At 43.8% G+C, this 57,671-nt stretch carries 59 protein-coding genes (2 of these 59 only partly in view); 31 read left to right on the forward strand and 28 right to left on the reverse strand.

Going from position 1 to position 57,671, the window contains the following annotated elements; genetic code table 11:
- The 8 genes from GQF63_RS08530 to GQF63_RS08565 all read right to left on the reverse strand — a co-directional run.
- Window positions 1-123, reverse strand: partial view of a hypothetical protein gene (locus GQF63_RS08530; protein ID WP_160368803.1) — the 5' portion only. It extends 261 nt beyond the left edge of the window; 123 of the gene's 384 nt are visible here — the first part of the coding sequence; the start codon lies at window positions 121-123; its stop codon lies beyond the left edge, outside the window.
- Window positions 124-140: 17 nt separating this feature from the next.
- Window positions 141-587, reverse strand: a complete 447-nt coding sequence (locus GQF63_RS08535) for a VOC family protein (RefSeq protein WP_160368804.1) — start codon at window positions 585-587, stop codon at window positions 141-143.
- Window positions 588-611: 24 nt separating this feature from the next.
- Window positions 612-1,118 (reverse strand): SRPBCC family protein, encoded by a 507-nt coding sequence (locus tag GQF63_RS08540; protein ID WP_160368805.1) that lies wholly within the window; start codon window positions 1,116-1,118, stop codon window positions 612-614.
- Window positions 1,119-1,182: 64 nt separating this feature from the next.
- On the reverse strand, window positions 1,183-1,593 hold the full coding sequence (locus GQF63_RS08545) for a DUF6157 family protein (protein ID WP_160368806.1): 411 nt from the start codon (window positions 1,591-1,593) through the stop codon (window positions 1,183-1,185).
- A gap of 72 nt (window positions 1,594-1,665) precedes the next feature.
- A complete protein-coding gene (locus GQF63_RS08550) occupies window positions 1,666-2,097 on the reverse strand; it encodes a DUF1801 domain-containing protein (RefSeq protein ID WP_160368807.1) in 432 nt (143 codons plus the stop codon).
- Window positions 2,098-2,101: 4 nt separating this feature from the next.
- Entirely contained in the window at window positions 2,102-2,554 is a 453-nt protein-coding gene (locus tag GQF63_RS08555) for an SRPBCC family protein (RefSeq protein ID WP_160368808.1), read from the reverse strand.
- Window positions 2,555-2,568: 14 nt separating this feature from the next.
- A complete protein-coding gene (locus GQF63_RS08560; RefSeq protein WP_160368809.1) occupies window positions 2,569-2,964 on the reverse strand; it encodes a VOC family protein in 396 nt (131 codons plus the stop codon).
- Between the two features lie 6 nt (window positions 2,965-2,970).
- Complete coding sequence (locus tag GQF63_RS08565) at window positions 2,971-3,387, reverse strand: SRPBCC family protein (RefSeq protein WP_160368810.1); 417 nt, start codon at window positions 3,385-3,387, stop codon at window positions 2,971-2,973.
- 238 nt (window positions 3,388-3,625) lie between these two features.
- Here GQF63_RS08565 and GQF63_RS08570 point away from each other — a divergent pair, with 238 nt between their 5' ends.
- The 5 genes from GQF63_RS08570 to GQF63_RS08590 all read left to right on the forward strand — a co-directional run bounded on the left by GQF63_RS08570 (window position 3,626) and on the right by GQF63_RS08590 (window position 9,947).
- The gene (locus tag GQF63_RS08570) at window positions 3,626-4,081 is read left to right on the forward strand and encodes an SRPBCC domain-containing protein (protein ID WP_160368811.1); all 456 of its coding nucleotides are present in this window, start codon (window positions 3,626-3,628) and stop codon (window positions 4,079-4,081) included.
- A gap of 6 nt (window positions 4,082-4,087) precedes the next feature.
- Window positions 4,088-5,029, forward strand: coding sequence for a DUF1801 domain-containing protein (locus GQF63_RS19635; protein WP_160368812.1), 942 nt, complete (start codon window positions 4,088-4,090; stop codon window positions 5,027-5,029).
- 72 nt (window positions 5,030-5,101) lie between these two features.
- Window positions 5,102-6,091, forward strand: a complete 990-nt coding sequence (locus tag GQF63_RS08580; RefSeq protein ID WP_160368813.1) for an aldo/keto reductase — start codon at window positions 5,102-5,104, stop codon at window positions 6,089-6,091.
- An 8-nt stretch (window positions 6,092-6,099) separates the two neighbouring features.
- A complete protein-coding gene (locus GQF63_RS08585; protein ID WP_160368814.1) occupies window positions 6,100-6,948 on the forward strand; it encodes an NAD(P)-dependent oxidoreductase in 849 nt (282 codons plus the stop codon).
- 521 nt (window positions 6,949-7,469) lie between these two features.
- On the forward strand, window positions 7,470-9,947 hold the full coding sequence (locus tag GQF63_RS08590) for a phosphocholine-specific phospholipase C (protein WP_160368815.1): 2,478 nt from the start codon (window positions 7,470-7,472) through the stop codon (window positions 9,945-9,947).
- A 33-nt stretch (window positions 9,948-9,980) separates the two neighbouring features.
- Here GQF63_RS08590 and GQF63_RS08595 read toward each other — a convergent pair whose 3' ends face one another.
- The 4 genes from GQF63_RS08595 to GQF63_RS08610 form a co-directional block, all read right to left on the reverse strand.
- On the reverse strand, window positions 9,981-10,832 hold the full coding sequence (locus GQF63_RS08595; protein WP_160368816.1) for a universal stress protein: 852 nt from the start codon (window positions 10,830-10,832) through the stop codon (window positions 9,981-9,983).
- Between the two features lie 63 nt (window positions 10,833-10,895).
- A complete protein-coding gene (locus tag GQF63_RS08600) occupies window positions 10,896-11,390 on the reverse strand; it encodes a thermonuclease family protein (protein WP_160368817.1) in 495 nt (164 codons plus the stop codon).
- 395 nt (window positions 11,391-11,785) lie between these two features.
- Window positions 11,786-12,022, reverse strand: a complete 237-nt coding sequence (locus GQF63_RS08605) for a hypothetical protein (RefSeq protein ID WP_160368818.1) — start codon at window positions 12,020-12,022, stop codon at window positions 11,786-11,788.
- A gap of 3 nt (window positions 12,023-12,025) precedes the next feature.
- A complete protein-coding gene (locus GQF63_RS08610; protein ID WP_160368819.1) occupies window positions 12,026-12,874 on the reverse strand; it encodes a universal stress protein in 849 nt (282 codons plus the stop codon).
- A gap of 213 nt (window positions 12,875-13,087) precedes the next feature.
- On the opposite strand from GQF63_RS08610, the gene GQF63_RS08615 reads away from it, so the two are divergent.
- Entirely contained in the window at window positions 13,088-13,696 is a 609-nt protein-coding gene (locus GQF63_RS08615; RefSeq protein WP_160368820.1) for an RNA polymerase sigma factor, read from the forward strand.
- A 13-nt stretch (window positions 13,697-13,709) separates the two neighbouring features.
- Entirely contained in the window at window positions 13,710-15,053 is a 1,344-nt protein-coding gene (locus GQF63_RS08620) for a hypothetical protein (RefSeq protein ID WP_160368821.1), read from the forward strand.
- Here the strand turns inward: GQF63_RS08620 and GQF63_RS08625 are convergent, their stop codons facing one another.
- Window positions 15,054-15,665, reverse strand: coding sequence for an HAD family hydrolase (locus GQF63_RS08625; RefSeq protein ID WP_160368822.1), 612 nt, complete (start codon window positions 15,663-15,665; stop codon window positions 15,054-15,056). It abuts the gene before it with no gap.
- Between the two features lie 52 nt (window positions 15,666-15,717).
- Window positions 15,718-16,908 carry a proline dehydrogenase family protein gene (locus GQF63_RS08630; protein WP_160368823.1) on the reverse strand — a complete coding sequence of 397 codons (1,191 nt, stop codon included), beginning with the start codon at window positions 16,906-16,908 and terminating at the stop codon, window positions 15,718-15,720.
- Window positions 16,909-17,012: 104 nt separating this feature from the next.
- Here GQF63_RS08630 and GQF63_RS08635 point away from each other — a divergent pair, with 104 nt between their 5' ends.
- From GQF63_RS08635 to GQF63_RS08705, 15 genes are all read left to right on the forward strand, one after another.
- Window positions 17,013-17,219: an RNA-binding S4 domain-containing protein gene (locus GQF63_RS08635; RefSeq protein ID WP_160368824.1), complete on the forward strand. Its 207-nt coding sequence runs from the start codon at window positions 17,013-17,015 to the stop codon at window positions 17,217-17,219.
- Between the two features lie 35 nt (window positions 17,220-17,254).
- On the forward strand, window positions 17,255-18,322 hold the full coding sequence (aroB, locus tag GQF63_RS08640; RefSeq protein WP_160368825.1) for a 3-dehydroquinate synthase: 1,068 nt from the start codon (window positions 17,255-17,257) through the stop codon (window positions 18,320-18,322).
- Window positions 18,323-18,325: 3 nt separating this feature from the next.
- Window positions 18,326-19,039, forward strand: a complete 714-nt coding sequence (locus GQF63_RS08645) for a ThuA domain-containing protein (RefSeq protein WP_160368826.1) — start codon at window positions 18,326-18,328, stop codon at window positions 19,037-19,039.
- A gap of 509 nt (window positions 19,040-19,548) precedes the next feature.
- Entirely contained in the window at window positions 19,549-22,827 is a 3,279-nt protein-coding gene (locus GQF63_RS08650) for a SusC/RagA family TonB-linked outer membrane protein (protein ID WP_160368827.1), read from the forward strand.
- Window positions 22,828-22,846: 19 nt separating this feature from the next.
- Entirely contained in the window at window positions 22,847-24,547 is a 1,701-nt protein-coding gene (locus GQF63_RS08655) for a RagB/SusD family nutrient uptake outer membrane protein (RefSeq protein ID WP_160368828.1), read from the forward strand.
- Between the two features lie 144 nt (window positions 24,548-24,691).
- Window positions 24,692-25,987, forward strand: a complete 1,296-nt coding sequence (locus GQF63_RS08660) for a D-alanyl-D-alanine carboxypeptidase/D-alanyl-D-alanine-endopeptidase (RefSeq protein WP_160368829.1) — start codon at window positions 24,692-24,694, stop codon at window positions 25,985-25,987.
- 40 nt (window positions 25,988-26,027) lie between these two features.
- Window positions 26,028-27,344, forward strand: a complete 1,317-nt coding sequence (locus GQF63_RS08665; RefSeq protein ID WP_160368830.1) for an MFS transporter — start codon at window positions 26,028-26,030, stop codon at window positions 27,342-27,344.
- Window positions 27,344-28,075 carry a (Fe-S)-binding protein gene (locus GQF63_RS08670; protein ID WP_160368831.1) on the forward strand — a complete coding sequence of 244 codons (732 nt, stop codon included), beginning with the start codon at window positions 27,344-27,346 and terminating at the stop codon, window positions 28,073-28,075. The genes GQF63_RS08665 and GQF63_RS08670 overlap by 1 nt, the downstream gene beginning before the upstream one ends.
- 18 nt (window positions 28,076-28,093) lie before the next feature.
- Window positions 28,094-28,972: a sugar phosphate isomerase/epimerase family protein gene (locus GQF63_RS08675; RefSeq protein ID WP_160368832.1), complete on the forward strand. Its 879-nt coding sequence runs from the start codon at window positions 28,094-28,096 to the stop codon at window positions 28,970-28,972.
- Window positions 28,973-28,976: 4 nt separating this feature from the next.
- Window positions 28,977-29,867, forward strand: a complete 891-nt coding sequence (locus tag GQF63_RS08680) for a hypothetical protein (RefSeq protein WP_160368833.1) — start codon at window positions 28,977-28,979, stop codon at window positions 29,865-29,867.
- Window positions 29,868-30,229: 362 nt separating this feature from the next.
- Complete coding sequence (locus GQF63_RS08685; RefSeq protein WP_160368834.1) at window positions 30,230-32,020, forward strand: peptide MFS transporter; 1,791 nt, start codon at window positions 30,230-30,232, stop codon at window positions 32,018-32,020.
- A gap of 19 nt (window positions 32,021-32,039) precedes the next feature.
- Window positions 32,040-33,572, forward strand: coding sequence for a peptide MFS transporter (locus GQF63_RS08690; protein WP_160368835.1), 1,533 nt, complete (start codon window positions 32,040-32,042; stop codon window positions 33,570-33,572).
- Window positions 33,573-33,687: 115 nt separating this feature from the next.
- Window positions 33,688-34,419, forward strand: a complete 732-nt coding sequence (locus GQF63_RS08695; protein WP_160368836.1) for a glycosyltransferase — start codon at window positions 33,688-33,690, stop codon at window positions 34,417-34,419.
- A gap of 35 nt (window positions 34,420-34,454) precedes the next feature.
- Window positions 34,455-35,477: a Holliday junction branch migration DNA helicase RuvB gene (gene ruvB, locus GQF63_RS08700; protein WP_160368837.1), complete on the forward strand. Its 1,023-nt coding sequence runs from the start codon at window positions 34,455-34,457 to the stop codon at window positions 35,475-35,477.
- A gap of 2 nt (window positions 35,478-35,479) precedes the next feature.
- Window positions 35,480-36,343 (forward strand): hypothetical protein, encoded by an 864-nt coding sequence (locus tag GQF63_RS08705; protein ID WP_160368838.1) that lies wholly within the window; start codon window positions 35,480-35,482, stop codon window positions 36,341-36,343.
- Here GQF63_RS08705 and GQF63_RS08710 read toward each other — a convergent pair.
- The 3 genes from GQF63_RS08710 to GQF63_RS08720 form a co-directional block, all read right to left on the reverse strand.
- Window positions 36,320-36,865, reverse strand: coding sequence for a hypothetical protein (locus tag GQF63_RS08710; RefSeq protein WP_160368839.1), 546 nt, complete (start codon window positions 36,863-36,865; stop codon window positions 36,320-36,322). The two genes, GQF63_RS08705 and GQF63_RS08710, sit on opposite strands and share 24 nt — an antisense overlap.
- Before the next feature lies 1 nt (window position 36,866).
- Window positions 36,867-39,353 carry a S9 family peptidase gene (locus GQF63_RS08715; protein ID WP_160368840.1) on the reverse strand — a complete coding sequence of 829 codons (2,487 nt, stop codon included), beginning with the start codon at window positions 39,351-39,353 and terminating at the stop codon, window positions 36,867-36,869.
- A gap of 86 nt (window positions 39,354-39,439) precedes the next feature.
- Window positions 39,440-40,861, reverse strand: a complete 1,422-nt coding sequence (locus tag GQF63_RS08720) for an AAA family ATPase (protein WP_160368841.1) — start codon at window positions 40,859-40,861, stop codon at window positions 39,440-39,442.
- Between the two features lie 73 nt (window positions 40,862-40,934).
- On the opposite strand from GQF63_RS08720, the gene GQF63_RS08725 reads away from it, so the two are divergent.
- The 3 genes from GQF63_RS08725 to coaD are packed head-to-tail and all read left to right on the forward strand — an operon-like array spanning window position 40,935 to window position 42,722.
- Complete coding sequence (locus GQF63_RS08725) at window positions 40,935-41,720, forward strand: DUF3822 family protein (protein ID WP_160368842.1); 786 nt, start codon at window positions 40,935-40,937, stop codon at window positions 41,718-41,720.
- Complete coding sequence (locus GQF63_RS08730; protein ID WP_160368843.1) at window positions 41,711-42,244, forward strand: RsmD family RNA methyltransferase; 534 nt, start codon at window positions 41,711-41,713, stop codon at window positions 42,242-42,244. Before GQF63_RS08725 ends, GQF63_RS08730 begins: the two co-directional genes overlap by 10 nt.
- Window position 42,245: 1 nt before the next feature.
- Entirely contained in the window at window positions 42,246-42,722 is a 477-nt protein-coding gene (coaD, locus tag GQF63_RS08735; protein ID WP_160368844.1) for a pantetheine-phosphate adenylyltransferase, read from the forward strand.
- Here coaD and GQF63_RS08740 read toward each other — a convergent pair.
- Entirely contained in the window at window positions 42,712-44,022 is a 1,311-nt protein-coding gene (locus tag GQF63_RS08740) for a DEAD/DEAH box helicase (protein WP_160368845.1), read from the reverse strand. The genes coaD and GQF63_RS08740 overlap by 11 nt on opposite strands.
- Window positions 44,023-44,726: 704 nt before the next feature.
- The gene (locus GQF63_RS08745; protein ID WP_160368846.1) at window positions 44,727-45,479 is read right to left on the reverse strand and encodes a head GIN domain-containing protein; all 753 of its coding nucleotides are present in this window, start codon (window positions 45,477-45,479) and stop codon (window positions 44,727-44,729) included.
- Between the two features lie 149 nt (window positions 45,480-45,628).
- Between GQF63_RS08745 and GQF63_RS08750 the strand changes: the two genes are divergently transcribed.
- The 4 genes from GQF63_RS08750 (at window position 45,629) to GQF63_RS08765 (ending at window position 49,838) form a co-directional block, all read left to right on the forward strand.
- Window positions 45,629-46,216, forward strand: a complete 588-nt coding sequence (locus GQF63_RS08750) for a Crp/Fnr family transcriptional regulator (protein ID WP_160368847.1) — start codon at window positions 45,629-45,631, stop codon at window positions 46,214-46,216.
- A 94-nt stretch (window positions 46,217-46,310) separates the two neighbouring features.
- On the forward strand, window positions 46,311-47,690 hold the full coding sequence (locus tag GQF63_RS08755; protein WP_160368848.1) for a TolC family protein: 1,380 nt from the start codon (window positions 46,311-46,313) through the stop codon (window positions 47,688-47,690).
- 2 nt (window positions 47,691-47,692) lie between these two features.
- The gene (locus GQF63_RS08760) at window positions 47,693-48,658 is read left to right on the forward strand and encodes an HlyD family secretion protein (RefSeq protein WP_160368849.1); all 966 of its coding nucleotides are present in this window, start codon (window positions 47,693-47,695) and stop codon (window positions 48,656-48,658) included.
- Window positions 48,659-48,668: 10 nt separating this feature from the next.
- Window positions 48,669-49,838 carry an ABC transporter permease gene (locus tag GQF63_RS08765; protein WP_160368850.1) on the forward strand — a complete coding sequence of 390 codons (1,170 nt, stop codon included), beginning with the start codon at window positions 48,669-48,671 and terminating at the stop codon, window positions 49,836-49,838.
- 34 nt (window positions 49,839-49,872) lie between these two features.
- Here GQF63_RS08765 and GQF63_RS08770 read toward each other — a convergent pair whose 3' ends face one another.
- The 3 genes from GQF63_RS08770 to GQF63_RS08780 form a co-directional block, all read right to left on the reverse strand.
- A complete protein-coding gene (locus tag GQF63_RS08770; protein ID WP_160368851.1) occupies window positions 49,873-50,589 on the reverse strand; it encodes an SOS response-associated peptidase in 717 nt (238 codons plus the stop codon).
- On the reverse strand, window positions 50,550-51,269 hold the full coding sequence (locus tag GQF63_RS08775) for a hypothetical protein (RefSeq protein WP_160368852.1): 720 nt from the start codon (window positions 51,267-51,269) through the stop codon (window positions 50,550-50,552). The genes GQF63_RS08770 and GQF63_RS08775 overlap by 40 nt, the downstream gene beginning before the upstream one ends.
- A gap of 133 nt (window positions 51,270-51,402) precedes the next feature.
- Entirely contained in the window at window positions 51,403-52,530 is a 1,128-nt protein-coding gene (locus GQF63_RS08780; RefSeq protein WP_160368853.1) for a lipid II:glycine glycyltransferase FemX, read from the reverse strand.
- Window positions 52,531-52,581: 51 nt separating this feature from the next.
- Between GQF63_RS08780 and GQF63_RS19860 the strand changes: the two genes are divergently transcribed.
- Complete coding sequence (locus tag GQF63_RS19860; protein WP_281346839.1) at window positions 52,582-52,716, forward strand: hypothetical protein; 135 nt, start codon at window positions 52,582-52,584, stop codon at window positions 52,714-52,716.
- A gap of 18 nt (window positions 52,717-52,734) precedes the next feature.
- Here the strand turns inward: GQF63_RS19860 and GQF63_RS08785 are convergent, their stop codons facing one another.
- The 6 genes from GQF63_RS08785 to GQF63_RS08810 form a co-directional block, all read right to left on the reverse strand.
- Window positions 52,735-52,938 carry a YwbE family protein gene (locus GQF63_RS08785; protein WP_160368854.1) on the reverse strand — a complete coding sequence of 68 codons (204 nt, stop codon included), beginning with the start codon at window positions 52,936-52,938 and terminating at the stop codon, window positions 52,735-52,737.
- A gap of 97 nt (window positions 52,939-53,035) precedes the next feature.
- Window positions 53,036-54,307, reverse strand: a complete 1,272-nt coding sequence (locus GQF63_RS08790) for a TolC family protein (protein ID WP_160368855.1) — start codon at window positions 54,305-54,307, stop codon at window positions 53,036-53,038.
- 2 nt (window positions 54,308-54,309) lie between these two features.
- Window positions 54,310-55,443, reverse strand: coding sequence for an ABC transporter permease (locus tag GQF63_RS08795; protein WP_160368856.1), 1,134 nt, complete (start codon window positions 55,441-55,443; stop codon window positions 54,310-54,312).
- Window positions 55,444-55,445: 2 nt separating this feature from the next.
- Window positions 55,446-56,393 (reverse strand): efflux RND transporter periplasmic adaptor subunit, encoded by a 948-nt coding sequence (locus tag GQF63_RS08800; RefSeq protein ID WP_160368857.1) that lies wholly within the window; start codon window positions 56,391-56,393, stop codon window positions 55,446-55,448.
- Complete coding sequence (locus GQF63_RS08805; RefSeq protein ID WP_212592509.1) at window positions 56,374-57,078, reverse strand: ABC transporter ATP-binding protein; 705 nt, start codon at window positions 57,076-57,078, stop codon at window positions 56,374-56,376. The genes GQF63_RS08800 and GQF63_RS08805 overlap by 20 nt, the downstream gene beginning before the upstream one ends.
- Before the next feature lie 70 nt (window positions 57,079-57,148).
- Window positions 57,149-57,535: an energy transducer TonB gene (locus GQF63_RS08810; RefSeq protein WP_160368858.1), complete on the reverse strand. Its 387-nt coding sequence runs from the start codon at window positions 57,533-57,535 to the stop codon at window positions 57,149-57,151.
- Window positions 57,536-57,597: 62 nt separating this feature from the next.
- Between GQF63_RS08810 and GQF63_RS08815 the strand changes: the two genes are divergently transcribed.
- On the forward strand, window positions 57,598-57,671 hold the start of the coding sequence (locus GQF63_RS08815; protein WP_160368859.1) for a GNAT family N-acetyltransferase. Its footprint extends 421 nt past the window's final position; 74 of the gene's 495 nt are visible here — the first part of the coding sequence; it begins with the start codon at window positions 57,598-57,600; its stop codon lies off the right edge, out of view.

A 57,671-nucleotide genomic window follows, 5' to 3' on the forward strand; every position in this document is an offset into this window, starting at 1 on the left:
TTGGGGAATTTCCTCCACATCGAGCAAAAGAATGTTTTGATAAAAATGAACAGTTTCGCTATAGCTATCCCAGGGAATCCAAAGGCAGAATTGTGCTATTGGTTGAAATCGAATATCCAGCATAGCTATTGTTTATAGGCTTAGTTCATTTTTTTATTGCCTTCGAAATGAATCATCCAGTAGATACCGAATTGATCCTGAAAGGAAGCAAATTGTTCTGCAAAGAAGGTTTCTCCCAATTCCATTTCCATCAGCTTGGCATCTTTTGCTAAGGCTTGGAATAAGCGCTGTGCTTCATCTGCCGACTCGGTGTCTACCATGATATAGGTTGCATTTCCGAAGCTTAATTTTTGGCCAAATCCTTCCACTATATCCGAACCCATCAGCATGGTGTTATTACCTAAGGCCAAGGAGGTGTGCATCACTTTCCCTTTGGCTTCCTCAGGTAAGGCTGGGGCACCGGGCTCATTAGGCATATCGTCAAAATAATAGGTGCCTGTTACCGGGCTATTAAATACGTCCTGATAGAAGTCAAATGCTTCTTTACAATTTCCATTAAAGTTTAAATACGCATGAATCTTTGCCATAATTTTATGTTTTTTGTTAATGTGCTATTTGTTCTTATTGTCATTTAGCCAATCTATGAGGTTTTGTTGCCCCATTTCATAGCCTTCCTTAAATCCCATTTCCAAATAGGCTTGCATATCGGCCAAGGAATTGAACGAAATGCTGTTACTTACCTCGGTGCCATTTTCTACTTCCTTAAAAGAATTTTGCCAAATACTGCCGGCCTGAGTAGCATCTACCTTGCCTGTTTCATCCGTAAAGGCGTCCATCACCTGAAAGCTACGCTTGGGTTCAATTTGAAGGTATTCACTGACGGACCATACTTGTTCGCCATCAGGTCCCTGCATGGCATACAACCATTTGCCACCCTCCTTAAAATCCTGCGATTTTGTTTTACTTTTCCAAGGCTTCGGTGCCCACCATTGGTCCAGGAGTTCTGCTTTAGTAAAAGCATCCCAAACTTGGTCTAGGGGCGCCGGATAAACCCGCTTAATAATCAGTCGATGATTGCTTTCATCGATCTGAAAGCTATAGTTCTTTCCGTTTTCCATGGTATGTGTGTTTATACAAATTTAACCCTTGCCTATATGAAAGCACTTTGCTTAAGACAAGTTTTTATTTTTTTGAGCTGCGCATCGCTGGGATCTTTTTGATGGACTCATCTTGCAGCATTTTTTCATAGGCTTCGGAGGCCGAGTCGATCAGCGTTATTTTTCCCTGTGCATCGCTATAGATGCCCCAACCGTGGGTTTTGCATAAGGGGCTACAGCGTAAGCAGGCTTGGCCCTTGGCAAAAAACTGAGCTTTCGCACTCGCATACTCGGTAGGCAGCAGGTCATTCCTGCGCGCATAGGTTTGAAAAATCAGCTCATCAGAATCCCATTCCCCCGCATGTTGATTGATGAGGAAGAAATGATAATTCGCGATGCTTAATTTATCCGGGTTTTCTTTGGGCGCAATCCCATAGGTTGCCTTGCAATCTGGAGCTACTGTAATCAGGCTGTTGTAATAGTTCGTGCTGTGCATAAGTTTTACATGAGGTATGTATGGCAAAGTTCGGCAGGTTGCTGACAACCCTATGTCAGTAGGAAGTGCTTTTTATTCTGCCGGCAGCCGTTCATAGCGTTCGCTGATAAAAGCAATCCCTTCCTGCATTATTTTCTCCAATACCGGCACCTGGATATCACTAAGCTTTTTGATATAGATACAGGCTTTGGCCATTTTAAACTTCCCTAAATTGGCAAGCTCCACATCCTGCCCATCACAGCCCGCATATACGTATAGGGATATGGCCGCTTTGCGAGGCGAGAAACCCAATAAAGGGGCGACCCCTTCGTGGCCGGAAGCATATTTATAATGATACTTCCCAAAACCTATTATCGTGGGGCCGAACATCCTGGCCGGTTCGCCGCTTGCTTTTTCCATCAAGGCAATCAGCGCATAGCTGTCCTTTTTCTTTTGCTCATTGTCTAGGGCTTCCACGAAGTCTACGACACTTTCATCTGTAAATGTGGTCTTTACTTTCGCCATCGTTTTATTTCTCGCAGATTTCTTTTAAGGCAATTAATGCTTTTGGCCACATCTCCGCAAACATAGCCTCGTGTTCCGTGCTGTTCAATTCTAAGGAGCAAAGGAGGTTTGTGCCGCCATTCTCCGCTTTAAATCGGTAGATTTCCAGGGCGTTTTTCCAATCATCAATCCCCGGACCTTCGTATAGTTCACCTTCTTTGGATAAAACACCCATATGGCGAATAATGACGATATCTCCGGCTGTGTTTTTCTCCACGCGGGCAATCATTCCTGAATCTACTTGTTCATCCTCCGTCGAAACGAAGAATATTTTAAAACCTTCCGACCAATCGCCCTGATAGGAAGAACTTGGGGAAAATGCTTTGGTCCACTGTTGATAGCTAGGCTTCGCCAGCATCAGTTCATGCACTTTCTCCGGGCTTGCATTTATGCTAATGTTAAAATATAAGGTCTTCATCTTTTTTGTTTTTTTTATTCCATTCTACCAATTCCAAAAACAGCACCTGCAGGATCCTCCACAATTACAAAGCTATATTTATCGTCTTTGCCCTTACTGCCATGAATAAATTTACCGCCTAACGCTAATACCTTTTCCAGGCGTTCATCTACATCAGGGGCATAGATATACATAATCCATTGGGAGGGGATTTTGCTATTTACTCCTCGTCGGTGGCACACCCCGCCGGCAGCCTCATTATCCGCCGTCAGCATGGCATAATCCTGGTAATCGCCGGCATCATCTTTCATCGCGATGGGGTGTTCTTTCCAGCCTGCTACTTCTTTATAAAACTCTTTGAGTGCCTCTGCCTGCTCTGTCGCGTAGTCAGCCCAAACAAACTGTCCCAATTGATAGTTTTTCTTTTCCATGTTGACTTATTTATTCTCTACGTATTGTTTAAAGCTATTTAATATAGCCTGCCAACCGTCACGTTGCATATCTTCAGGATTGGTAGACTCCGCATCAAAATCTACGTCGATTTGCGTTTTACCGTTCTTATCCTCAAAATTTACCGTCGCCGTACGCTCATCGCCTAATACATAAGATAGGGATTGTTGGGGAGCAACAGCGGTATAGGTGCCTTCAAAGTCAAAAGCAAAGCTGCCATCCTTGGCGGCCATTTTGTTTTTAAAGGTACCACCCACACGCAGGTCATTCTCCGAAGAAGGACAATGCCAGTCGGGTGAAGCTTGATTCCATTGGGTAATATCTTCCGGATTATTATACGCTTCCCATACCTGGGCTACGGGGGCATCGATGAGGGTGCTAATGTGAATTTTTTTCCTTTCCATATTGTTTTAAATTGATGTTATACGAAAGTACATATCTCGCTTCTTATTTCACTTGCCTTAAGACAAGAACGAAAAAGCTTTGGAAATACATACTTAAAAAACAGGAAGGTTAGGTTTTAGTTTGTACCCCTTGAGCTGTTTTTTTTTGTAGATAGCTTGTCCTTTCAACAATTATTTATTCATTTGTGTTAATATTGAGATATACAGCATTCCTATACTACCTAACAATTATTTGAAGATGGAAAATAAATTGACAGCGCGGGCTTCCATTCAAATTCAAAAGCCTAAAAAAGAGGTGTTTGAAGCCATCGTAAATCCTGAGGGCATGAGCCATTATTTTATTGCGGAATCTACCGGGCCGCTGGCCAATGGCGAAACCGTCGAGTGGAAATTCCCGGAATTCGAAGAAACTTTTCCGGTGAATGGAAAATATATTCAACCCTATTCTTATATCTCTTTTGATTGGAGTGGAGGGGCAGAAGGCATGCTGGTTGAAATCCATTTGGAGGAATTAGCCGATGGTTCTACGGTGGTGCGTGTGGTAGAAGGGCAGATGAATGCCGATGAAGAGGGGATCAACCAAGCCATTGGTCAGTCTGAAGGTTGGGCCAACTTCTTAGCTTGTTTAAAAGCTTATTTAGAATATGGCATAAACCTTAGAAAAGGGGCTTTTGATTTTATGCGGCCTAATTAAACCCATATGAGTACAGCTATTTCTACCATTGAAGCCTATATTGCGGCAGCCGACCCGGCACATCAAGCCCTGTTGCGCGATCTACAGGTGCTTATTCGAAGTTATGCGCCTGCGGGCACCAGCGAAACCATAAATTACGGCATGCCTACCTTTCGCTATCAGGGGAACCTGATTCATTTTGCCTTATTTAAGAAGCACCTTGGGCTGTATCCAGGGACGGAGGCTATTGTCCAATTTGCCGAGGAGCTCAAAGCCTATAAAACCTCCAAAGGAGCCATCCAACTTCCTTTAGATAAACCTTTGCCCGCATCAATCATCAAGTTGTTGATCGATTTTAATGCTGAGAAATTAAAGGATAAAACCGACCCAAACTGGCATAAGAAATACGAGCGCTGGATGCCTTGTGTAGAATTGATGAACAAACTGATTGTGAAAACCAAGCTTCCATTAAAGCAGGAGTTCAAATGGGGAACGGATATTTACACCTTTCAAGGCAAAAACGTCATTGGCTGGGGAGGCTTTAAAGACTTTTTCTCCCTGTGGTTTTACAATGGCGTATTCTTAACCGATCCGCTACAGGTATTGATCTCCGCCTCGGAGGGAAAAACCAAGGCCTTACGGCAATGGCGCTTTACCGATGTAAAGGATATGGATGAGCGCAAGATTTTGGATTACATCAATGAATCCATCCAAACCATATTGGATGGCAAGGAGATAAAAATCGAAAAAGCAGCCGCTAAAAAAGTGGAAGGGCTCTTGAAAAGCTACCTGGCCGCGCATGCCGACCTGCAAGAGGCTTTCGATAAACTGACGCCAGGCAAACAACGGGAATACATCGAATATATCGAGGAGGCCAAGCAGGAGAAGACCAAACAAACCCGATTGGAAAAAATTCACCCCTTGATTATGCAAGGAAAAGGATTGCATGATAAATACAAAACCAAGTAAACAGAAATCCCAATCGGCAATTATTTCCAACAAAATCACCCTACAGATTGTTAGCTTCTAAAACGAAGCAAGATGACATATAAACCGAAAAGTAAAATAGGATTGGGTGGGGTTGCCCTCGGAAATGGTTTTCAACAACACCCTGATGATCAATGTTTACAAACCATGGAAGCCGCTTGGGATGCTGGGGTTCGCTTTTTTGATACTTCCCCTTGGTATGGACTCGGCATTAGTGAAAGAAGAATGGGCATGTTTTTGAAAGATAAGCCCAAGGAGGATTATACCATTTCCAGCAAAATTGGCCGCATCCTCAAACCGCATGCTAATTTTAGCCAAGACGGATTGTTATGGAAAGGCCAAATGAACTTTGCATATACTTACGATTATACCGCCGAAGGCGCACGCAAAAGCATTGAAGATAGTTTACAGCGCCTAGGGATTCCTGCCTTAGACGTTGTTTTTATCCACGATCTCTCGCCCGATAATGGCGATATGAAAAATAATTGGCAAGATTATTATAAAATAGCCCTAAAAGGAGCCATGCCTGAATTATCTAAAATGAGAGACGAAGGCTTGATAAAGGGTTGGGGGTTAGGTGTCAACACCTTAACACCCATCTTACAAACCCTCGCCGATGCGGATCCAGATATTTTTTTATCCGCCTGCCAATATTCACTGATAGAACATGAAGAGCTGCTTAACCTCGTATTTCCTATTGTTGAACAACGTGATATTTCTATTGTCGTAGGCGCACCGCTTTGTGCCGGCTTTTTAGCAGGCAAAGATCGCTATCTTTATGACGATACCATTCCCAAAGCGGCTGCAGAGAAATTAGAAAAACTAAAGGCTATAGCCAAAAAATATCAGGTCGACCTATTAGCTGCAGCACTACAGTTTGCGGGTGCCGCAGAACAGGTGTCGGCGGTCATACCTGGCGCACATACGCCCATGCAAGTGCAACAGAATGTGGAGGCCTTTAACGTCCATATACCGGATGAATTCTGGAAATCGCTAAAAAAAGAATTGCTCATTGCTGAGCATGCTGCCATTCCAAATTCTTAACTTGCCGCATGGAAAATAAAGAACGTATAGGCTTTATAGGCCTTGGCAATATGGGCCACCCTATGGCCAAGAATTTAGAGAAAAACGGCGTTGCCTTAGCTGTTTATAATCGCAGCGTAGAAAAAGCTGCTGACTTTTTACCCGGAACGGAGGTCTGCCAGGATATCCCCAAATTAGTCGCCCAAAGTGATATCATTTTCACCATGTTGAGCAATGACGATGCGGTGCATGCCGTGTATGAAACCATCTTGCAATCGCCTATCCATGGCAAACTCTTTGTCGACATGAGTACCATTTCTCAGGAAGCATCCACCCAAATTGGCACCCTGTTACGAAGCAATGAAGCTCATTTTATCGACGCTCCGGTGGCAGGTAGTACCCAGCCGGCAAAAGAAGGTACCCTTATTTTTATGGTCGGCAGTGAAAATGCCCAATTGGACCGGGTTAAGCCGTACTTAACGATGATGGGTAAAGCCGTGAAGTATTTAGGAGACCAAGGGAAGGGGATTGCTGCCAAGCTCTGTATAAATTATTACCTCTCTATTATTTACCAAGGGATGGCCGAAACGGTGCTATTTGCGGAGAAAATGGGCATCAGCCGCGAAGATATGATGGCCATTATCAATGAAAGTGCTTGTGGCAATGGAGCCAGTAAGGTTAAAACGCCTTTGTTGGTAAATAATGAGTTTCCACCGGCTTTTGCGTTAGATTTTATGCTAAAGGATGTCCGCTTAGCGGTGGAAGCAGGTGCCGATTTCCCGATGGCCGACACCTTGCTTAAAACCTATCAAGGCGCACACGATGCTGGCTATGGACAGCAAGACGTGATGGCCGTAATCGACTATATCAAGGATTAACCAGTCCAAACGGTCTGCCCATTTTTAGGGAGCAAAACTTTACAAGCTCAACCGACAGGCCAAGTTGCAAAAAAAAACGCTGTACCTTAAGGTCGACCTTTTGGCTTGTGCTGCTTTAAAAAAATAATATACCAAAAGGAAGTACCTATGAAACTCCAAAACATAATCCAATCGGATGTCAAATGGAGCTCGTACTTCCTTGAGATAATTAAACAGCAGGTAAAAATTAGTATAAAAAAGATAAAAAGGAAAAGCATTACTTTCATACCTCTGTTAATTAATAGGGTGTTGATTGTTTAATTGAATTAAAGTTAAAATAAAAAAGTAATAATTTAAATACTTGAAACTGTAAATTTTTGATGACTTTAAGGTTAAAAACAAACCGTTTATATTAAAAAATTGTGAAAACCTAATGCTTTCAGGTAATTCTTAGGCTTGTTAAAACTCTTTTCCGATATATTCTATATATTGCTAACCTAGAAGGGTAACGCAAAAACCCTTTCTTTATAAAATTAATTTTTATGGATTCTCGAAGAGCATTTCTAAAGAAGGCATCACTCTTGGCCGGAGCGGGTGCTGCCGTGCAATTTATTCCCGATTCTATTCAACGGGCTATCGCCATTGAGGCCCCCGCGGGTACAACTTATTTAGATGCCGAACATATTGTTTTCCTGATGCAGGAAAACCGATCATTTGATCATTGTTATGGTGCTTTAAAAGGGGTCAGAGGCTTCAATGATCCTCGTGCTATTACCAATAAGCAGGTGCCTATTTGGTATCAGGAGCGCCAGGATGCCAGCCATTTTGCACCCTTTCACCTCGATATTGAGAAAACCAAGGCGACCTGGATGGGGTCCTTGCCGCACGGTTGGCGCGACATGGTGTATGCTCGAAATGAAGGAAAGATGAATACCTGGCTCGATGCTAAGCAAGCCGGTAATAAGGCCTATAAGCATATGCCTTTAACCTTGGGCTATTACCAACGCCAGGATTTGCCCTTTTACTATGCTTTTGCCGATGCATTCACGGTTTGCGATCAGCATTTTTGCTCTTCCTTAACGGGGACCAGTGCCAATCGTTCGTACTTTTGGTCGGGTACCATCCGCGAGGAGCCACGCAACCCGGAATCCACCGCCCATGTTGATAATGGACAAATCAATTACCGTGATGTATCCTGGAAAACCTATCCGGAGCGATTGCAGGAAGCGGGGATCGATTGGCGAGTATATCAAAATGAATTAAGCTTACCTGTTGGGTTTGAAGGGGAGGAGGAAGATTGGCTGGCCAATTTTACCGACAACAACCTGGAATTTCATAAACAATATCAGGTGAAGTTTCACCCCGCCTATCAGGCCTATATTAAAGCGCAGATTCCTAAAATCGAACATCAATTGATGACGAGCCGTTTCGCCACGCAGGAGGCCTACGAAAAAGTGCTGAAGCAATTGGAAACAGCTAAAAAGGACCTGATTACCTTTTCGCCGGAAAACTTTAAGAAACTAAGCAAACAAGCACAGCAAATCCATCAGCGTGCTTTTACCACCAATACCGGCGATCCGGACTACCACAGCTTAACCCGGATTCGCTATGCCGATAAAGGCCAGGAAAGGGAAGTGGAAGTGCCAAAAGGCGATTTGTTTCATCAGTTTCGAAAAGATGTGCAAGCCAATAAACTGCCTACCGTATCTTGGTTGGTAGCTCCTTGTCGGTTTTCTGACCACCCAGGTTCCCCTTGGTTTGGTGCCTGGTATGTTTCTGAAACCTTAGATATCCTCACCCAAAATCCGGAAGTATGGAAGAAAACCATCTTCATCCTGACCTATGACGAAAATGACGGTTATTTTGACCATATTCCTCCCTTTGTACCGGCTTTACACAGCCGACCGGAAACCGGCGCGGTGCCTAAAGGGATGAATACTGCCGATGAGTATGTCACCATGGAGCAGGAACGCAAGCGAACCGGCAATGCGGATACCACCTTGGATTCACCCATAGGCTTGGGCTTTCGGGTTCCCATGGTTATTGCATCCCCTTGGTCAAAGGGCGGCTGGGTTAATTCGGAGGTCTTTGACCATACTTCCTGTATTCAATTTCTAGAGCATTTCCTGCAAAAGAAAACAGGAAAGAAAATTATGGAAAGCAATATTTCGGCTTGGCGACGCTTGGTTTGTGGCGATTTAACATCGGCCTTTCATCGTCCTGAAGATATTAAACGCCCTGAAATTGCCTTTGTCGATCGGGATGCCGAGGTTAGCCGGATCTACAAAGCCCAGGCAAAAGGACTGCCGGAAGATTTTAAAATAATCGACGAGATTAGCCCCGAACAGAAGGCGATGATTGCCTCGGGAATACGTAGCTATCAGTTAATAGAACCAGGCCAGAAAGCAGCCTGCGCCATACCTTATGACGTAGATGTAAATTGCCGTATCGATGCGGCGCAACAACAGCTGTTTATCGATTTTGAAGTGGCCGGTAAATTACCGTCGCGCAAAAAGGTGGGGGTGCCATTCATTGTCTACTGCCGTGTTCCGTATGGGCAGGGTCGCGAAGAACAAGATCGGGTTTGGAATTTCACGGTTAAATCGGGGGAATCCATTCATTATAAATGGCCATTTGATCAGTTTATTGGCGACACCTTCCACTTGGAGGTGCATGGCCCCAATGGTTTCTTCCGTTGTTTCAAAGCGAATAAAAAGAGCGATGTGGCACAGGTGCTGGCGCATGCAAAACACCCGGCTGAAGGCTTTATCTTAAAAACCCAAGGGCAAGCTGCCGGTTTAACCCTGAAGGATGCAGCTTATGGTCATCCAGTTACCCATAACGAAAAGGCCAGCTCGTGGCGCAAGACTTGGGATTTAACTAAATCCAATGGTTGGTACGACTTCGAAGTTCGTAGTGACAAAGACGCCGACTATCTATTTAAATTTGCCGGGCATCAGGAGAATGGAAAGGCCAGCAAAACAGATCCCTTAATGGCTGGTTTAAAAATAAACGATTAATAAGTAGGAGATAAGCTAGCGGCTTTGCGGCGGCTAGCTTTCTAATTTTTTAAAGTAGGTAGGCACCATTAAATTATGGGCTATCGTCTTGGGTAGGCTTTTTGAAAACAAGCGACTGAAAAAACTCTTCCTTACATAAGGCACCAATAATACATCCACCTGTTCTTCTTCTAACAAGCGTTCGACGGCATAAGGTATAGGCTCGTTAATATCCAGGCGATTCACCATTTCAAAGTCGTGGTAGCTGATGTTGTTGATGCCAACGGCCTTGGCCACATGGTCTTGCCAATAAATTAGGTCTTCCGTTTTCGGGGTATTGGCCAAATCGCGAACATGCAACAGGGCAACATCAATGGCCGGGCTGCTGCGTTGGATAAACCCACTTAAAATATCAATTTCATTTTCCTTGAAATTGCTGAGTAAGCCAATTTTTTGGAATTTAAAACCGCTATAATTGGCTGGAACAGCCAAGACACCAATAGGCGATTGCTGGATCAGCTCGAAAGTATTGCTGCCAATAGTCACATGTTTTAATCCACTGGCACCCTTGGTTCCCATCACGATAAACTTAATGTCGTTTTCGCGAACCAGATCCAGGATGATGCCCGATAAATCGCCTTCCATGCAAGCGGCACTATAGCCCAGCTCCGGATAGCTCTGTTGGAATCGATTTTCAAATTCCGCCATCTGCTGCTGTGCCGATTGGGTATTATGTCGACTGACCTCCTCCTGAAAATCAGCATTTACCAAGAGACGGCTAAACGTTTGGTAAACATGTAGAATTTGAATATGCCAATCGAATTTTTGTGCCAATTGGGCGGCATAGTTTAGCGCTACCCAAGCAGGTTCGGAAAAATCAGTGGGAACAAGTAAAGCAGGTTTCATGATCCGGTTATTTAAGGTATGTATATCCCAAATATAACCATTTCAAGGCCCATTCGCAAAACCTTAAGGGCTAACCTTGCGGCGTTTTAGTTTCCGGAATTCCCAAGGCGCAATACGCGTTGGGTTGGCCCATAGGCCCCGTTGGTACAGTTGGGCCTCCGCCTCTGCAGCAGCATAGCTTTCCGAACGGTCGAATTGCAGGTAATGCCAGGCCAACCCTGATTTCAATAGGGCTAAATTGAGTTCCTGCTCGCCGACATAGACCTTGCCGATTGCGCGCTGATAGCGGTCGTAATCCAACACCTCGACGCGTACCCATTGCTGAAAACAGAAGGAATTGCTGAATTGACGGGCCACTTGGTAGAAGTCTTGTCCTTTTTCGGGGCTGTCAATGCCATGCAATCGCACCCGATGTTGCTGGTTCAGGCTGTCCAACAGCGTGATGGTATCGCCATCCGCCACCCGAATAACCCGCCCATGCAGCATAGCTTGGCTAAAGGCAAAAACAGTAAAGAATAAGAAAAATAGGCTAAGAAGAATCCTTGATGGGTAAAACATGCCGCAAAGATAAGGAGCCTTGCGCTAGGAAAGGAATTTTTCAAGGCTTTTTATGAAGCTTTGCAAGGACGTTGTTCAGCCCTTTGCAAAGGGGATTGATACGGGTGAGAAAGGGGTGAGAAAGGGGAGAGGAAAGGGGAAGCGGGAAAGGTGGGGTGGACGTTGGGCAAGGTTTGTTATCGTTTTGTCACCAATTTGTCATGGTGAGCGGAGTCGAACCACGAACGACTGGTACGTCAATGCAATCAATTATGCTTAATGTGTTTGTTAATACGTTGTTAGCAAGTGTTAGTGGTGTTTGCATGCATTGACGTACCAGTCGTTCGACTCCGCTCACGATGACAATACGATGACAGCACTATAAATAAACGTATTAAAAAAAATGCCACAGTTTTCTACTTCAACAACATCGCTTCTTTATGGTTTAATACCTGTTGATAGCTGGGGTCGCCATGGGTAAACAGGCTTTCGTGGTAAGGTGCAGGGACAAAGATCTTGCTTTCGCGGGAATCCGTAGGCACGAAGAACAAGACGCCTTGTATGGTGCCTTGTTCATCGCTTACCTGCGTGTATTTACTCGCTTTCGCTTTGAGTTTATTTTCTTTTTCCAGTTTTTTAATCAATAACTGCATAGCCTAGGGTTCTTCATGAAATACCAGAATCGGAATTTTCGAATGAAAGGTGAGGTTATTGCTGGTGCTGTTGGTAAACAACCGATCAAAAAAGCTCCGATTTCTTTTAACAACGGCAAAGATATCAATATTGTTTTCGATAAGGTAGGCTGTAATGGTATTTTCTACGCTTTCGACCTCTTCGAGGATGACGTAGTTGATGTTTTCATTAGGGAATTCATGTTGCCAGTTTTCGGTTTGCATAATGATGTCGCCGGCTTTGCTGTTATGCAGCACATGCAGGCAGTCGACCTTGGCCTGTACGGCATTGGCCATCAGGAGCACCTCACGCAGGGCGTGCTTATCTTTTTCGCGGAACAGGGTGGTAAATACGGCGCGTTTAATGCCTTGGTATTTGGCATGCGGCGGAATGGCAAGCACCGGGTTCTTGATGTTGCGAATCACGTTCACTGTATTAGAGCCGATGATCTTGCTGAGGAATCCTTTTTCACCGTGGGTTCCCATGACCACCAAGTGAATTTTCTCGCGATCGACAATGTTCTTGACTACCGAAGCTACAGGGCCTTCTTCGAACATAAAGACGATTTCCATATCGCTCAGGTTTTCACGCTCCAGCAGGTCGCGCATCTCCTGGGTTTTCTTTTTATAATGTTCAAATTGGCTTAGCTCAATATTTTGGTATACCTCGCCCAAGAGTTCGGGTTGGCCGCCATGGGTGGCCGAAAGTACCGGCTCGATATAGGTATACAAGACATAGATTTTAGCATCGATAGACTTGGCTATATGCAGGGCGTACAGGAATGCATTATTTGCAATCTCTGAAAAATCTGTTGGGAAAAGAATCGCTCTCATGGTCATTTCATTTGGTATTCCTTAAATTTACCAATAAATCCATTAATTGATAGTGATGCTGGTCATTATTTTGTGCTTCCTGTAGCATCCTTTCCTTTTTTTCCGTATAGGGGTTAGGAGGTAAATTAAAATCAGGATCATATGATCAGAGGCTATTTATACAATTTGTAGGAAAGAAGAATATATGACAGTAATGCAGATTAGATAGTCGGAGTGGGAATTTTGAATAAATACCTGGGGAGCGCTACGCCATTGAACCTTCGTGTTGCATTGGAGAAATGCCCTGTGTCTAATTCTGAGAAGTATAAAGCATATATCTACAAGAAATACTATGGTTATGTGATGGCGATTGTTTTTCGCTATATGAAACATGAAATGGAGGCGGAAGAGATTAGCAATGAGAGTTTTGTGAAGATCTTTAACAAGCTCTCGAGTTTCAGCATCCACGAGGATGATCAGGTGTTGGAGAAGACGTTTAAGTCTTGGATTGGCCGAATCGCTGTCAACACGTCAATTGATGCCCTTCGCGTGCGTAAGCAAGTTTATATGTTAGATGATTTAAATGGCAGTGATACCTTGTCCTTTTCGGTGGAAAACGAAAGCCGTTTAGAGTATGAGGATATTATCTCCTTAATTCAAGAGCTGCCGGACATTCAGCGGAGCATTTTCAATTTGTATGAAATTGAAGGTTACTCGCATGAGGAAATAGGTAAGCAGTTACAAATTCCGGAGAGCACCTCGCGGACTTACCTCACGCGGGCCAAACAAAAATTACGGAAGTTATATGCTTCCCGCATTAATTTAGAGAATATTCAATCCTGATTCGTTTAGAAAAATGGAAAGTAAAAAAGAAAAAGATATTATTGCGCACATCGTGAAGACGATGAAGGATAAGGAGGAGCTACCTTATCGTGAAGGCGCCTGGGAGCATTTCCGGGATACGCAGCTTCCACCTGTGCGTAAGAAAACGGCGATGTATTACTGGGCGGCGAGTGCTGCCGCAGCGATATTGGTTGCATTTTTCGCCGTAAAACATAAGCTAGATCAGCAAGCCCTCGCGCCGACCTATACGCAGGTGGAGACGAAGCCAACAACGGCAAGTCCGCAAAGCCCGCAGCCCCTTCCGGTAACTGCTGGGGAAGAACCTGCAACAGGAGCTGCCGAAGGATTGCCGACCCTAGGAAGTAATCAAATGGCCATGCTTTCTTCAGCGGCAGCGCCCTTCGCTTCGCAAAGTGGCGATCCTTTTGTTAACGATAAATTAGCCTTGTCGGCCATGAGCCAGGCTGGTATTTCGTATACGCAAGCTCCCTATGCGGTGCCACGCTTAACTGCCAAGCAACCTCAGGTGCAAGCCTTGGTATTGGATGATACGTACCGTATGGCACCTAGCGCCGGAACAAAAGAGGTATTGGCCTATCAAGGAGATCAATTTGCTGTGCAAGCTGCCGGAGCAGAACAGCAATTGGGAAATAAGAAGTTTAACTTTTCGGAGCGATTTGATTTGGGCCTCTTTGTTTCGCCCAATACGACGAATGAACGCATGAATGTTGGGGCAGGCATGTTAGTGGGCTTTAATATCAACAAGAATTTAAGTGTAAGAACAGGTTTAGCCTACAATCAATATGAGGTTGGCTTAATGAAGGACCCAATAGGGGCGCCAGAAACGCAGGTGTTGGCCTCTTCGGATGTGTTGGAGCAAGATGCGAAATACAGCATGATGGCTACCCAGGCAAACCGAACCCTGATTTTACCTAACGTAAATGCAGTAAGTGGGAATGTGCAGGCCTTTGAAGTGCCTTTGGAAGTGAAATACAAAAGCAATGCCGGCTATTATGCATCTTCCGGGTTAAGCTATGCCGTGGTGTTGAACCAGAACCGCTACACCCATTTTATTGAGAATGCCAATTCGGATTTGTTTGATAAGGGATTGCCGAACTCGAAGGAAGAATTGCAACATGCTACCAAAGCGGTGACGCGAAAAGTGAAAACTGCCGAAGAAAATGTGAACAGCAATAACTTTGGGGGCTTCATCAACCTGTCAATAGGAAAGGAAATGAAGATGAACCGCAGGTTGAACTTATCGGTAGAGCCTTTTGTGAAACTTCCGGTAGGAAGCTTTAAGCAGGCCGATATGAATTATACCAACGGGGGGATTCGTATTATCACCCAGTTTTAACTAGAGCTGATCGATACGCACCCAAGACATGCCGGCAGCTACGGCGCCCTGTACACCCGGATCGCCGTCTTCAAACACCAGGCAATGTTCTGGTGCGACGTTGAGATGCTCGGCAGCCAATAGAAAGGGCTGGGGCGAAGGTTTGCCTAATTCGGTGTCGCCAGCACATACTAGGGTTTCATAATAACCCTTTACTTGTATTACGTCTAACGTAATGTTCAGCGTAGAACGGCTACCGCCCGATACGATTCCTATACTTTTTATTCCATGAAAATCATAGAGCGTTTGGCGCACAAAATCGATAGGTTGGGTATGCTGAATATAATCTTGGATAAAGATGGCGGACTTACGTTTAGAAAAAACAGGATAATCTAAAGGCACTCCATAGCGTTTACTGATTTCTTCCGCAACAGCTACGGTTGGCCAACCTGCCGTTTCATCAATGAGGGCCGGGTCTAACTGTATGCCATATTCTTTAGCTGTAGCGATATAGGCGGCCTTATGGGCGTGCATATTATCGGCTAGGGTGCCATCGACATCAAATAATAAAGCTTGAAAAGGGGAAGCGAGTTCTTTTAGTTTCAGGTATTTTTGCAGTCCGTGTTCCGTCATGCTGCAAAGGTAAGAAAGTCTCCGCAATTGGGAGACTTTCTTTGGTTTTGAATTATTTTGCTGCTTTACGGCGCTTCAGTTCTTTCATGATTAAGCTGAGCTCGCGTCCGGTTTGTCCACCTACGGAGGTGTTTTCTTGGGCACGACGGAACAGGTAAGGCATTACTGATTTTACTGGTCCGTAAGGCATGTATTTGGCTACATTATAGCCGGCAGCTGCCAGGTTGAACGACAGGTTGTCGGACATCCCTAAGAGCTGGGCGAAAAATACATTTGGAATATGGTGAGGAATCTGTCTTTTCTCCAACTCATCGGCCAAGAGGCGACAAGAGGCTTCGTTGTGCGTACCTGCCATGAGGCCGATACGATCGATATGATCTAAACAGAAATGGATAGCTTCGTTATAATCGGTGTCTGAGGCTGCTTTATTCGGCTGAATAGGTGATGGGTAGCCATTCTCTTGCGCGCGTTCGCGTTCGATTTCCATATAGGCACCACGTACAATCTTGGCTCCTAAGTGGAAGTTTTGCGTAGAAGCATAAGCGAAGTCTGCTTTTAAAGACGCTAATTTATCGTGACGGTAAAGCTGGTACGTATTGTATACAATCGGTTTTTCCTGGTTGTATTTTTCCATCATATCCCTAGCGATATCATCAATGGTATCTTGAATCCAAGAGTGCTCTGCATCGATTAAGACGCGGATTCCGGCTTCATGACAGGCTTTACAGATTTGATCGCAACGATCTAACAGGCGTGCATACTCGGCTTTCTCCTCGTTATTAAGCGCTTGTTTGGCGTCAATTTTAGCAAACAGGTCAAAACGACCCAGTCCCGTTGGTTTGAAAACACAGAAAGAAATCAAAGGGTTTGTTTTCGCGGAAACAACCGTACGTAGGATTTCTTTACAGGTTTCGTCGAAGCTTGCTTCAGACTCTTCTCCTTCGACCGAATAATCTAAAATGGTCGTCACGCCACCTTTACCAAGTTCCTGAATGGCGTGGTAACAATCGTCGATGCTTTCGCCACCGCAGAACTGTTTGTAGATGGTGTTTTTTATGATGCCTTGAATCGGAAGGCCAATGTTTAAGGAGAAGGTAGTAATAGGGGTGCCAATTTTTATTAACGCATTGCTGGCCACCATTTTAAACAACCAATAAGCTTTGTTTAGATCCTTGTCGCTTTTAGATTGAAAAGCGATTTGGGTATTATTAAAATCAAGCTTTGTGGGCGCTGATAATTCCATGTGATGTGTATTTAATTGCCAAAAATAACTAAATAATTATGGATTATATTAATCGTATAATGTAAAATAGTATGCATTTATTGGCTAAATATATACTTTTGTCTATGCAAACATTTACATTACAAGGGGAGTATATCCAAATGATCCAGTTGTTAAAAGCGATGAATTGGGTTGAGCATGGGGCCATGGCCCAGTGGGTGGTGGAAGAAGGCTTGGTGAAATATAACGGGCAGGTGGACCTTCGCAAACGCCTTAAAGTACGCGTGGGTGATATCGTGGAGTTTGATGGAAATAAAGTCAAGGTAATTTAGCCATAAAAACCCTATATTTAGCCTGAAATTATATTATGAAAAAGATAAAAAGCTTAGGATATGAGGTGGTTTTCGATGATGATTTGCAGGAATTGCAATCTTTTCTTTTAGACCACGATTATTCGCAATTGCTCATTCTCGTGGATCGGAATACCAACGACCACTGTCTACCTATATTACAAGCCGGCATTCCAGATATCCTGGACTATGACATTATTGAGGTAGATCCGGGCGAAGAAAATAAAAATATTGACTTCTGTATCGGGGTTTGGAAGACCATGTTGGACTTCGGTGCCGATCGGAAGGCGTTGATGATCAACCTGGGTGGTGGCGTGGTGACCGATATGGGGGGCTTTGCAGCATCAACCTACAAGCGTGGGATTGATTTTATCCATGTGCCAACGACCTTATTATCACAAGTAGATGCCTCCGTAGGCGGGAAAACAGGGATTGATATGGATAATGTGAAAAATATTATCGGAACCTTCACCCAGCCGCAGGCGGTTTTTATATCCACTAAATTTCTGCAAACCCTGGACGATCGTCAGATCCGCTCGGGATTCGCTGAGATTATTAAACATGGCTTGATTCAGGATAAAAGCCTATACCAAACCTGTAAATCCTTGCGCTTGCCGGTGGTTCCTACGGATATTATCCAGACCTCCGTGGAGATAAAAAATGAAGTCATCACCAAAGATCCGAAGGAAAAAGGCTTACGTAAGATTTTAAACTTTGGCCATACCATCGGTCATGCCGTAGAAGGCTATTCCTTGGCCAATGATGCTTCACCTTTGTTACATGGGGAGGCGATTGCCATCGGGATGATTTGTGAGGCCTACCTTTCGTATAAATTGAATAACCTGGATGAATCGGAATTGGAAGATATTGTACAGTATCTAAAAGCCATTTATCCGGCCTACACCATCGACCCGAGCAGCTACCCTGTGTTGTTGGAATTGATGGGCAACGATAAGAAGAATGAAAATAATAAATTGGGCTTTTCCTTATTACGCAGTATCGGCGATTGCGACTTTAACAAGTACGCCGATGAAAGCCTGATTATTGAAAGTTTAGATTTTTACGCTAATCAAGTTCAAAAGTAATCCATGAAGGCGGCGTATATACTCTTGGTTTTCCTGTTCTGCTTCAGTTTAGCGGGAGCGAAGGAGGGGAAGAAGCTGTTGTTATTTACGAAAACGGCAGGTTATCGGCATGATAACATTCCAAAAGGCGTAGAAACGATACAAGGGCTTTTTGCCAAGGAGGGCATTACGGTTCGCCATTCGGAAGATGCGGCTGTTTTTTTAAGTGATTCTATAGCGAGTTTTGATGGGGTCTTGTTTTTCAGTACCACCGGAACCATCTTCAATAGCGAAGAGAAGCTGGCCTTTCAAAAATTCATCGAATCGGGTAAAGGATTTATGGGGATTCATGCCGCCAGCGATACGGAGTTTGACTGGCCTTGGTACAATCAATTGGTTGGAGCGTATTTTATGAGCCACCCGAGGGTGCAGGAAGCTAAATTGCAGGTGTTAAACAGAAAGCATAAAGCAACCCGGCATTTAGGGAAGATATGGATGCATAAGGACGAATGGTACGACTTTAAAAATGTGCAAGAAGGCCTGCATGTCTTGATGAACTTGGATGAAACATCCTATGAGGGAGGAAAAATGGGAGCTGTGCATCCTATTGCCTGGTATCGCAAAGTGCATGGTACGCGGATGTTCTATACCGGATTAGGCCATACGAAGGAGTCTTTTGATTCGCCTGATTTTCAAAAACATATTATTGGAGGGGTGAAATACGTCTTGGGGATGTAGTTTACTATTTCCATAAAAATAGTAACCAATAAGGAGCTTCCGCTCCTTATTTTTTTTTTGCGTTAATAAATTCATCACGAAAATCTTGTTCTTTTAAGAATAATTCATATATTACATTAAACCATTGATTAATTCATAGCTTAATTAGGGGTAACCCTTAATTTTTAATAAATAAGCTAGAGGATAGTTTTGTTTGCTTAGGAATTTGCTGTTGAAATTACCTTTATTAATCAATAACCAATTATAAACCACCAATAGCTCAGATAATAGCGCTTTGGATTCACCTGTTATCAACAAAAATTATTAATAGAAAAGAACCCTCATTATGAACCATTTCAACCCCTTGTTCGACAAGCCTAGTTAATCTTCGCTTTCCTAATTTATTTATGAAGTAAACCTGGCAAAAAGGCTTAGGTATGGATCCTTATTGCCTGAAAATCTCTTGTTAAGAACCGATGTTTTTGACGAGATGGAACCCTCATGCCTTATACAAACTAATTAAACCCGATATGATGGAAAAAATTAAAAAAGACGATTCCAATTTTAGTAAATCCAGGTTCCGATTAAAACCTGTGCTGCTCATTTCCCTGGGGCTGATACCAGCCTTATTACTGCCGCTGGGTCAGGCGGCCTATGCTGGCCAACAGGCAGCCTTATCGCGCGTCCTCCCGCTGCAACAAGCTTTATTGAAGGGAAAGATTGTGGATCAAACCAAACAAGTAGGAATTGCAGGTGCGACAATTAAGATTGTCGGGAAATCTTCCAGCAGTACCTCAGATGCTGCGGGTAATTTTGAGATTGACGCCAAGGTCAATGATGTATTGGAGGTCACCTTTGTGGGCTATGCCTCAGTCCGCTATACGGTTCGCTCCTTAAAAGATCGGGTGACGATAGCCATAACCGAAGATAGTAGCCATTTAGATGAGGTGGTGGTGACGGGTTATAGTACCCAACGTAAGCGAGACTTGTCCGGTGCGGTTGCTGTGGTTAGTGTGGAGGCTTTGAAATCGCAACCTGCAGCCTCGGCGGTGGAGGCCTTGCAAGGGCGAGCAACGGGGGTGCAGATTGTCAGCGATGGTGCACCGGGTGCTACGCCTCAAATCCGCATCCGCGGATACAGTACCATTAATAATAATGATCCGCTTTATATTATTGATGGGGTTCCCTTTGAGGGGAAATTAAGCTGGCTGAATCAAAACGATATCGAAAGTATGCAGGTATTGAAAGATGCTTCAGCAGCTTCCATCTACGGCGCGCGCGCAAACAATGGGGTGGTTATTATTACCACCAAAGCTGGCAAACAAGGAAAAACCAACGTAGCCCTAGAAGCCTATGCAGGCGTAGCAGTTCCAAATGAAGGCGCATTTCCAAAAATGATGAGTCCCCAACAGGTATTGGATATGGAAAATCAATTGAATGGAACAAACCTGACTTTATCTGACTATTTAATTGCGGGGCAAAAGAGTGGTTGGGAAATTCAGCCAGAGGATGTGGATATGTCGAAATATAATTTTAATGCCAAGAACAGGACTGATTTTTACCAGATTACCAAAACCAATAAAGCTGGCACGAACTGGTTTAAGGAATTAGCGCAAAATGCGGCCGTACAATCTTACCAACTTTCGGCCAATGGCGGGACAGAAACATCGCAGTATATGTTTTCAGGTGGGTTTTTAGACCAAAAGGGCAGTGTGATTCATTCGGGATTCCGCCGGTATTCCGTGCGCAGCAATAATCTGTTTGAAGCCTTTCAGCAAAAATTCCGCTTTGGTCAAAACCTTTCTTACTCCTATACCGAAGGGGTGGGTATTGGTGTCAATCCGAATACACCGGGAGGTTATCAGGGTGACGAGTCTATTCTGGCGCAAGCCTTTCGGATTCAAACCCTGATTCCGGTATATGATGAGGGCGGGAATTTTGCCGGAAGTCTTGGTGGATATGGCAACGGAAGAAATCCGGTGGCGATGGCTTATCGGCAAAAGGATAACCTTAACCGGACGAATTTCTTCTTTGGGAATGCCTTTGCCGAATACGACCTCATTAAGGGGCTGACCCTGCGCAGCAATTTCGGGCTGCAATATGAAAACTACAATAGCGTCACTTACCTATATCCAAATCCGGAGTTTTCCGAAGGTAGTTTTAATAATGGGATGACAGAGTTGCATGGCTTCAATACCGAATGGACTTGGACCAACTCCTTGAACTATAAACCGGATCTGGGGCCCGACCATAGCTTGGCCGTAATGCTCGGTACGGAAGCCATTCAACGCAATGTGCGCAGCATTGATGCCAGTAGAAACGGGTATTTCATTACGAGTAGTCTGGATTATTTATACCTCGGTGCTGGGAGTACCAATTTCGATAATGATGGATCTGGTGCCAGCTGGAGCATGTTTTCCTATTTAGGAAAAGCTGATTACGCCTTTAAGGATCGGTATTTACTGAGTTTAATAGCACGTCGGGATGGCTCTTCCAATTTCGGGGATAAGAATTTATATGGTGTCTTTCCAGGGGGCAGTATAGCTTGGCGGATCTCGCAAGAAGATTTCGCCAAGCGCCTGACCTGGTTGTCGGATCTTAAAATTCGGGCTGGCTATGGGGTAACAGGAAATCAGCGTATCCCTGGCTTCCAGTTTATGAACCGATTCCGGGAGTCTTTGGCCGAATCTTCCTATCCAATGGATGAAACGGTAGTAACGGGGGTATGGCAAAGCAATTATGCCAATCCGGATATTAAATGGGAACAGGTGAAGTCGCTGAACCTGGGGCTTGATTTCAGTATTTTGGGTGGCGCAATTGATGGGGCAGTAGATTGGTTTGATAAGCGCACAACGGATATGCTGTTTCCGGTGCCACAGCCTGCAATTGCTGTCGGCTTAGCCGAGCCGCCGTATCAGAATATCGGCGAAATGAGCAATAAGGGGTTTGAGTTTTCATTAGGTTACCACTATGGTAAACAACAAAATAAGGAGTTTACCTTGGATTTAGGGCTTAATTTTTCGCGCTATGTCAATGAAATCATTGAACTATCGCCAACCACCGGGCAGATTAATTATGGTGATTTTAGGTCTATGCAAACCTCCATCCTTAAGAAAGGAGAGGCTTTCGGGGCATTCTATGGTTATCAGGTTGCTGGTATTTACCAAAGTGTCGAGGACATTGCGCAATCGCCTTCCTATGCGAATGCAAGACCCGGAGGGCTTAAATATGCCGATTTGAATAAGGATGGCACCATCGATGCGGATGATCGTACCATTATCGGGAATCCCCATCCAGACTTTGTGTATTCCTTTAATGTGAATGCCAGCTACAAGAATTTTGACCTGAATCTTTATTTCTATGGTTCGCAAGGGAATGACATCTTCGAAGCAACGCGTTACTTTACAGATTTTGGCGTGTTTAAAGGAACAAAAAGTGCGCGCATGTTACAGGCATGGTCAGCACAAAATCCGAACAGTGACGTTCCTTCCTTGCCAGATCCTAAGCAGGCAACTTCGGGGATGGAATATGCGACCTCTTCTTACTATGTGCAGGATGCTAGTTTCCTCAAGCTTAAAAACCTGCAGCTAGGGTATAATTTTCCGACAGCGAAGCTATTCGGTACAAGGAGCACGGTCAACAAACTGCGGGTTTATCTAGGGGTAACCAATTTGTTTACCATCAGCAAATATGAAGGTTTGGATCCGGAAGTATCGGCCACCCCTTCAAAATACCCGGCCTTAGGGGTTGATATGGGTATATATCCGCAGGCAAGGCAATATACCTTTGGTTTAAGTTTAGGCTTTTAATCTCTTTAAAATTAATATCATGTATAAAAGAATATATTATATCCTCGCTATTGTTTTCATGCTGCTGGCTACCGCTTGTTCGAAAGAGTTTTTGAAAAAGCAGCCTCAAGGAGAATTGTCAGAGGAGCAAATTTCTAGTAGCAATGGGGTAGAAGCGACCTTGATAGGTGCCTACAGTATTTTGAATGGTAATGTAAGTGGAACCTGGGGTAATTATAGTGCAGCACCTAGCCAATGGCTATTTGGCGAAGTGCCCTCCGATAATGCCCATAAAGGTTCGGAAGCAACAGATCAACCGGAAATGAGTATGATTGAAAATTTCACAACCATTAGTGATAATCCAAATTTAAGTCGCATGTGGCAGGTGTATTACGAAGGCGTGCTGCGTTGCAACAATACCCTACGTAAGCTTGCCGCAGATCAGGCAGGGATGAAAGAGGTGTCGGTAGCTCGAGCCAAGGAAATTCAAGGGGAGGCGCGGATGTTGCGAGGCCATTATTATTTCTTTCTGTGGCGGGTTTTCAGGCATATCCCTATTGTCCCGGAGTCGGTGACAACGATGCAGGAGGCTATGGGCATTGAGAATAACCAGGATGTTACGGCAGCGATTGAGCAAGATTTCAAGTTTGCCATAGAAAACCTCCCTGTTACCAAGATCAACAATCAATATGGGCGGATGGATAAAAATATTGCACGAGCTTATTTAGGGAAATTGTACCTCTATCAGAAGAAATATCCACAGGCTTTGGCTCTATTTAAAGAGGTGATGGCTGGAAAAGACCTGACAACGATGTCTTTTGCCCATAATTTCGATATTACGAAAGAGAATGGCCCGGAAGCCCTGATGGTTTCAAAACATGCCATTAATGCCAATGGCTCGGCCGATAATGCCAATATAGGTGATATGCTTTCCGGCTTGCACGAAAATACACCGGTTGGTTGTTGTGGCTTTTACCAGCCAACCATCGATTTGGTGAATGCCTATCAGGTAGGTGATGATGGATTACCTTTAGCGCCCGCGAATTATCGTGCAAAGCCTTATATCTCGGATTTGAAAACCGATGCCAATGCCTATACCCTTGATGTAAGCCTGAAGTTTGACCCTCGTTTGGATTATACCGTGGGCAGACGTGGCGTGGCTTACCTAGACTATGGCATTATGCTTGGCCGGACTTGGATTCGAGATATGAACTATGCAGGGCCATTTTTGGGGATAAAAACGATGATCCCCATGGCGCTTTTTGCCACACATGCGGTGCCGGGGGCAAATTACATCACCGGTTTAGATGTAAATATCATCCGCCTGGCCGATGTGTGGTTAATGGCTGCTGAATGTGAGGTGGAAGCCAATAATTTACCGGCAGCCTTAAAACTGGTAAACGATGTGCGCCTTCGTGCCGCCAAGTTGGAAGCCAAGAAGACAGCAACTGGGGAAGATGCTGCTGCTTATCTGGTAAAACCTTACCCGGCCTTTGCATCGCAGGAGGCAGCACGCCTGGCCGTGCGGACAGAACGTAGACTGGAGTTGGCAATGGAAGGGCACCGCTTCTTCGACTTGGTACGATGGGGCATCGCTAAAGAAACTCTTGAAAGTTATGCTGCATTTGAAGGTAGCTTTCTGCCTGCTTATAAAGATGTTCAATACCAAGCTTCACATGACTATTGGCCTATTCCGCAAGTGGAAATTGACCGTAGTAACGGAGCCCTTAAGCAGCAATAGTAGGACCTTGTTTTTAATTGTTAGTTGCAGGCCCAGCGATGGGTCTGCTTCTTTTTGGCATGTTGGAATTGCAACAGCCTATTTCTTGAAGGATTTATTTGGATATCTTTTTCAAAAAATTGCAACATTGAGTATGTTTACCATATGAAAAACATATGGATATTGCTGAGCTTCCTGATGGGTGTGACTGTACAGGCACAAGATCTGATGAAATTAAATGAGCAATTTGATACCTCATCGGTCTTGAATAAGCATTACTACGGATTTAGCCTCTACAATTTAGATACAAAACAAGTTGCATTCAGTAGGAATGAGGATAAGCATTTTACCCCTGCTTCCAATACGAAGGTTTTTACGCTGTTCGCAGCGATTAAGCTAATCGGTGATTCTATTCCTGGCTTGGCCTATGTAGAGCGTGGTGATTCCTTAATATTTTGGGGAACAGGAGATCCTACCTTTTTGCACCCTAAGCTGGATAATGGCAAAGTCTATAATTTCTTGAAAAATAGCGGAAAGAAGCTGTATTATGCGGCGACGAAAGCACAAGAGCCTTTCTATAGAAACGGCTGGTCTATTGAAGATTATGAGTATTACTATCAACCGGAGGTTTCGGTGCTGCCAATGTATGGCAATGTGATTCAATTTCATGAACGCAATGGGGCTTTAAGCCTTTCGCCAGCATATTTCAATCGGTATATCCGGCATGTATCTGATACGACCTCGCGCTATTTGATCCATCGAGCCTTTGAATCGAATGCAATGAACTATAACGATGTGGCCTTGCCAAAAGGCTATGTAAATGAAAAGCCTTTTCATGTGTCGGATAGTTTGCTTATTAGCTTGTTGCAGGATACCCTGAAACGGGAGGTGCAAATGGTTGAGCAGGCTTTACCGCAAGATGCCCAATTGCTATTTTCGGTGAAGACCAAGGATGTGATCCGGGAAATGATGCTGCCTAGTGATAACTTCCTGGCGGAACAGCTTAATATGCTGGCCTCCTTTATGAAAGACCGTACGTTCCGCACAAAAACATTGCGTGCCTATATGGAAGAGCAGTTTTATCAGTTCTTTCCGGATAAAATAGAGCTGCGCGATGGGAGTGGGCTTTCCACCTACAATAAGATTACGCCAAGGGCTATGGTTACCCTATTGAACTGGATTCAATCGGAAGTGCCTAATGAACAGGAACGCTTGGCTTTGTTTCCTGCCGGAGGCCTAGAGGGCACCTTGAAGAATGTGTATGCCACGCCGGGAGGTAAACCCTTTGTATGGGCAAAAACTGGAACCATCAATGCGGTGCATTGCCAAAGTGGCTATTTACAGACCAAAAAGGGGACACGCTATGCTTTTTCATTCCTAAATAACAATTTTATGGGCTCTGCTACACCAGTTCGGAAAGAAATGGTCAGAATTGTTACTTATATCTATGAAAACTTTTAAGCAATATTAATCCTGATTAGGTATATTCGCTTCGTATTGTATGAAGATTATTAAGAAAAACGATAAGCGCCTTATCCGATCATGGTCCTTTTATGATTGGGCGAATTCAGCTTATAACTTGGTGATTACTTCCACCATTTTTCCTGTATATTATACCACCATTACCAGTAACCCGGAAACAGGAGATACCGTATCATTCTTTGGTTTTGAGTTTGTGAATACCGCGCTTTCTAACTTTGCACTATCCGTAGCGTATTTATTGATGGCTTTGTCTTTGCCTTTTATCTCGGCTTATTCGGATGCGGCAGGAAGACGTCGCTTTTTCATGAAACTCTTTACCTATATAGGCGCAATTGCCTGTATGGGTTTGTTTTTCTTTAAGTTGGATACCCTTGAGCTGGGGATTATCTTCTTTGCGCTTGCCGCCATGGGCTATATTGGTGGGGTAGCTTTCAATAATTCCTACTTGCCGGTTATCGCGACACCAGATCAGCAAGATCGGGTGAGCGCGCAAGGTTTTGCTTATGGCTATATCGGCTGTGTAACTTTGCAATTGATTTGCTTTGTCTTTATATTCAAGCCGGAATGGTTTGGCATTACAGACCCTTCTTTGCCGGCTAGAATCAGCTTTTTCCTGGTGGGCTTATGGTGGTTGTCTTTCGCGCAGATCCCGTTTCGCTTTCTCCCAAGAAATAAACCGACAATTGAAAATAAGAAGCTCCCTTTCTTTATTAAAGCAAGAAAGGAGTTTATGGCTGTTCTTTCAGAAATACGGAAGATTCCAGCTATTAAGAAGTTTTTACCGGCCTACTTTTTCTATGCCATGGGCGTGCAAACCATCATGATTGTGGCAGCGGCCTTTGGGGAGAAGGTGTTAAACCTGGGCGCAACCAAACTGATCGCTTCAATCCTACTGATTCAATTGGTAGCCATTGCCGGCGCTTTCATCATGTCATCGCTAGCGAAGAAGTTCGGGAATATCAAGGTTCTGCTGTTCGTGGTGAGTATCTGGATATTTATCTGTATCGCAGCTTACTATCTCAGCAATGAGTACCAATTCTATGGCATGGCTTTATTGGTAGGCTTAATGATGGGCGGCATACAATCCTTATCCCGTTCTACCTATTCGAAGTTAATTCCGACCGATGTTGAAGATACAACCGCTTTTTTCAGCTTCTACGATGTGTCGGAAAAGCTGGCCATTGTGATCGGATTGTTTACCTTTGGAATCATCGAACAGCTTACGCATAATATCCGTTATTCTGCACTGTGTCTATCTGTGTTTTTCGTAATCGGCTTAATATTGTTGTTTCGTGTGTTAAAATTTAATAAATTACAGATTATTCAAAGCAATTAATGAATAAAGTCGAGTTATTTATACCGTGTTTTATTGATCAACTCTATCCGGAAACCGCTTTCAATACCATCAAAATATTGGAACGCGCAGGATGTGAAGTGATCTATAATACCGAGCAAACCTGCTGTGGTCAACCTGCTTATAATGCCGGCTTCTGGGACGATGCCAAGGTTATTGGCCAGAAATTCCTAAATGATTTCAGTGAAGAACATCCAATCGTTTCGCCATCCGCCTCTTGTACAGGGATGGTGCGCGAAGGCTATGATGACCTGTTTACCAACTCCACAGATCATAACCGCTGTCGGGGAATTCAACGTAATATTTTTGAATTAAGTGACTTTCTGGTGAATGTGCTGAAGAAGGAGTACTTCGGAGCTGAACTGATCGGTACGGCCGTATATCACGATTCCTGCGCTGCGTTAAGAGAGTGCAACATCAAAGAGGAGCCTCGTCGATTATTGAGCCATGTAGGTGGTTTAGAACTCGTTGAGATGCGCGATCAGGAGACCTGTTGCGGTTTTGGAGGGACTTTTGCTGTTAAGTTTGAAGGCATATCAACAGCGATGGCCGAGCAAAAGGTGAAAAATGCCCTGGCGGTGAATGCTGATTACATTATTTCAACAGATGCCTCTTGCTTGTTGCAGTTGCAGGCCTATATTGATAAACATAAATTGGCCATCAAGACCATACATCTCGTTGATGTTTTGACTTCTGGATGGGCAAATATTTAAGATACTAATATTTAAACTATGAACTCAAGAAGAGAATTTTTAAGAAACCTAGGCCTTGTTGCTGCAGGAGTTACTTTAGCTCCTTCCTTAGATGTGTTTGCAGCAAAAAAAGGTTGGTTTGACATTTCATTGGCCGAGTGGTCATTACACAAAAAATTGTTTAAGGGAGATTTGAAAAATATCGACTTCCCGGAATATACAGCCAAGAATTTCGGAATTTACGGCGTTGAATATGTAAATCAGTTCTTTAAAGATAAGGCACAGGATATGACTTACTTAAAGGATTTGAAAAACCGTGCTAAAGATAATGGCGTAAAGAACGTTTTAATCATGATTGATGGCGAAGGATCCCTTGGCGATCGTGATGAGAAGAAACGTCTTCAAGCCGTAGAAAATCATCATAAATGGATCGATGCAGCACACTTCTTAGGCTGTCATGCTATCCGCGTGAATGCAGCAGGAGAGGGCACTAAAGAAGAAGTGAAAGGCCAAGTGGTAAAAAGTTTAGCTTCCTTAGCAGATTACGGTAAAAAAGGAAAAATCAGCGTGATTGTAGAAAACCACGGTGGTATTTCTTCCCATGGCGACTGGTTATCAGATGTACTAAAAACAGTAGGCAAGAAAAACTGCGGTAGTTTACCAGACTTCGGTAACTTTTACGAGTATGACCGCTATCAAGGTGTTGCCGATTTAATGCCGTATGCTAAAGGTGTAAGTGCGAAATCGCATGACTTCGATGCCAATGGCAATGAGTCTAAAATCGATTATGGCCGCATGATGAAATTAGTGAAAGATGCAGGCTATAAAGGCTATGTAGGGATTGAATATGAAGGGTCAAATCTAAGCGAAGACGAGGGTATTAAGTTAACAAAAGCCTTGTTAGAGCGCTATAAATAAGCGAGTGAAAACGTATTTGCATAAAATACTGTTCTTAATATTATTATCTTGCAGTACTGCTAGCTATGCGCAGCAGTCTGAAGTGAAGCTTCAACATTGGCAAGATAGTTTAGCAAGTCTGGGGAAAGCAATGTTCTCCAGACTTTCTGAACCTGAGCGCATGCAAAAGAACTTTACTTTTGTGAAAACGCTCGTATCGGCATTGAAGGAAAAGAATTCCTTTCAATACCCCTTTACCAAGTTATCGATGATTTCGATCTTGAATTCGCCAGATCGTAATTTTCGGATATTCTCTTGGAATTTACCCCTTGATGATGGATCTTACCTCTACTACGGTGCGATTCAGTTTCCAGGAAAAAATGGCGAGTTACAATTAAAACCACTGCTGGATAAAACCTTTGAAATAAAGGATCCAGACCATGCCAGCTTGAAAACCGACAACTGGTATGGAGCACAATATTATGATATACAAAAATTAGCGGATAACACCTATGTTCTTTTAGGATGGAAGGGGCATCATGCCACTTATACGCAGAAAGTGATCGAGGTGATGCACGTTGCTGCAGGCGGAGTTGTTACTTTTGGTAAAAATGTTTTTACAGAAGATAATAAACTTGCGCGCAAAATCTTCAATTACACCCGACAGGCAAGTATGTTTTTGAAATTTAATCCGCAGGCCAAGCGCTATGAATTTGATCATATCGTTCCTGCAGATCCTAAATTAAAAGGCAATTTCAAATATTATGGCCCTGATTTATCATTTGATGCCTATAATTTAGAAAATGGCAGCCTGCGCTTTCAGCCTGATGTTGAAGTTTTAAACCCTATTCGTGGCGATGAAGATAGCTTTTTAGCCCCCAATCGGAAGGATATAAAAAAGGACAGCGGTTTTTAATCCCTTTTAATTTGTAAATAAAAATTTGTTTATTTGCTTTCCAAATAAAATTATGTTTGGAAATTAAACAGACATTAACGTAAATAAAAATAATAGATGAAGCTAAAGAAAGACGTAAAACTGGTGCAACAGCATGCTCCGATGGAGACGGAATTGCTGGGCGCAAAACGCCATGTTGCCAGTGTTTTATGCACGTCCTTGCTGCTTGGTGGGAGCCCTGTAGTCAAGCGAAAAGCGGTACCTGCTAGCATGTCTTCTTTCTGATTTATCCCTATTATTTGATAGCTGAATTGATTTCTATTCGGCTATTTTAGATTTTATAATCCTGCGAAAAAATTAGCGAGTATCCTAAATAATAAAATATGAGTCAGATTTCAGATGCTTCCTTTTCGGAAGAATTAGAAAAACAAGGAATCGATGGGAGTTTGGTTTTAGGCCATCCATCGGGACTGTTTGTTGTGTTTTTTACCGAGATGTGGGAGCGTTTTTCCTTCTACGGGATGCGGGTCCTTTTGATCAACTTCTTAACCAGTGCGATTATTTCTGGTAGTCCGTTCTCTGGATGGGGTTGGGATCCGGTGCAGGCTGGAGCCCTTTATGGTACCTACGCCTTGTTATTGTACATTACACCTATCTTCGGGGGTATTTTAGCCGATAAGTATTTAGGCTATCGCTATGCCGTCGTCATCGGGGCTGCCATCATGACCCTGGGTCACTTGTTTATGGCCTTCGATACGCCGCTGTTCCTATATCTGGGGCTTGGCGCCTTAGTCATCGGTACAGGGTTCTTTAAACCGAATATGACGTCTATTCTTTCTGAGATGTACAAGAAGTTTCCGCAGAAAAAAGATGCGGCCTACACCATTTTCTACATGGGTGTAAATGCCGGTGCTTTCTTTGGTATGATGCTTTGTGGTTACCTCGCTGAACGAGTAGGATGGCATTATGGCTTCGGATTGGCCGGAATCTTTATGTTCTTAGGAACCTTACAATTCTGGTATGCTAAACCAATCTTCGGTAAAGTAGGCGATCCTCCATCCAAAGAAGATAAGGCAAATACCGCCAAAATAGTAGAAAGCGACGATCCGGAAGATAAACCAAATCCATTTACCATGGTGGATATGGTGCTTATTGCGGTAATGACCATCTTCGGATTAGCTTACTCTTTTAACGATCCATTATCTAAAATCGCAGGAATCGATATCCTGGCAAGCTTGCAGATCGGCAATATGGCCGGACAGAATGTAGCTATTATTGCTGCTTTAGCCTTGTTCTTATTCGTTGTGATCTCCAGATTGATTCGTTACTCCAAGATTGTTAGAAACCGATTGATCGCTGTTATCATCTTTGCGTTCTTCGTGATCTTCTTCTGGATGTCTTTCGAGCAGGGAGCTTCCTCGCTGGTTATCTTTGCACGCGATAATGTAGATCGAACCTTATCTGGTAACTCCTTAACCATTTTCAACATCGTTAATACGTTATTGACGGTTGTGCCCTTGATCTTGATTACTTATGTAGTTGCAAAACTGACCAAACAAACCTATGGCAAAGCACCTTTAACCAACTTGGTACAATTTGTTTGTTTTGCGGGTGTTTGGGGAATTGCTATTTACATGTTATACCGTGAGTTTACGGCTGAAGCTTCGGAAATCACTGTTTCCTGGTTCTCCATCATGAACTCTTTCTTCATTATTACCTTCGCTAACTTTGTTTCCAAAATCTGGGATTCCAAATACAATCCACCTGCAGCGGTGAAGTATGGCTTAGGCCTTATTGTGATGGCTATCGGTTTCGGCTTATTAGCCTTTGGAGCGCAAGGTATCCAAGAGGGGGTTAAAGTATCGATGATCTGGTTAATTTTGGCTTACTTATTCCATACCTTAGGCGAGTTATGCTTATCGCCAGTAGGATTATCTTATGTTTCCAAGCTTGTTCCGGCGCGCATGATCGGCTTTATGTTCGGTATGTGGTACCTGGCCATTGCTATAGGTAATAAATTGGCAGCCATCCTAGGTGGTCAGATCGAGAATATTACCAATGAATACTCCTTAAGTACCTTCTTCCTGATATTTACCGTTGTACCTATTGTTGCCGGTCTATTGGTGATGATGCTCAACCCGGTATTGAAGAGGTTAATGCACGGTGTAAAATAACCTATATTATTATACGATTATGTCATTAGAGGCACACAAATCACTTGAAGAAGTTCAAAACTTCCAAGGTAAATATCCCAAACAGATCTGGAGATTATTCTTCTCCGAGATGTGGGAGCGGTTCTGTTTTTACGGAATGCGCGGGATGTTGGTATTCTTTATGATTACCCAACTTAACTTCGCTGAAAAAGAAGCCAACCTGCAATATGGTGCTACGCAAGCTTTCGTTTATGCTTTTACCTTTATCGGTGGATTATTCGCAGATAAGGTCTTAGGCTTCCGGAAATCCTTGTTCTTTGGAGGCTTGATGATGATTGTCGGTTCGGTACTCTTATCAATCGATACGCATCAGTTCTTCTTCTTCGGTTTAGCATTTATCATTATCGGAACAGGTTTCTTCAAGCCGAATATTTCCACGATGGTAGGCGAGCTGTACAAAGACGGTGATAACCGTCGCGATGCCGGATTCTCCTTATTCTATGCAGGTATCAACTTAGGTGCTTTCCTAGGGGGGTACATCTGTGTGGCTATTGGTAAAGGCTATATGCTAAGCTCGGTAATCGATGAGGCCTATCGTTGGAATGTGGCATTCGGATTAGCGGCCGTAGGGATGATCATCAGTTTGATCAACTTCCAATTTACCAAGCATGAGCTAGGGCCTATTGGATTGCAGCCCGGTCACCCCGATGCGATTGTGAAAGCCAAGCCCCTACCAAAATGGGTAGAGTATGCGGTATATGCTGGTGTGCTTTTATTGGTACCTTTGATACAAACGATGGTCTCTAAAACCGCGTATACTGATTACTTTATGTATACCATAGGGCCATTAACCTTAATCTACTTGTTCTACGAAATGTCCAAAGTAGAGAAAAAGGAGCGCCAGAAGCTTATGGCAGCCTTAATCTTTATCTTATTCTCCATTGTTTTCTGGGGAATCTACGAGCAGAGTGGTGGCTCGCTAAGCATCTTTGCGGCGAAAAACTTAAATGATGAAGTATTGGGTGGCGCCTTCCGTTTAGACCCTAATGGGGTCAATAACTCCGGTGGAGCCTTCTTTATTATTGCCTTAGCGCCTTTGTTTGGTTTGCTATGGTTATGGTTAGCCAAGCGTAATATCGAGCCCAATACAGTTATTAAATTTGGATTAGGCTTTATCTTCTTAGGCTTAGGATTCTATGTGCTCTATGCTACACGTTTCTTCGCCGTTGAGGGTATGACCTCCTTAGATATTTTCACCATTGCTTTATTGGTGATTACCTTAGGTGAACTCTGTTTGTCGCCGATAGGGCTATCTATTATGACGAAACTATCGCCAGCAAGATTGCAAGGCATCATGATGGGGATGTGGTTCTTGGCGAGTGCTTATGGTCAATACGCGGCCGGATTAATTGGCGCGAATATGGCGGAAGCCCGTGAAGGAGACTCCTTGATGGATAAGCTACTTACCTATACCGAAGGGTATAAGCAGTTGGGCATCTACGCCCTGATTGCCGGGGCCGTGCTGATCGTCCTCTCGCCGTTAATCAAAAAACTGATGCATGGCGTCAATTAATACGAAAGCCGAATAGTTCAACTATTCGGCTTTTTTGTTTCTTCTGCACATTAGCCTCCCTGCTGTGCAATTAATGTTAAAGTTTGTTTAACTTTACGCCAACAAAATTTAAACAGTGTCAGATAGTATTGTAATCATTCCTACCTATAACGAGAAGGAAAATATTGAACGGATTATCAGAAAGGTGTTTTCATTAGAAATACCTTTTCATGTGTTGGTAGTAGACGATGGTTCGCCCGATGGCACTGCAGAAATCGTACGGCGTTTGCAAGGGGAGTTCCACGGGCAGCTGCATATGGAAGAGCGCAAAGGAAAGCTAGGGCTGGGCACCGCCTATATCCATGGATTCCGCTGGGCCTTACAACGTAGCTACGAATATATCTTTGAGATGGATGCTGATTTCAGCCATAATCCCGATGACCTGATCCGTCTGCGGGAGGCTTGTGCGCAGCAAGGTGCCGATATGGCCATTGGCTCACGATATATCAAAGGGGTGAATGTGGTAAACTGGCCAATGAATAGGGTGTTGATGTCGTATTTCGCATCGGCCTATGTGCGTCTAATTACCCGCATCGATATTCAAGATGCCACGGCAGGTTTCGTTTGTTTCCGCAGGAAGGTTTTGGAAACTATCCCGCTAGATCAAGTGAAATTCGTGGGCTATGCTTTCCAGATCGAAATGAAATTTACAGCCATTAAGTATGGCTTTCGTGTGGTCGAGATACCAATTATCTTTACCGATAGAACATTAGGTACTTCAAAAATGAGTACAAAAATATTTAAAGAAGCTTTTTTTGGTGTTATTCAGATGAAAATGGCCAGTTTCTTTAAGAATTACAATAAATAGTGTATTTTTCTGTTTAATACAATAGATTAATTTATATGAACGAAAACCTTGATCCAAATCCTGAGAGATTGACGCCGACTGAAAAAGATCTGGAACGGGTTCTTCGTCCCCAGAGTTTCGACGACTTCACTGGACAGGCCAAGATCTTGGAAAACCTGTCTATCTTCGTAAAAGCCGCTAAACTACGTGGCGAAGCGTTGGATCATGTCCTCTTACATGGCCCCCCGGGACTCGGGAAAACCACGCTATCACATATTATTGCCAATGAAATGGGCGTAGGTATAAAAATTACCTCCGGACCCGTATTAGATAAACCTGGCGACTTAGCCGGGCTCTTAACCAACCTGGATGAAGGGGATATCCTATTTATCGATGAAATCCACCGTTTAAGCCCGCTGGTGGAAGAATATTTGTATTCAGCAATGGAAGACTTCAAAATCGACATCATGCTGGAGACAGGGCCAAATGCACGTTCCGTGCAAATCTCATTGAATCCCTTTACCTTAGTGGGGGCAACCACCCGCTCGGGCTTACTGACGGCGCCCTTACGTGCGCGCTTCGGTATCAATTCCCGTCTGCAATATTACGATTCCAAATTACTCACCGATATCGTGATGCGATCGGCTATTATCCTCAAGGTTCCTATCTCCGAAGAAGGGGCCTATGAAATTGCCCGTCGTAGTCGCGGAACCCCACGTATTGCCAATGCTTTATTGCGTAGAACACGCGATTTCGCACAGATTAAAGGCAACGGATCCATCGATAAGGCCATCGCGCAATTCGCCTTGAATGCCTTGAATGTCGATGAAAATGGACTCGATGAAATGGATAATAGAATTTTAAGCACGATTATTGATAAGTTCAAAGGCGGTCCGGTAGGGGTGAAAACCATTGCGACAGCCGTTGGCGAGGATGAAGGGACTATTGAAGAAGTATACGAGCCGTTTTTAATACAAGAAGGCTATTTGATGCGCACCTCCCGGGGGCGAGAGTGCACCGAATTAGCATTTAAACATTTAGGAAAAATTAATCACTACAAAGGAAACACACTATTTTAATTATGCAATTAAAGAAAATCTTAAGTCTAGGAGTCATCGCTATACCCTTATTTCTGAATGCACAAGCATTAAAATGTCCACCAGTAGATATGTACGGCAATGCCGATCAAAAGTTTGATCTTACCGCAGGTTTGGGTACAACGCTCCTTTACGGCGATATCAAGCACGAAACTAATCTAGGCTTCGGTGCTGTGTTGAAGTTAGATTATAAGGTTTATAAAGGCCTTTACCTGGGTGTAGAAGGGCAGATGGGTCGTCTGCGCGCCAAAGGAGATGATAATCCTTTATCACCAGACTGGGATCCACGCCATGTGACCAACCAGTTTTACTATACCGGTTTGTTCAATGCAACCGTTTATCCCTATCGCTTCTTCGTGAATGAGCGCGAGCTCTTCCGCCGCAGTGGCTTTGAGAAAATCATCTTAAATGGCTTCTATGTAGCTTTAGGTGCCGGAGGGATATTTAATAACTACGCGAAAATCGAGCGTGCTACCACTTACAGGTATCAATCCGCAGATGGTTTAGAAGAGATTGTACACCAGATTCCAGAAGGATTGGTGAACGGTCCGTACGAAAGCCAAACCCGTACCGATGCTGCGGGCAATGTGACAGAAAGAAAGGTGTATAAAGATAGATCCCGTGATATCTTATTTCCTGTTGCCAACGTAGGACTTGCTATACCTTTGAATAAATACAGCAGCTACGGCAGTGCAGGCTACTTTACTTTGGTATTGAATACGCAATTTACCTTCTCGCAAGGTGAAGATCTAGACGGATATAATCCATTGGATTCCAATGGCCAATCCGCCAGTAAATACAACGATATGTATAACTTCTCCTATTTAGGCGTTCGCTATACGTTTTAATATACGGCTACCTCGGCTTTTTAACGCTGGGGTAGCTTCTTTTTCCAAGGCCAATTCTATGCGCAAGCGCAATTCATGTGCTATCCATTCCTGCTTGGGCACTAAGCGTGCTAAAATATCCATCGCATTTACCAATACGGCCACCGGGCAGTCGCTATGGTCGATAATCCAAAACGATTTTTCCAATATCGCTTCTTCCTGTTCCTCCGTAATGTGTATCGCCTGATGGGACTTGCTGTATAAAAGCATAACGAGTTTGCTGAAGCTACGCAATACACTCCAATTTTCATTCGCCACATAAATCGCTATAATTTCCCTGCTATATTGGGCAAAATAGGCAGGTCGCTTCATAAAGATATGCTCCACATACCAGGCCGTCCGGAACGATAACCGCCCTTCAAGGGGCATTTGCAGCCAGGCCAGTAGCGTAGGCACCGGAAATAAATCAATCGCTTCCTCTGTAAGCGAAGAAGCACTATAGTTCAATAGTGCTTCTTTCAGTTGTTCTTCGGTATAAACCATATTATCTGGTCAACGGTCTATCGTTGTTAATTTCTGTCATGTCTACCTCGTTCAGCTTCGATTCTCCTAATAGGTGTTCGCTAAAGTAGTCGGCCATGCGCCAGAAGAAATACTCGGTCATCTCGCCGAAAGCATGGCGCTGTCCCGGTAATAACACAAAATCAAAACGTTTGTTTGCACGAATCAAGGCATCTACCATACGGATGGAATTCGCCGGATGCACGTTATTATCGATGTCTCCTGTTACAATCAACAGCTTGCCTTTCAGGTTTTTCGCCAAATCCGAGTTGCGGGCAATCTGGTAGTTGAAAGTCGTATCGCCTTTGGCGCTGATGTTTTCTTTTACCCCATGATGGCGCTCGCTCCACCAACGGTTGTAGATGTTGTTTTCATGGTTACCAGCACCCGATACCGCCACTTTAAAGAAGTCAGGATAAACCAACATCGCTGCCGTAGACATAAAACCACCGCCCGAGTGTCCGGTGATACCGACGCGATTAATGTCGATAAATGCATATTTATTAGCCAGTTGTTCGGCAACCACCTTCTTATCGGCCAATCCATAATCACGTAGATTACCATAACCATAGGTATGATACCATTTTGAGCGTGAAGGATGTCCACCGCGGTTTCCAACAGACACGACGATAAAGCCCATTTGCGCTAAACGGTCGATACGATCCATGCTGCGGCCGAAGCTTTTGTTCACCGCCTCTGTTTGCGGCCCTGGATACACATATTCAATAATAGGGTAGGTCTTGGTCGAGTCGAAATCGAAAGGCTTGTACAGCACACCGTAAAGGTCTGTAATGCCATCTGCAGCTTTCACTTGGAAAGGCTCCGGGAATTTATAGCCCGCCGCGAACAAGCTCGAAAGATCAGCTTCTTCCAGTTTCATAATAAGCTGCCCATTGCTGTTGTATAGCGCACTTACCGGTGTTGTATTAACGCGTGAGTAATTATCTACAAAAAAGTTCCCACTTTCGCTTACCTCTACTTGATGGTCAAAATCACCCGGAGTAAGTAGTTTTACCGCTCCACCGTTTTTATTTACCGAGTAAAAGAAAGTGTAATAAGGGTCTTTTCCTTTTTCCTTACCATTTGCTTTAAATAGCAGGTTGCCGCTTGCTTCCTGATAAGTGCTTAGCTCATCGCAATGGAAATCGCCTTTTGTAATCTGATGCAATAGCTTGCCTTGCTTATCGTAGAGGTAGAAATGGCCCCAGCCGTCGCGTTGCGACCAATGGATAAACTGATTGCCTTGTTGAATAAAGTAAGGCTTTTTAATGTCTAAATATACGTTCGAGCGCTCTTCCACCAAGGTTCGCACTTGCCCATTGACATTTACCGCTAAGACATCAATCCGCTTTAAATCACGGCTGGAACGGGCAATATAGAATTCTTCGTTATTGCCATGCCAGTAATTGATGAAGTAAGGGCCTTTCATGCTTTCCTTGCTGCGGTCTTTATTCCATAAGGTCAGGGTCTGGTTTTTAAACGCCTGCACCTCAATTTTGCGAGGTTTTAACTCGTTCGCCTGAAACACGTAAAGTTCGGTTTCCGTCGAGTCGGTTTCCCCGGGCATCAGGTATTTGTAAGTCTCTAATGAAGGTCTTTTTCCACCTACATTATTAATTACCCATAAGGCACTTAAGTTCCTGTTATCCTTACGGCCTATGGCGAAATGCTGCCCGTTTGGCGACCAGTTTAACCAAACAGATTTACGCTTCTGTTTTTCCTCATCTTCCGACTTCTTATCGCCGGTGGTCACGCTGTAAGGTTCCGATCCCCATGCATAATACTGAACCCCATCGCTGGTGATTTGATGCTCGACAATGGTCGAATCCTTCTCATCCTTTAAGGCCTTCTGGTAGTTGGCATAATCCATCCAATACAAGTTGTAGTTCTTGCTGAAGAACACCTTGCTGGTATCCGGATTAAAGCTTCCCCAAGCCAATTGGCGTTTCTTTTCGGTGGTATCACTAATTTCCTTCAGGTTGTTGTTATTCACGTTGTATTCAAAATAGAATAACTTCTTCTTGATGGTATCCGACTTATTTGTCAGCTTTTTGATTTCCTCTTTTGATTTCACCGTGTCTTTGCTGCTTTGCACTTCGAAACGGAAAATATGGTCCTGTTCAGTTACACGCAGGTTTATCAAGGAGAGGTGCTGCGCATCAAATGGGTTTTGAACAATAGACGTAATTTTTGCTGCCAAGTCTGACCGATCGAACAGTTCTTTCTTAGAACGGCTTTTCGGATCGACGATATACCAGTTATTGCCTTGTGGGCTACTGTATTCATACCAGAACTTATCGGAGAAGTTAATCCATTTGGGCGATACTTCGGTCGAAAAGATCAAGCTTCGGAGGCGTGCCGGCGAAAACTTGGCGGCCTGTTGGTAATTGGGTTTGGCCAGGGTACTCTTCTCCTGTGCATAAAGGAGTCCTGAACAAATAAATAATAGGCTTAAATAAACTTTTTTCATTAAAATTATAGGATAATTATCAATAGGCGAAATTATCCTTTTATCTCCCTAAAAAGGCATTTAACGTGTATTATTTTGGATAGGTTTTAAGAATAGAACTTCTCATTAAAATTCACCAAGAAAAGCTCTTTGCTGGCCCGGGTTATGGCGGTATAGAGCCAGCGTAGGAATTCGGTGTTCAGCATTTCGTCGACCATATAGCCTTGGTCTACAAAAACCAATGGCCATTGTCCACCTTGTGCTTTATGGCAGGTAATAGCATATGCAAACTTGATTTGCAGCGCATTATAGTAAGGGTCTTTTTTAATAGCATCCAAGCGATCCTTTTTATAGGGGATGTCTGCATAATCTAAGGCGATGCGTTCATACAGTTCCTGCTGCTGCTCGTAAGGCAGGTTAGGGGCATCCACGTATAGGCTATCCAACAGCACGCGGCAGCGAATGGCATCGCCTTCGTTGTTGTCCATAAACTCCAGGTATAAGTCGGCAAAGCGGTAGCCATGCATCTCATGCACATTGCTCACTTTCTTGATCACGGCCATATCACCATTGGCGATAAAGCCCGTGCTCTTTTCATCATTATCCTGCAGCCAATAGTAATTGTTGCGCACCACCATAATGATATCGCCACCAGTAATCTCCTCATCACGAAATAAAATCTGATTCCGGATATGGCGGTTATACAGGTTGGCTGATTTATTCGATCGACAGATAACCATGCAATGCTCCAAGCCATACTTATCATAAGCATAGTGCAGCCCTTCAATCAGCCGATCGCCATTCATGCGGTAGATGTCGCGAAAAGGGCCGGTCACAAATTGAGGGTAGCTGTATTCCGGGGCTTCTTCTTCCAGCCGAATCTCGTTCCTGATTTTCGTAGCGTTAAATAGAATTCCCGAGTGCTGATCTTGGCGCACCACATCGGTCAACTCGTAATGCATCACAAACAGGTCGAATTGATTGGCTAGGTACTCCGGAATTAAAGCAGGGCTTTCTTCCAAGCCAACGGGTGGGAGTTGGGCAATATCGCCGACAAACATAATCGAGCAATTCTCTCCTGATTGCACATAGCGAAGCAGATCGGCCAAGAGTCCGTTTGAAAACATATTCATGCCCTCATTACTAATCATAGATGCTTCATCTATAATGAATAAGGTGTTCTCATGTAAATTTTCAGCTAAGTCAAAATCCAAGGCTAACGTGGCGGCCGACTTCTTGCGATAGATCTTTTTATGAATGGTTAATGCTTTCCTGCCCGAATAGGCCGACATCACTTTAGCCGCCCGACCGGTAGGCGCCAATAATACCGAACGTTTTTGCAGACTTGGTAAAGTATGCACCAAGGCACTAATGATGGAGGTCTTTCCTGTTCCGGCATATCCCTTTAACACAAAGCAGCTGTTTGCCGCAAAACGATGTAAAAACTCGGCCAACAAACGGAAGACTTCCTGCTGTTGCGCGGTAGCCTGATGGGGGAACTGTTGGCGTAAGGTATTTTGGATATGCACGTTCCAAAGTTATCTAAAAGGTTGGTCAATCCAATTATTAAAACTATTTTTGTGTGCATAGCAATAACACCGCATGAATTATACTGCAGCAGATTTTCACTTACATTTTATTGCCAAATATACATTAATCGTGAAAGCGAATTTTGTGTATGACATTATATATGTGCTTGATCAAGAAGGACAATTGTTGGTTTACATGAAGTATGAAAGCAATAAGCCGACCGAAGAGGCCCTCAAGCTATTGAGTCTTCCTTTTCAACAGGTTTATGTCAGCTTACCACATAACAACCTGACCTTTATTCCAGCCGACCTCTATCAGGAAGATGATACCGAATTGTACCAAGATTTTATGGATAATCCGGAGCAAGGGATGGAGCTGGTAGACCTTGACTACCTACAAGTTAAGGCTGTGTTCCAGTACGATGTGCTCTTGGCGCAACGCTGGCGATCCTTGTTCCCAGAAGCGCATATTGTCCCGGAATTCAAACTTAATTTAATGCAGGTTCGTCCGCATGTGCCTTTGAAAGGCGAGGTGCTAGGTGTGGTATTCAACGATACCAATACCGACCTGTTCCTGTTTGTAAACGGTCAATTCCAATTCTTTAATAGTTTTGAGATCATTACGGAAGACGACTTGAGTTATTTTGTGCTGAACCTATACCAAGCCTTCGGTATTCAAGATAAAGCAACCAAAGCCATTGTGAGCGGTGTTGATATCCACCCGAGCTTTATGCATAAGTTGCAGCAGCTTAGCCACGAGCAGGTGTTTATTAAAGCTAATACTGCTGTTCCTCCCGTGGAGGAATTGCCGCAGGAAGTGTGCACAAGTTATTTAATAGATTTGCCCCTATGCGTATAATCGGCGGAAAGCTGGCGGGCCTTCGTTTAAATCCACCGCAAAACTTACCGGTTCGCCCCACTACAGATATTGCCAAAGAAGCTCTCTTCAATATCCTGAACAATCGGATTGATTTTGAGGATAAAACCTGTTTAGATCTATTTGCCGGAACGGGGAATATTACCTTCGAACTGGCTTCCCGTGGCGTAGCCTCTGTGGATGCAGTAGATTTACATGGGAAATGTGTGTTTTATATTTCCGAAACCGCCAAGAAATTAGGCGTAACGCAGGTTAAAACACGCAAAGCCGATGTGTTTAAGTACATTAAAGCCACAAAGAATAGTTACGACTTTATTTTTGCCGATCCTCCCTATGATATTGGTTTATTGCCGCAGCTAGCTGAGTTCATCCTGAACCAAGGCCTCTTGAACCCGGGGGGCATCCTGGTCGTTGAACATCCCAGCGCACGTAAATTGGTAGAAAATCCGTATTTTGTAGAAACGCGAGTTTACGGAAACTCCTCGTTTAGTTTTTATACTATCTAATATGAAAATAGCAGTCTTCCCCGGATCCTTCGATCCGTATACCTTGGCACACCATGATTTATTGATGCGCGCCTTACCGATGTTCGATAAGATTTATGTCGCCATTGGTGTCAATAGCTCCAAGGTAGGCTTAATGGATGTATCGATGAAGTTGGAAGCGATTAATGCCTTATATGCCGATCAGGAGAAAGTGGAAGTCAGCACCTACAAAGGACTTACAGTAGATTATTGTAAAGAGGTAGGGGCGCAAGTCATATTACGCGGACTACGCAACACGACAGATTTAGATTATGAGAACATCATTGCGCAGAATAACTTATTACTGAATCCGGCGGTAGAATCTTATTTCTTAGTCAGTCGCAGTGGCCTGGCGCATATCTCATCCACCATTGTGCGTGATATCTGGCGGAACCAAGGCGATATTAGCCCTTTAGTTCCGCAAGCCATCCTCAGGGTTATTGAAAAACTTAAACCGTAAATACGCGAACTTTTTGTCCCTTTACTTTGGTATTATTTGCCGCTTGAACAAGCGCTGAAGCCTTATTTGCGGCTACTGCCACATAGGATTCATTGGCTTTAACGTCAATTAAACCGAGATCATCCTTTTCAATGCCGGGGAAGGAGTGAATAAAGCCAACCACGTCAATCTTGTTTACTTTTTGCTTTTTACCCGCTGAAATGCGGATGGTTTTATACTTTGGTGGCTCCGGGATCGGATAGAACTCATCCAGAATCAATTCTTCCGCATCCTCAAAGTAAGTCGGGAAGCGATCTTCCGGCGTGAAAATACCATATACATTCCCCTCACTCTGATTTCTACCGGTACGACCATTCCGGTGCACAAATTCTTCTTCTTTGTAAGGGAATTGATAATGGATGACGTGTTTTATTTCCGGAATATCCAGCCCACGTGCCCCTAAATCCGTCGTCACCAAAATATGCTCACTGCCGTTCTTGATTTTGATAATGGCTAACTCACGGTCGTACTGATCTAGGCCTCCGTGGTAATTAATACATTCTATGCCCTTGCCAATCAATAATCGTTGAATATGGTCTACCGCTTCGCGGTGGTTGCAGAAGATCAATACCTTCTCCATGCCAATTTTGCAGACCAGCTTAAAGAGCCATTCCAGCTTCATCTTGCTGCTGGCCTTCACTTGGTAATAATGGATATTCGGGGTAAAAACCTGATCGCTCAAGAAATCCAATACCACTGGGTCTTTTAAGTGCAAAAAGCTCGGTTGTTCTTTAATGGCCGTTGCGGAGGTCAGGATCTGGTGTTCGATGCCACGACAGGAGCGGAAGATAAACTCCATTTGATCTTGGAAGCCTAATTCTAAGGATTTATCGAATTCATCCAGTACGAGAATTTTGCAGTCTGCCAATAGGGCAGGGTTCCGGTCTACGTGGTAGATGATCCGTCCAGGCGTACCGACAATCAGTTCAGGCTGTTGTTCTAGTTTTTTACGCTCGGCACGCGTGTCGCTTCCGCCATATACACAAACCAGGGAGATATCCTTGGTCAAGGCTTTAATTACCTGTTCAATCTGCAAGGCCAGCTCGCGGGTAGGCACAATAACTAAAGCAGAAGTGCCGGCATGCTTATGCTTTTGCATTAGTTTCAACATAATTAAAGCAAAGGCGAGGGTTTTGCCACTGCCGGTAGGAGAGAGCAACATAAAGTCGCGATTGTAGTCGAAATCAGCCAGAGATTGTTCCTGCATGGCGTTCAACTTCTCTATCCCTAAGTTTTTTAAGTATTTTTCTAATGCTAGCATGCGCAAAAGTATCAATTTTTGACGTTTAATTGTAAGGAATGTAAAAACTATAGTTACAAACTATTACTTAGTGTTTTTGGCACACTCTTTGATTTAGTGTTAGCATTCATAATTTAGGTTAATAATTGGTTAGTTTAGGCTTGTATTCTCCCCGAATACAAGCCTTTCTTTTTTGCTGGGGTGCTGTCGTAGTGCTGTCATCGTTTTGCTGAGGTGCTGTCATCGTTTTGCTGTCATCGTTTTGCTGGGGTGCTGTCATCAGTTTGTCATCAATTTGTCATGGTGTTGTCATCGTGAGCGGAGTCGAACGACTGGTACGTCAGTGCAATCAGAAATGTGCAACTAACTAAATAATAAGTTATTACAAAAACAGCGGAGAGAACTAAAGTGATTAATTAAAATATTAGTAATAAGTGTGTTAAGTATGATTGATTGCACTGACGTACCAGTCGTTCGTGGTTCGACTCCGCTCACCATGACAAATTGATGACAAATTTATGACAGCACCACAACAGGCCCCCCAAACACACCCTCTCGCTCTCTCCCTTTTCTCCTCCCTTGCTCACCCCTTTCACTCCCCTTTCAACCCCCTTTCAAGAGGGATAAAATACGCGACATAAAGGGCTAATCAAAAGCCTTAACAAACCCCAAAAGCAAAGCCTTCCTTAACGAAAAAGAAGGCTTTAACTACTTATATAAAAATGCTAATTCGCGTTATGGATATTCCCGCCGGTTGATTTCTCGAAATTGCTGGTTTTCGGTTGGCCGGTATATTGGATATTTGCGCCGGTTGAGGCGTCGGCGTTGAGGCTTTCGGTGACATGGGTTTGTATTTTAGCGGCAGAGCGCGCATTTGCCACTACCGTTTTTGCACTCAGCTTAGCCAGGTTAATGTTGGCGCTGGAGTTGGCATCTATGTTCAAGAGGGTGCAAGATCCCGATATTTGCACCGCAGAGGCAGAGGATGCATCGATGGACAGCTCTTTGGCTTTCACAGCGCCGGAGAAACTGGCGGAGGAGCTTAAGTCGAGACTGATTTTGTTGGCTGTCAGGATGTCCGATTTCAGGGATGCCGCAGATGACAGGTTGATCGCTAAGTTCTGTAGCGTCCAAGGCTCCTTGATGGCTAAACTTGCTGCTGAGGATAAATCAATGCTTTCCAGGTTACTATTGATGTAAATGGTTGCTTTTAAGCTTTTGGAATTCTGGAAGTTACTGTTTCGTTTGATTCTGATGACCAATACGCCATGTTCAATTTTTGCTTCCATGCGATTTAATTGCCCTGAGCTGGCAGCTTGCAGAACAACTTCGTTCTTATTGGATTTGATAAGTGTAGCCTGTATGCCCGTAGATACCGAGATGCCGATAGGTTTGGATGGCAAGGCCCGTGTTTCGGATTTTTGTGCAAATACCAAACTGCAAAACCCGATAAAAGCAAGGGTTAATAATGTTCTCATAGTAGGTTAAAATATTTACTCATGCAAGTTACACATTTACTCTACATAATTTACCTTTCGGTATGGTTTAAAGCTGTTTTTGTAGCCGTTCCTTGGGCACATGCATTGCAAAATAAGCTTGCTTAGTCGGGGAAAAAAGTATATTTTAAATGAAAATTGCAGAAGCTGGACAAACCATGAAGCTAATTAACTATTTTAAAGAATTATACCCCATTACAGATGAATTAGAGGCATTTTTGGACCGTGTCGTGGTTACCAAAACCTTTCAGAAGTCTGAAATTATCTTTGAACCAGGCGCCTACCTGCGCTATATCTACTTTATTGAAGAAGGCTTTACCCGCATATATTACTATAAAAACAAAAAAGAAATTACCCATTCTTTTTTTAACGACAATACCTTCAGCACCGGTATTGAAAGTGTCTTCTATCGGAAACCTTCCTTATTTGGGTTTCAGGCGTTGACCCGTGCAGAAATCAGTCTGATTCCTTTTGAAGCGATTGAGGAGTTGGCAAAAACGAACATCACCATGAACCAAATTATCCAAAAGGTGCTTTTGGATAACCTGATTAATTTCTCCACCCGATTTTATAATACGCAGTTTGAAACGGCACAAGAGCGGTATCTTTCCTTAATTGAGGAAAACCCGGCCTTGTTTCAGCATGTCAGTTTGGGGATGATCGCTTCCTATCTAGGGATTTCCCAGCAAACCCTCTCTGTGATTCGTGGTCAGCTTTAATTTCATTTTTTAAGATATCTGAAAATTATTTTGCTAAACATCTTCGACCTTTGTCGTGTTAAAGGAACAAAGAATGATACGCATGGAATTTGCAATGAAAAGAATTTTTCTGAGTTTAGCTATTCTCAGTGCCTGCGCCTATAATGCCATGGCACAAGAAGGCTTAAGTACATTTAAAGAGCCGGTAGAGAAAGCCATTCAATACAACAAGAGTTTAAAAAATGCTGCCTTGGAGAATCAAAAGGTAGCCCTGGATCGCGAAATGGTGAAGGGCAAACTATTGCCTACGGTTTCGGCCAATGCCATGTATGGCTATATTAACAGTTTAGTTGATGTAGACTTACCGACACAGCAACTGCCGATTACCGGGATAAACTTGTTTGAAGGCAGCCAGAAAGCCCGTGTATCCTCTCAGATCGGTATGGCCGGAGTTACAGCTACCCAGGTTATTTTTAGCGGCCTACAAATTAGCAATGGACAGAAGGCCTTGGCTGAGAAATTTAAAGCGCAGCAATTTTTGCAGGAGGCCGGCTATGATCAGGTGGCGCAAGAAGTGATAATGAGTTTTGATCAGTTGATGCTGTTGAATGAGGTGGATGTGCTGATTGCGGATTCGGAAAAACGATTGAATAAGGAGCATTTGAAAGTAGTGCAGGCCATTGCGAACGGCTTAGCCATTCCTTACGATCGGGATAAATTGAAATTGGCGATTTTAGAATTGGAGAGCAAGAAAGCGGAGCTGGAAAGTAATCGCGAGTTGCTGTATTTTAAACTGGAAGAGCTGACAGGGATGCCGGTTGCGGAATTGAAGGCCATTCAGTTTAAGCTGGCGGAAGTTTATTTGGATAAGGAAAGTGCAACGGAAATGAACCGCAAGGAATTAAACGCCTTGGAGGCCTCGCAAAAAGCTTATGAATATGTGTTGAAAAAAGAAAAAGGAGCCAAGTTGCCGCAAGTGTTCGGATTTGCCAATGTTTCCTACCTCAATGCTTTCGATAACCGCTTAACGGTGAAAGATTTGCCGCATGTAGGTGATTTAAAACTGAAAGGGAATCACATCATGTTTGCCCCTAATTATGCCGTAGGCTTGGGGGTGAAATGGACTATTTTTGAAGGGAAAACTCATGCTTCGGCAATTGATAAGGCAAAATTGGACCTGCAGATTAACGATAATAAATTGGCCGATACCAAGGAGAAGCTTTCGCTATTGCAGCGTAAAACGGTAGTTGATTACGATTTGTCGATGAAAAAGATTCAGGTGAACCAGCAGCAGGTAGCTATCGCTAAAAACAACCTGCATTTAGCGGCACGCCAGTTTGAGGAAGGCTTAACGGATGTGACCGAACGCCTGGAAGCTGAAAATGAATACTATAAACAAACACTGAACTATTATAATCAAATCTTAAATCAACGCACAGCGGCGCTGGAGCTGCTGAAAGCAAATGGTAATTTATATCAAACCGTAACACGATAATCATGAAAAAACTGACATATATATGCGCTGCTTTGGTTGTTTTGCAAAGCTGCTCATCCAAGGATGCGAATAAACAAATAAAATTGGAAGGGAAAATTGAACGGGATCAGTTGGCAGTGACCACGAAGATTCCGGGAAAAATTCAAAAAATATTAGTGGAAGAAGGGCAGCATGTGCAGCGTGGAGATACCTTGTTAATCTTGGAGCTTCCGGAAGTTGACGCCAAATCTATTCAGGCGCAAGGGGCATTGGATGCCGCGCAAGCGCAGTATGAAATGGCGGTTAAAGGTGCTACCGATGGACAAATGAAACAGCTGCATGCTAAAGTTGCCGGTTTGAAAGAACAGTTTGATTTTGCACAGAAGTCGCTAGATCGGATGAATAACTTATTGCGCGACTCCTTGGTTGCGCAACAAAAATACGATGAGGTGTATGCGAAATATCAAGGGGCCAAGAATCAGTACCTCGCTGCGCAAGCTGAATTGGCAGATGTGCAACATGGGGCACGGGTAGAGCAACAACGTATGGCCATGGGGCAGAAGGAGCGGGCCTTAGGCGCGGTGAACGAGGTGAATGTGGCAGCGAAAGAACGCTATATTCTAGCTCCGCAGGATATGACCATTGAAAATATTAACCTTCGCGTTGGCGAATTGGCCCTGGCTGGTTATAGCCTGGCTTCCGGATATATTGTGGATGGTACCTATTTTCGGGTGACTGTTCCGGAAAGCAAGGTGAAGGATTTTCAAAAAGGAGCCGTAAAGACCTTGATGCTGCCTTATTTGGAAGGCAAAGAGATTCAGGCGAAGGTGGAAACCATTAAGTCCTTGAGCTCTTATGCGAACATCAGTACGGCCTATCCGGATTTTGAAGAGCAAGAAACCTTGTTTGAAATCCGCTTGAAACCCACAGATAACAACGCCAGTAAGGACTTGCTGACTAAAGCGTCCTTTATTGTAAAACAAGACTAAGGAGGAACAGATGAAGAACTTTTTAAGCTTATTAAAAAGGGAGTTTAGCCTTTTCTTCCAAAACAAGGTGTTGCTGGTTTTATTTCTTGGTGCACCAATTATGTACGGTGTGTTGATTGGTGGGGTATATAAAAAAGGAAAAGTGACCAACTTACCTATTATTGTGGTGGATGAGGATAAAAGCCCTCTGAGCAAGCAGTTGATTGATATGTTCAACGAGAGTGAGGTGATATATGTGGCGGAGGTGCTGAACGATGCCTTTCAGGCGAAAGACAAGGCTTTGGCGCATGAAGCAACCGTAGTGGTGAATATTCCGCGTAATTTCTCCTCGGATGTAAATTACAACCGCACGACCGAACTTACCCTGTTTGTAAACGCATCGAATACCCTGACGTCTAACTATGCCATGATGGCGGTTAATGTGGCGGCAGGAACCATGAAGGCCGGTATTCAGATTAAAGCGCAACAAAAGAAGGGGGTGCCTGAGTTTGTGGCGACCCAACAATACGAGCCTTTTAAAACGACCATCATTAAGCAAAATATACGCAGTGGAAACTACTTGTATTTTATGCTGCCGGGGGTATTGCTTACCGTGTTGCAGCAGGTGATGATGTTGGCCTTGGCCTTAAGCTTTGCGTCGGAGTTTGAAAAGGGAACTTTTAAAGACCTGGTGAATCGCAGTAGCAATGTATTTGTGCTGATTCTGGTGAAAATATTGCCTTATATTTTGATGTCTATCTTGATTTTGGGCTTGTACTACGGCTATTCCCTGTATTACCGCATGCCGATGCATTTGGACAGCTTGCTGTTTTATGGCTATACCTTCTTGTTTTTACTGGCTGTGGCCTTTATCGGTATCTTGGTGAGTATTGCCATTCCGAGCCAGTTGAAAGCTACGGAGATCCTGATGGTTATTGCCACGCCAAGCTTTATATTAAGTGGTTTTACCTGGCCCTTAAGCCAGATGCCGGATTGGATCGTGGGTATTGCAAAGGTGATACCTTTGACGCATTACCTGCAGATCTTTAGAACCATGATTATTGAGCAGGGGGCAAGCAGCTATGTGCAGTCCTCGGTATGGGGGCTGGCGATTATCGCTATCGTGACCTTCGTCTTATCGGTGATTCTGTTACAGCTGAAGATTAATAAAGCGAAGAAAAACGTACTTATTACGGAATAGATAAACAAGGGATCATGTTGCATGGTCCCTTTTTTTAAAACAGTTCGCCTTGCTTTTGCTGGCGTATCGCTTCTTGTACATCGGGTCGGTTGGTATCTGCACCACGCGCAGCCGTAACCCGCATGACCTGATGGCTCCCCAATTCGCTAGCATAGGGCTGGATCAGGGATTGTATTTCTTGCTTCCCCTCAGCAATTAACCAAGCTTCCCGTTTGTCGGCGGGAATAATTAATGGCATCCGTTTTTTCTCATTATGAATCTCCTCCAGTAACGGATTGGCCGGTGTGGTAATCACCGAGAAAGTGGGGTAGGTTTCGCCCGTTTCCTGGTCTGCAAAGTTCGCATAGACTATCCCTAAGGTAAAGATCTGTTGCTGTGGAGCATAGATAAAATAGTTGTCCGTTTCTTTTTGGTTTTTAACTTTATGGGGTTCATAAAACCCTGTGACATACAGTAAACCGCGCTGTGAGCTGATGTAATTCTTGTAGGATGCTTTTTCGAAGATGCTTTCCCCTTCTGCATTCAAGGTGTTGGCATATTTGGCGGCGTCTGCCTCGCTTTTCACCCAGCTTGGAATCAGCTTCCAACGTGCCGCAATAATGGCCTCATCGTCCGTATTCAACGTAACAGGAAGGTACGGGCGGGTAAAGCCACTGACATGGTAATACACATTTTGATCGTACAATATCTTTTTTTCAGGAAAGGTTTGTTTTAACCCTTCTTTACTTGGGGAGGCCGCGTGGTAGCACATAGGGCTGTTTTAGTTTTTAATAAATGGAAGTTAGTAAAAACTTGATCGAGTGCCAAGTATAACATAAAAGAATACATGATGGTTTCAAAAAGCTTCGGATCGAACGCTTGAGAATCGCTTAAGTGTAGGATGGCGTAATAGAGTATAAAAATGGCATATAGGGAATAGATAATAAATCGAATGCGGTTGTTGTTCAGAATATCGGGCATCATATGGTTGTTATCCCTGTTTTCTTCGCTTTCTTTTCCAGTAGAAAGCAAGGAATTTATTTGCTTAAGCAAGAAATTGCTGGCGACCGAAGCTAGGGTAAAAGTTAAGGTAATAAAGGTGAAAAATAAAAGATAAGCATTTGCAGCAGGAAAAATAAGGGGTACTATTTTATAGGTAATAGCTCCTGTAGCAATGGCTAAATAAACTAAATAGACCAGGGTGTTTGATAGACCTAATATGAAGACGTTGTTTGCTAGGATTAGATTGCCGGGCCATTGTATCCAGCGTGTTATTGGGGAGCCAGGCCAATTATCACTAAAAATATAGGCAGCTAAATAGCATAGTAGAATGGAATACCATGGGATTTGGAAGATGTTATTAGAAAGCAGGCTGAATGCTAGAAATAACGCAGTGGCTGCAATGATTGTCCGGATAACTATCTTTTTATTTTTATCTTTTTTCTTCGTCATGGTGCTGCAGGTTAGGGAATATTAAATTTTCCCGTCTAAAATACAGGATAATTAACGTGCAGGCAAAAATGAAACAGCTTAAAAAGAAAAACCGGATGAGGGTCTTCATCCGGTTGTAGGTGCTTTTATAGGGCTAGCTTAGATGGTAGCTTTGATTTTTAAACTCCATTGAAGCATAGAACGCATATTTTTCTTTATCTAAAGGGTAGTCCCAGCAGCCCATTCTATGATAGACCTGACCGCCAAAGCCTGACTTAAAGCGGTATAAGCCGTACATGGGGTGGGAAGGGTCGGCTTGTGGAGAGATGCCGAAGAAGTCGTATTCGGTACATCCTTTTTCCTTAGCTACCTGCATGGCCTTCCATTGCAGGGCATAAGTGGCCATATAGTTTCTGTTTTCTGTGGCCGAAGCCCCGTATAAATAGGTGCCGCGGCTGCCCGTGACCACCAAGAACATAGCGGCAAGGGGCTTATCATCGACTTCCGCAACCAAGAGGTACACATCTGCCGGCGATTGCGTGTCATTGGCACGTGCCGATAAGACGATGCGGAAATAGTTGATATCGTGTAAGAAGAAGTTGTTGCGCTGCGCCGTTTGCCGATATAGCTCATACCATATTTCCAGGCTATCTAATCCTAAGGATTTAATCTGAACACCTTTACGTTTGGAAAGGTTGATGTTATAGCGCGTTTTCGGCTTCATATGACCTAGTAGATCATCCTGATCTTTGCTGAGGTCCATAAAGATGGTGTTGGAGGGCAGGATATCGGTATTGGCCTTCTTGAGGTTCCAATGCTCGGTGCTGTAGTTCATCCGGATCTCCTGCAAGCGCTTATCTGGCGCGCCAATCCAGTTGCCATGTAAATCATAGCAATCATCATCTTTGGCCCATAACGACTCCCAGGACAGGTCGTAACGGATCATGATGCAGTTTGGCGGCAGGTATTGCCGTAAGGCTTCTGATAATTGCTCGAGGAAATAACCTTGCATATCCTCGGCCGGTTCTATCTCGGGGCCATAAGGCACATAGGCCAGGCAATGCTCGGCATCGAGCTTTTGCAGAATGATCAGCAGGTCGCCAACAAAGAAGGTTTCCGAAGCATATTGCTCCTGAAATAAATCGGCTTCCTTCACCTTAAAGTTAAAGGCGCAGGTTTCAATACCCTGAAGTAGCTTCACCTTCGACCAGTAAGCTGTTTGTTGGATAATGGATGTTTTGTAAATCTCTTTGATTTCCTTTTCCTGTAAATCTGCAATCATGATGCTTTGCTTTTGCTATTTCATCGGCAAAGGACTAAAAAACCTATTCCTTTGGCCAAAAATGGCAAACATAGCCAATTTATCGGAGCTAAACATGACTGGATTGTCACTAAGTTGTTAAAAAGGGAAAGCTTTTCTGGAAAAGGAAGAAAACTGGCTGGAAATAATAAAAAAGCGGATTTTTGATGCAAAAAAAGGAAGATATTAATCTTCCTCAATAATTTCTGCTACCCGACCGATTTGCCCATCGGTTAAGCAAACCTTGATTCCGCGGCTGTGGTAAGGGGAGGAGGTTAAGATGTCTTTTACCTCACCCTCGGTTAAATTGCCGGATCGTTGGTCTTTTTTTAAGATAATGTTCACCAGCATGCCTGGTTTTATATTCGCTCTAGTGTTTCCCTCGCTCATGTGTTGTTGTGTTTTTTGTCAAAATTAAAGGAATATTTTCAGATAGTTGCGTAATCGGTGGGGAAACTTTGCCTTTGCTGTGGATTCTACCGTTTTCCTATTCGGCTAGGCTCAAGGAAATGAGATCGAATTGCGCTTGCCAAAGGTCTTGTTTGGCCTTGATTAATTCGCCATTGGCTTTGTTGTACTCCGATAGCAACAAGCGTCCTTCGGTATAGGCAGCTTTTTGTTGGTCTAGGAGCTGTTGGGCCAGGTCGAGGATATGCTGCAAACGGACAATCTTCTGCTTGGCCGCAAACACTTTCTTCTCTTTTATGGCCTGCTGCTGTTGCCAGTCGTTCTGCTGCTGTTGGATTTTGATGCGACTCAGCTTTTCCTGTAAGTTGCTTTTCTGATAGGCAGGGCGATTGCTGATGTAGGCAGATATGGGGAGCTTAAGCCCTATATTGGCGAAGCTATTGCCATACCAGCGGTCGCTTTCTATAATATTGAATGAATTGCTGAAAAACTGCGTACCGAAATAGGCGTTAAACGTTAAGGTAGGGAGTAGTTTTTTGCGTAGGTTCTTCAGGTCTACCAGTGCCGAATTCCGGTCGAGTTCCAAGAGTTGAACGGTGTAATCTTGCTCTTGTAGGCTTTCTACATAAGATTGGATATCAGCAATGTTAGAGCTTAAGAATTGTAGGTCTTCTTGAGCCAATAGCCCGCGAAACTGAATATCTGCTTCCTGTAATACCGCCCAGGCTTCCTGCCATTGAATAAGCTTACGTGTCATCTCTTGCTGCGCACTGATGTAATCGGCTTGCTTCTCGCGACCCGCTTCCGCCCGCTGCTTGGAAATTTCCAGAATCTGCTGGTAATTGCTGGAATCGGCTATGGCTAATCGGAGTTGTTCGCTGGCCAATACACTAGCCGCATAGGCTTTAATGGCCTCTTTTAACCAATCTTGTTCCTCTTTTTGAATTTGCAGATTCGTCTTTTCCAGTTCGATGTCCTTGCTGGCCTGATCGGCTTGCTGGGTCGGGTTGAACAAATCCCAGCTTAACTGAATGCCGGCTTTACTGTTCCAACGGGTCGCAAATTTTAAAGGTAGAATAGCCCCTTCGTCGGCTTGCGGATCAAAGGCAATCGCTGGAACCGGCGTGGTCGGGATGATTAGATTGCGCTGCAAATTGGCATCGCCAAAGATTAATGGGATCCGATTGCTGTTTAATTGTTGTTTTTCTGCTTTTTTAATGGCCAATTCCGTTTGTTTTTCCTGCATACGCAGGCTTTTGTCGCGGTATTGCGCCAGTTCCTCAACCCGTAAGGATTGGCTGTAACCAAGCCAGGGAAGGATAAGGAGGATATAGCAGATGATGTATTTCATAGTTAAAAGACAGATGCGGGTTCTAATTTGGAGATTTTTCGTACAGCAAACAAGGAGCCGCCGACCGAAATAAACATGGTAACCACAAACAGGAAGAAGGCAAAACCTAGGCTGACATTGATGGATAAACCACTTTGGGCCACCCCGAATTTAAAGCCTAAAATAAGCAACATGGCAATCACATAGCCTATGGACGCATATAAGAAGGCTTGCGCCACAATTAAGCGGTTGACATAGCCTTTTTTGGCGCCAATGGCTTTCAGTGTTCCATAATCTTTAATGCGATCCAGTGCGGAAGAATAGAGTGTTAGGCCAATGATAAAGAAGCCGGATATCATGGCAAAGACCACCAGGGTGCCGAAGCTCATGCCCATGTTGGAGGAAATCAGGATTTCTTTCACGGTGGAGGAGCGAAGTTTCTCGGGATCCCAAGCACGCAGGTGCGGATAGATTTTGCTGATATCTGCCTGCAGCTGTGCCTTATCTTTTGGATCTTTAAGTTGGGCGATTACCATGCTCACCTTATTGGGAGAACTGTTGCTTAAGGAACGCACATTTTCCAAACTGCTGTACATAAATGCTGCACCAAAGGCTTGCGCATTTTTGGTGATAAGACCTATTCTCGCGCTCTTTCCGTTTATTTCTATGGGTTTTCCGCGGAATAGGGAGGTTTCCCAAGTTTTGGCGTTGAAGAACTCCGCCGAAACGGTATAGGGCGCTAGTAAATCAGTGATACTGCCATCCTCAATCCGATCAGGAGTTGGCCCCATAAGGAATCCCGGCGCATTGCAACCTACTAAGGTTACGGATGCTGTCTTCCCGTCGAGGAAAGTAGCCTGAGCAGGCGCAAAGACCACGGGGCTAGTTTTCGTTATTCCGGGCAGGCTGGCCAGTTCTTGTACTAAGCGGGCATCGATGGCATTGATTGCATTGATATTGCGGCTTTGGGATTCGATGATCCAGAGTTGATCTTCCCGAACAGGGGCATTGCCCACTAAATTACCCATTAAGCCCATCAGGAAAAATAACAGACTGAGCTGTTGTCCGATGAGGAAAATGCTGATGACAATGGCCGTTATAATGCCGAAGCTTTTCGCCCGGTCGAAGCGAATAAATTTCCAAGCTAATCCTAGCATGTTTATAAGTTAATGCGACACTCTACTTTTCCATTCAAGAGTAGGTTCTGTTGTTCTGCCGGTAATATTATAATCTTTCTAACACGTCGATCTTCACCTTCATTCGCCGTTTCAAAAAGGATAGACTTATTCGTGAGTACCGGACTGACGTAGATAACCTTGCCGGTGGCAATTTGTTGTGCATTGCCAACGCGACTCATACTGACCGTTTGGTTAATGCGTATGCTATCTGCGAATAGCTCATCCACTTCGGCCTCGATAATCAAGTGCTTAAGGTTGGTGATTTCTCCCAATTCTTGCGCATTTGATACCGATTGGCCCAGCTTGGCATTCAACAGCGTGATAATTCCGGTTTGCGGTGCTACAATCTGCAGATTGCCAATTGCTTTTTGATCTTTAGCGATAGCAATCTGCTGTTCTTTCTCGCTTAATTGTGCGCCTGCTATTTGTTCTTTTATAGCATTAACGCGTTGTTGCTGTTGCCTCCAGGAACTGTAGTCGTTATCTACATTCTCCTTGGTCTCGGCATTTTTATCATATAGGCGTTTGGAGGTTTGGTATTTTTGCTCTAGGTTCTCCAATTGGAATTGTTCTTTTTTTAGCTCTTCCACTTGTTGTTGCCGATTTGCTTGAAGGCTCTTGAGCTGTGTATTGGCCTGCGACAGGTTCAGGGATTCTGTATCTTCCTTAAGGGTCATTAATACCTGTCCCTGCTTTACCGAATCGCCTTCTTTGATGTTGATTTGTTGCAGAATGCCGGTATTCGGGCTGCTGATGATACCAATGCCTTCTGTAGATGTTACCTTGCCGATGGCCAACACCTGCTTAACTTCCTGCAGCACTTGTTCACTGGTTTTTTCGGTTTCCTTTGCCGCTTTTTGTTTGCAAGATGTGCAGACTAAGGCGATTAAAATGAAATAGAGGTAGGTATTATTTATAATCTTCTTCATGTTGAATGCTGTTAGAGACTTTTCCTTCTTCTACATAAATAATGCGGTCGGCATATTTGCGAAGCCTTAAATCGTGTGTGACAATAATGACAGCCTTTCCCTGACTGGCGAGGGACTTGAGTTCTTCCATAATGATACCTGCACTTTTAGCATCCAAAGAGGCTGTAGGTTCGTCGCAAAGCATCATGCTGGGATTCGTGACGAGTGCCCTAGCAATGGCTACCCGCTGCTTCTGCCCGCCACTTAACTTCTTAGGGAGGTTATTTATCCGATCGCTTAAGCCAACCTCTTCCAAAGCTTTCAAGGCGCGATCTTTAGCGTCTTGCTTGGAGATGCCTTGAAGTAGGAGGGGCTGCATCACATTTTCTAAAGCCGTAAGGGGTTCAATTAGGTTAAACTGTTGGAAGACGAAGCCGATTTCGCGTAATCGTATTTCGGCAAGTTTATCTTCCGAAAGACCAGTTACCTCGCTGCCTTTGTAAAACACCTTGCCTTGCGTGGGGTAAATCACACAGCCTACGATAGATAATAGCGTCGTTTTCCCCGATCCTGAAGGCCCCATAATCAGGGTTAACTGATTGGAGGATAGGCTGAGGTCGGTAGATGCTAAAGCAGTGATACTAGTATCTCCTGTTTGGTAGATCTTTTCGACAGCTTGGAGACTTACGATTTCTTCGGGCATCATAGCTCCTAATTTAGGGATTTTAATAACAACCTACAGTCGGAAAGCTTAAAAATAGGCTATATTACTGATTTTAGTTAGTTTTCTGTTTCTTGGGAAGCTTGATGCGCAGCGGTAATGAAAACCGAACGGGCGTAGCTACGCCATTTATAATGATAGGTTGCCAATCGTTTGTGCTGGTCATCATTTGTACTACCATTTCGTCTAATCCAAAGCCTAGGCTATCTTTCACTGTTACGTCTTTAATGGATCCGTCTGCCTCAACAACAAATACAAAGGTGCCTGTTAGCTCTTTCTTTCCGGCTTCTTTCCGTGTAGGGAATTTTTTCTCATTCAGGTCGATAAAATTTGTAATTTCTGCTGTATTCTTGGCTACTGCCTTTTGGTTTGCATCTTGGGCATTGGCCTGTTGGAAAAATCCGAATAAGCAACAGAAGATAATGAGTCGCGTAAATTTCATAATTGTTATTATTGTATAATGGAATCGCAAAATAATGTTTAATAAAAGGTAAATCAAAATTTATGTTTGTTGAGCTTCATACCGATCGATTAAGCTTCCATCCACTTGATGTATACGATGCTTCATTTATGCTTAG

Origin of the sequence: Sphingobacterium humi, assembly GCF_009768885.1 — a bacterium.
GTDB lineage: Bacteria > Bacteroidota > Bacteroidia > Sphingobacteriales > Sphingobacteriaceae > Sphingobacterium > Sphingobacterium humi.

Excerpts from the sequence above, each read along its gene's own strand:
- GQF63_RS08535 (WP_160368804.1), bottom strand. The coding sequence starts at position 587 with ATGGCAAAGATTCATGCGTATTTAAACTTTAATGGAAATTGTAAAGAA.
- GQF63_RS08540 (WP_160368805.1), bottom strand. The coding sequence starts at position 1,118 with ATGGAAAACGGAAAGAACTATAGCTTTCAGATCGATGAAAGCAATCAT.
- GQF63_RS08545 (WP_160368806.1), bottom strand. The coding sequence starts at position 1,593 with ATGCACAGCACGAACTATTACAACAGCCTGATTACAGTAGCTCCAGAT.
- GQF63_RS08550 (WP_160368807.1), bottom strand. The coding sequence starts at position 2,097 with ATGGCGAAAGTAAAGACCACATTTACAGATGAAAGTGTCGTAGACTTC.
- GQF63_RS08555 (WP_160368808.1), bottom strand. The coding sequence starts at position 2,554 with ATGAAGACCTTATATTTTAACATTAGCATAAATGCAAGCCCGGAGAAA.
- GQF63_RS08560 (WP_160368809.1), bottom strand. The coding sequence starts at position 2,964 with ATGGAAAAGAAAAACTATCAATTGGGACAGTTTGTTTGGGCTGACTAC.
- GQF63_RS08565 (WP_160368810.1), bottom strand. The coding sequence starts at position 3,387 with ATGGAAAGGAAAAAAATTCACATTAGCACCCTCATCGATGCCCCCGTA.
- GQF63_RS08570 (WP_160368811.1), top strand. The coding sequence starts at position 3,626 with ATGGAAAATAAATTGACAGCGCGGGCTTCCATTCAAATTCAAAAGCCT.
- GQF63_RS19635 (WP_160368812.1), top strand. The coding sequence starts at position 4,088 with ATGAGTACAGCTATTTCTACCATTGAAGCCTATATTGCGGCAGCCGAC.
- GQF63_RS08580 (WP_160368813.1), top strand. The coding sequence starts at position 5,102 with ATGACATATAAACCGAAAAGTAAAATAGGATTGGGTGGGGTTGCCCTC.
- GQF63_RS08585 (WP_160368814.1), top strand. The coding sequence starts at position 6,100 with ATGGAAAATAAAGAACGTATAGGCTTTATAGGCCTTGGCAATATGGGC.
- GQF63_RS08590 (WP_160368815.1), top strand. The coding sequence starts at position 7,470 with ATGGATTCTCGAAGAGCATTTCTAAAGAAGGCATCACTCTTGGCCGGA.
- GQF63_RS08595 (WP_160368816.1), bottom strand. The coding sequence starts at position 10,832 with ATGAAACCTGCTTTACTTGTTCCCACTGATTTTTCCGAACCTGCTTGG.
- GQF63_RS08600 (WP_160368817.1), bottom strand. The coding sequence starts at position 11,390 with ATGTTTTACCCATCAAGGATTCTTCTTAGCCTATTTTTCTTATTCTTT.
- GQF63_RS08605 (WP_160368818.1), bottom strand. The coding sequence starts at position 12,022 with ATGCAGTTATTGATTAAAAAACTGGAAAAAGAAAATAAACTCAAAGCG.
- GQF63_RS08610 (WP_160368819.1), bottom strand. The coding sequence starts at position 12,874 with ATGAGAGCGATTCTTTTCCCAACAGATTTTTCAGAGATTGCAAATAAT.
- GQF63_RS08620 (WP_160368821.1), top strand. The coding sequence starts at position 13,710 with ATGGAAAGTAAAAAAGAAAAAGATATTATTGCGCACATCGTGAAGACG.
- GQF63_RS08625 (WP_160368822.1), bottom strand. The coding sequence starts at position 15,665 with ATGACGGAACACGGACTGCAAAAATACCTGAAACTAAAAGAACTCGCT.
- GQF63_RS08630 (WP_160368823.1), bottom strand. The coding sequence starts at position 16,908 with ATGGAATTATCAGCGCCCACAAAGCTTGATTTTAATAATACCCAAATC.
- GQF63_RS08635 (WP_160368824.1), top strand. The coding sequence starts at position 17,013 with ATGCAAACATTTACATTACAAGGGGAGTATATCCAAATGATCCAGTTG.
- aroB (WP_160368825.1), top strand. The coding sequence starts at position 17,255 with ATGAAAAAGATAAAAAGCTTAGGATATGAGGTGGTTTTCGATGATGAT.
- GQF63_RS08645 (WP_160368826.1), top strand. The coding sequence starts at position 18,326 with ATGAAGGCGGCGTATATACTCTTGGTTTTCCTGTTCTGCTTCAGTTTA.
- GQF63_RS08650 (WP_160368827.1), top strand. The coding sequence starts at position 19,549 with ATGATGGAAAAAATTAAAAAAGACGATTCCAATTTTAGTAAATCCAGG.
- GQF63_RS08655 (WP_160368828.1), top strand. The coding sequence starts at position 22,847 with ATGTATAAAAGAATATATTATATCCTCGCTATTGTTTTCATGCTGCTG.
- GQF63_RS08660 (WP_160368829.1), top strand. The coding sequence starts at position 24,692 with ATGAAAAACATATGGATATTGCTGAGCTTCCTGATGGGTGTGACTGTA.
- GQF63_RS08665 (WP_160368830.1), top strand. The coding sequence starts at position 26,028 with ATGAAGATTATTAAGAAAAACGATAAGCGCCTTATCCGATCATGGTCC.
- GQF63_RS08670 (WP_160368831.1), top strand. The coding sequence starts at position 27,344 with ATGAATAAAGTCGAGTTATTTATACCGTGTTTTATTGATCAACTCTAT.
- GQF63_RS08675 (WP_160368832.1), top strand. The coding sequence starts at position 28,094 with ATGAACTCAAGAAGAGAATTTTTAAGAAACCTAGGCCTTGTTGCTGCA.
- GQF63_RS08685 (WP_160368834.1), top strand. The coding sequence starts at position 30,230 with ATGAGTCAGATTTCAGATGCTTCCTTTTCGGAAGAATTAGAAAAACAA.
- GQF63_RS08690 (WP_160368835.1), top strand. The coding sequence starts at position 32,040 with ATGTCATTAGAGGCACACAAATCACTTGAAGAAGTTCAAAACTTCCAA.
- ruvB (WP_160368837.1), top strand. The coding sequence starts at position 34,455 with ATGAACGAAAACCTTGATCCAAATCCTGAGAGATTGACGCCGACTGAA.
- GQF63_RS08705 (WP_160368838.1), top strand. The coding sequence starts at position 35,480 with ATGCAATTAAAGAAAATCTTAAGTCTAGGAGTCATCGCTATACCCTTA.
- GQF63_RS08710 (WP_160368839.1), bottom strand. The coding sequence starts at position 36,865 with ATGGTTTATACCGAAGAACAACTGAAAGAAGCACTATTGAACTATAGT.
- GQF63_RS08715 (WP_160368840.1), bottom strand. The coding sequence starts at position 39,353 with ATGAAAAAAGTTTATTTAAGCCTATTATTTATTTGTTCAGGACTCCTT.
- GQF63_RS08725 (WP_160368842.1), top strand. The coding sequence starts at position 40,935 with ATGAATTATACTGCAGCAGATTTTCACTTACATTTTATTGCCAAATAT.
- GQF63_RS08730 (WP_160368843.1), top strand. The coding sequence starts at position 41,711 with ATGCGTATAATCGGCGGAAAGCTGGCGGGCCTTCGTTTAAATCCACCG.
- coaD (WP_160368844.1), top strand. The coding sequence starts at position 42,246 with ATGAAAATAGCAGTCTTCCCCGGATCCTTCGATCCGTATACCTTGGCA.
- GQF63_RS08740 (WP_160368845.1), bottom strand. The coding sequence starts at position 44,022 with ATGCTAGCATTAGAAAAATACTTAAAAAACTTAGGGATAGAGAAGTTG.
- GQF63_RS08745 (WP_160368846.1), bottom strand. The coding sequence starts at position 45,479 with ATGAGAACATTATTAACCCTTGCTTTTATCGGGTTTTGCAGTTTGGTA.
- GQF63_RS08750 (WP_160368847.1), top strand. The coding sequence starts at position 45,629 with ATGAAAATTGCAGAAGCTGGACAAACCATGAAGCTAATTAACTATTTT.
- GQF63_RS08755 (WP_160368848.1), top strand. The coding sequence starts at position 46,311 with ATGAAAAGAATTTTTCTGAGTTTAGCTATTCTCAGTGCCTGCGCCTAT.
- GQF63_RS08760 (WP_160368849.1), top strand. The coding sequence starts at position 47,693 with ATGAAAAAACTGACATATATATGCGCTGCTTTGGTTGTTTTGCAAAGC.
- GQF63_RS08765 (WP_160368850.1), top strand. The coding sequence starts at position 48,669 with ATGAAGAACTTTTTAAGCTTATTAAAAAGGGAGTTTAGCCTTTTCTTC.
- GQF63_RS08770 (WP_160368851.1), bottom strand. The coding sequence starts at position 50,589 with ATGTGCTACCACGCGGCCTCCCCAAGTAAAGAAGGGTTAAAACAAACC.
- GQF63_RS08775 (WP_160368852.1), bottom strand. The coding sequence starts at position 51,269 with ATGACGAAGAAAAAAGATAAAAATAAAAAGATAGTTATCCGGACAATC.
- GQF63_RS08780 (WP_160368853.1), bottom strand. The coding sequence starts at position 52,530 with ATGATTGCAGATTTACAGGAAAAGGAAATCAAAGAGATTTACAAAACA.
- GQF63_RS08785 (WP_160368854.1), bottom strand. The coding sequence starts at position 52,938 with ATGAGCGAGGGAAACACTAGAGCGAATATAAAACCAGGCATGCTGGTG.
- GQF63_RS08790 (WP_160368855.1), bottom strand. The coding sequence starts at position 54,307 with ATGAAATACATCATCTGCTATATCCTCCTTATCCTTCCCTGGCTTGGT.
- GQF63_RS08795 (WP_160368856.1), bottom strand. The coding sequence starts at position 55,443 with ATGCTAGGATTAGCTTGGAAATTTATTCGCTTCGACCGGGCGAAAAGC.
- GQF63_RS08800 (WP_160368857.1), bottom strand. The coding sequence starts at position 56,393 with ATGAAGAAGATTATAAATAATACCTACCTCTATTTCATTTTAATCGCC.
- GQF63_RS08805 (WP_212592509.1), bottom strand. The coding sequence starts at position 57,078 with ATGATGCCCGAAGAAATCGTAAGTCTCCAAGCTGTCGAAAAGATCTAC.
- GQF63_RS08810 (WP_160368858.1), bottom strand. The coding sequence starts at position 57,535 with ATGAAATTTACGCGACTCATTATCTTCTGTTGCTTATTCGGATTTTTC.